Raw genomic sequence first — 57,535 nt, forward strand, 5'->3', positions numbered from 1 at the left:
CCACTCCGCCACTTATTAGAGAAGCCCTGCTAGAAATAGCAGGGCTTTTTTACATTTGAAGAAAAGTGTTTTGCTTATAGGTTGTATGAGTGTTGTAAAGGCACCGAGCCCCTGCACTTTATGTTATTCCGGCACATATTAGAAAGCCTAGCCTGACGACTAGGCTTTCTTCGTTTCCGGTATCTGAATTTAGTATTCGTCTTCGAGTTTTGGACAAGCGTTGTCCGTTCGTTGATCTCGAGCTCTCATATTCCGACACTTATTATCAAGCTTTGCTCTTTCTAACAGCACTTGAATACGTTAGTTGATATTTGTCGGCTATTGATTCGATGATTAACTTTTCCAGAACGTCTCGAGAGCTCTATTTCCTACTACTTTGAACTGGCTGATAAAGATGCCTCGTTTTTAATAACAAGATTTTGTTGGTCGGTAACTCTTGCTATATCCCTTCTACTTAATAGATGAATCTACAGGCAGTTACGTGAACTCCCCGGTTATAACGGTTTATAGTTGGAACATTGATGGCTATTTAATTGTTAATTCAGTGTGACTTTAAGTGGGTATCTGTCTGCGGGTAAATATCTTTAAACGCCTTCTCTCAAGGTGATCTCCATTTACTCTTGAGCTTCTAGGTGTCACTTTTCTCTATGACTCCTCTCGAACCTCTTATAAGGACTTGTTTATAAGAATGGTAAAACTACGTACAGACACAATTAAAGTCGTTCTCCGTCTGTTTGAGAAGCTCAGTTGAGCAATTTCATGGTTAGTTGGTTTGTTAGCATTGGGTGGGTAAGGGTCTGAGGCGTTTGGTTTATAGCTATTGTAGAAGTTATTTATGGATAAGTAACAGATACAAAAAAGCCGATGCTAGACATCGGCTTAGTTTGAATCGCTTAGACTTAAGCGGGTTGAACTAGAGCGAGCGCTTTGCGAGAAACCTCGTGAGCTGCTTTCGTTAAGTTTTGCTTCTCTAGTGCGTCAGATAGGTATCCGTAATCTGAAACATTTGAGCGAAGTGCTAGGGCTTTTTCGAAGTGGCTTTGTGCTTCCGCCCACTTCTGCTCTCTTAAGTAGAACTGAGCCAGCGCGCTGTGTGCTTCTGCATTATCACTGTCTTTACTGATTGCACGTTCTAGCATGATCACTACTGGGTGGTGATCGGCTAGGTTCAGCTCTGGAAGCAACATGTAGAGTTCATTTGACCCACTCTTTGCAATGTTCTCTTTGATCACAGTGAAGGCTTCTGAATCAGCTTTACGCGCGATAAGTTGCTTCACAAAGCAGGATACAAGATGCGAACTTTGTTTCTGCTTTCTTGAAAGCTTGTTCCAATGGCTGATTAAACCTTCGCTACCTTGCTGTTGTGCCACATCATGAAGTAGTCCACATTGTGCTTTCTGTTCTAATTCACGTTGCTCATCAGCTGTTAGAAGTTTGTTCTTAACTAATTTAGGCGTTAGCTCTAGCAATGGCTGCCATAACTTCAGTTGCAAGTAAGTGGCTTTTAACAGGCCAAGTACAGCAGTGTTATTAGGGTATGTGCCTTTTAAAGTAGAAAGCGTATCGAATGCAGCTTCGTAGTTTGACTCACTGATTTGCTGTTTAGCTTTTGTTAGCTCAACCGCCAGTAGAGAGTCGTCCTGTTGGCTAGCAAGCTCGATGTACTTATCTCGCTCACTTGTATTACCTTGTTCGTGTGCCGCTTGAGAAGCGACTAAATAACAAAGTAGAGGCATGTCGTGATGGTTAGCCCAACGAGTTACTTTCTTCTCAGCGCCTTTCCAGTCACCTTCAAGTAGCTTGATAATGCCTTCATTGGTATAACGACGAGAGCGTTTCAGCTTACGAACACTGAACCAGTTCCAAGTTGTCGAGCTTGCGTACATAAGCTTTTTAAATAGGTACTCTAAGCCGAATAGGGCCGCTAGAAGAGCAATGACAAAGATAACCAGTGTAGTTACGCTCATCTCAATGGTCTTATTGGCAATTGAGATCAGAACGTAGCCTTGTTGACCAGAGAACTGAGTTCCAACAATTAACCCAGCACCTAGAACGAGAAAAAGAAAAATCCAACGAATCATTATTTTTCCTCCGTGGTCATAACGGTGACTTCACGACGTAGGCGCTCACGTATTACATCTGACAACTCATTTTGAGACTCAAGCTTTACAGGGTATTTCACAGAGATATTCTGTTCACTTAACTGTTTAATCGCTTTCTCAAATTCAATCACTGAGTTGTTATCTTGATTTAGGTACGCTTTCGACCACTCGCTAGCGGTATTAAGAGCTGCGCTATAGAGTTCACCTTGCTCTTTGTAGACGGCGCGAATCGCGGTTTCTAATTTACCTTTGATGTTTTCACGCAGGTAGAAGTGCTGTTCTGGTGATAGTAGAGGGATAACTTCGCCATCACGACTGCGGAATGTGATGAAGTTTTCTGAGAAGTCTTTCATCGACGTCATCAGGTTGTTCTGCCAATCATTAAGATCTTGCGATACCGCTTTTTTCTCAACAGCCGCAGCTTCTGGAAGAATCGCATTGGCAAGCGGCAGTGTATCGACTTGCTGTTGCAAGCTTGTGATACGCAGAACTAAGCCGTCACGGTCGATCAGAGGAATGGTACGAAGCTTGGTAATGTCATTGGTCATTGATTGACGCAGTGACACTAAGCTCGGGTCATTCAGTGCTGCGATACGTTGATCGGCACTTTCCATTAACTTGGTTGCACTAACGGCATCATGCTCTAGGAACAGTTTACGTCCTGCTAGTTTCACAAGGTAATCGGCTTCGGCAAGTAACCAGTCATTCGGGCGGCGACCTTTCACGTCAGCGACTGCTAACTGCAGGCTTTGAATGCTCTTCTGCTGTTGAGACTGTACGACCTGAGTTTTCTCCACCGCGTGTGACGCTTCTTGGATAGTCTCTTGCTTGATGGTTTGTAGATCTTTATTTACTGCAGATTGGGTATTTTGCAGTTGTGCTTGAAGAGCAGCGATTTGAGCCGAGTATTCAGCGCTCTTTTGCTGCATTTGAAATGCGATACCGCCACTGAAGATAATTGAAATAGCGATCGCAATAGCGCCTAGTTTGACACCGCGCTTACCTTGCTTTTCTGCTTTCTCAATTTGCTCTTGATGCTCAGCTTTAGGCTGCTCATTTTTAGCGGTATTTGACGCAGAGGCATCAAGCTTCTGTTCAGGCTGTTTTGTCTCTGTAGAGTCAGCTTTTTCGTTTTCAACAACTACTGGCTGAGTATCTTGTTTCTTTTCAGGTTCAATATGCTCATTATTTTTTTTGCTTGTCATGCTTATTTCCTGTTTCTAGCTAGGGCCGGAGAGCAGCCAGTAATATTTGGTTCGTAGCACTGTGAGTATTGGTAACGTTCGAGAAGCCGAGTTGTTGTGCTCGTTCTACAATGCGCTGGCTTGGGACAAATAGATGTCTTGTTGAAAGCCAAGCCAAATACTCATCAGGGGTAATTGAGCAGAGATACTCCAATTGTTCCTGACTAGTGATGACAACTTTGGACGTTTTTTTGTTTATCCATGTTTGATAGGTATTGTGGTCGCTAATGGGAATATATTCTCTACGGTAGGTCTCACAATAAGAGACTTGTGCACCTCGATTGAGTAGAGAATCTCGAATGAGCTCACGCCCACCATTACCACGTAGTATCAAAATGGACTTATTTTCTACGCCATTAAGTTCAGTAAGTTTAAGAAGATGTTCACTATCACTAACTTGAGGGTAGTTTACTTTTTGTTTACAGGCTTTGCTTAAAACGTGCGCAGTTTTTTGACCAACGCCAAGATAAAGCGGCGAAGTGGGCCAAATGGACGAGGTTTTCGAAAGGATGTTTTGGGCAGCAGTCACGGCGTGGTGACTGACTGCAATAATGATATCGCTGTTATTAAGCTGGGTGCTTAAATCCGCAGAGTTGGGATTATCCACGATACGAATCAGCGGATGATGGATTGCTTGAATCCCTTCATCCGCTAGTTGTTGGCAAAGCGATTGTCCCTCTGAACCAGGACGAGTCACCAACACTGTCATGATTATTCTTGGTCAGCGTAGAGCTTGGTTAGGATTTCTCTTGCACCATCATCCAGCAATTGATTTGCCAGAGTCACGCCAAGTGCTTCTGCATCTTTACGAGGGCCAGAGATCTCACCACGAACCATCTTAGAACCGTCCGGTTCACCAACTAATGCACGTAGCCAGATGTTGTCGCCATCTAATAGTGAATAGCTACCGATAGGCACCTGGCAACCACCTTCTAGAGTAAGGTTCATTGCACGCTCGCAAAGTACGCGATCAGCTGTGTCTTTATGATTCAGCGGCTCAAGAAGCTTGATTAGACGTTCATCATCTAGACGGCACTCAATACCAACAGCGCCTTGGCCAACAGCAGGTAGAGACTGTTCTGGCTCGATGAAACTACGAATACGCTCTTCTAGCTCTAGGCGCTTAAGGCCTGCAGCAGCCAGCACGATCGCATCGTATTGACCATCATCGAGTTTACCTAGACGAGTACCGACGTTGCCGCGCAGCTCTTTGATGATGAGGTCAGGGCGGTATTCTAACAATTGGCATTGGCGACGCAGGCTACATGTACCTACGACAGCACCTTGTGGGAGTTCGTCGATGTTGTTGTAAGTGTTTGATACGAAAGCGTCACGCGGATCTTCGCGCTCACAAATCGTTACCAAACCTAGACCTTCAGGAAAGTCGACAGGTACATCTTTCATTGAGTGAACGGCTAGGTCAGCACGACCTTCTAGCATTGCTACTTCAAGTTCTTTAACGAACAACCCTTTACCACCCACTTTAGCAAGCGGAGTATCGAGGATGATGTCACCTTTGGTCACCATAGTTACCAACTCAACCTCTAAACCAGGGTGAGCAGCTTGCAGTGCATCCCTTACAAAGTATGCCTGCCAAAGGGCAAGAGGGCTTTTTCTGGTCGCGATACGGATTGGTGCTGAATTTGTCATGGTGTTTCCGATATAGGTTCTGTAATAGCCTAATCCTACCATTATGAGGCGAGAATTCTTACTGTTTGATCATTCCATACTTTGATAGCTGAGAGATTTTCATGAGTTCACCAAAATAGTGTGATTGGTATCTCATTTGAAACATGGGCTATTATTAGAAATAGTCAATAAAGAGGACACTACGGCGCCGTGAGTTTAACTTTCTGTCATCAAGGTATTGACCAGTATGACGGGTTCCTTTGCTTTACCATTAAGGGTAAAAGTGTTAAATTGATCACGTTTTGTTGCTCCTTTCGTTCAGTAACTAAACAGAACTGCACTTAACCTCAAACCAAGGACTTACCTTGCAGGCTTACACTCAAACTTTGATTCAACGATTAGACAATCTAAATCAGCAGCGCATTGATCGTGCGTTGGCGTTGATGAATGTGCAAGGCCAGCGAGTATTCAACCTTATTCCCGCACTGCTTCACTTCAATCACCCGATGATGCCTGGTTATTATGACCAACAAGTTCCTTTTGGAATTCGTAGCTTCACGCTTAATGAATTCCAAAAGCAATTTGTCTCTGATACCGAATTAACGCTGGGTGGAAAACTCACCGAGGCTGATGAACCTGCAATCCTTGGTTTGTACACCATGGGCAGTACTTCTTCTATTGGTCAAAGCACTTCAAGTGATCTTGATATCTGGGTGTGTGTTTCCCCGGATATGGATGGCGCATCTCGCGATAGCCTAACCAACAAGTGTCTCTTGATTACCGATTGGGCTGAAACCTTAGGGGTTGAAGCGAACTTCTTCTTGATGGATGAAGAGCGTTTCCGTTCGAATCATTCAGAAGAGATGACAGGCGATAACTGTGGTTCTTCACAGCATTTATTACTGCTTGATGAGTTCTATCGCTCTGCGGTTCGTTTGGCTGGTCAACGTTTGTTGTGGCAAATCATTCCGCCAGAAATGGAAGAGTGTTACGACGAGTATGTTCAAGGCTTGTGTCAGGATGGCTATCTTGATTGCTCGCAGTGGATCGATTTCGGCAAGCTGAATCGCATTCCCGCTGAAGAGTACTTTGGTTCAAACCTGTGGCAGCTCTATAAGAGTATCGACTCACCGTATAAATCGGTTTTGAAGGCGATCCTGTTAGAAGCCTATTCATGGGAATACCCAAACACCCAACTGCTTAGTATTGATACCAAGCGTCGCTTCTTCGCGGATGAACCGGATCTGTATGGCATGGATAGCTACTATCTGATGCTTGAGAAGGTAACGCGCTATCTAGAACGCATTAACGACCACACTCGATTGGACCTGGTGAGACGCTGTTTCTATCTTAAGACCCACGAGAAATTGTCACGAGATGCGGGCATTGGCTCTGTTGCGTGGCGTCGTGAAGCCTTAACCGAGATGACTAAGTCTTGGAATTGGGGACATGAAACCATTGCTGAGCTCGATAACCGCCGTAACTGGAAGGTTGAGCAGGTTAAAGTGGTGCACCATGCACTGCTTGATGCCTTGATGCTGAGTTACCGTAATCTGATTCAATTTGCGCGTCGTAACGACATCACTTCGGCAATCAGTCCACAAGATATCAGCATCTTGGCACGTAAGCTTTACGCTGCGTTTGAGGTGTTGCCGGGTAAAGTGACGCTATTGAACCCGCAAATCTCTCCGGACCTGCACGAACCAGATTTGAGCTTCATCGAAGTTCGTCAGGGTCAGTCGAATAAAGCCGGTTGGTACTTGTATAAGCAGCCACTGGTTGCACACCGCATTCTTGGTCAGCCTTCTCTTGAACACCATGAGTACTTGAGTAAGTTGGTAGCATGGTCGTTTTTTAATGGCTTGATTACCGAGTCGACGCGTTTGCACTCTGTGGTTCGTGACGCTCACATTGATATCGATAAGTTCTATCAAATGGTGAGCGACCTGCGTAATACGTTTTCTTTGCGTAAACGTCGCCCGAGTATGCAAGCACTGGCGAGCCCGTGTGAGATAAGCCAACTGGCGATGTTCATCAATTTTGAAAATGACCCGACGTCTGAATTAAGTGGTCGTGCATTAAAAGTGGATCTTAAGAACGCCGATATATTCAGCTTTGGTGAAGAAGGTAAGAGCTTAGTCGGCAGTGTTGACTTGGTTTATCGTAACTCTTGGCATGAAGTACGTACGCTGCACTTCCAAGGTGATACGGCAATGCTGGATGCGCTGAAGACGGTACTTGGCAAAATGCACCAAGATGCGCTGCCGCCAGAGTCGGTTGATGTGTTCTGTTACAGCAAAAACCTGCGTGGTGTGATGCGTAACATGGTGTATCAACTGCTTGCTGAGTGTATCGACTTGCGATTGAAACCGATTGAACCCGAGAAGCGCCGCCGTTTTAAGGCGATTCGTTTAGCGAATAAGATGTTTGGCCTATTCTTCGAACGTCGTGGTGTGTCGGTGCAGATGTTGGAAAACTCGGTCGATTTCTACCGTAGCATCTCAACCAACAAGCTGAAGGGCTCACCTTTACTGATGCTCGATAAAGAGCAAGAGTATCAGCTGCCAGAAGTGGTGGATGGTTTTGCGAGTGAGGGCTTGATTCAGTTCTTCTTCGAAGATACCGACAAGGGCTTCAATATTTATGTATTGGACGAATCGAATCAAGTTGAGGTGTATCACCAATACAGCGGTGAAAAAGATGAGATGATCGCGAGCGTGAATTCTTTCTACACGTCGGTAAAAGATGAGTCGAAGATGTCGTCTAAGTTGATTAACTTTAATTTACCTCAGTACTACCAAATCGTTCATCCTGAAGAGGGCAATTCTTACGTTGTGCCTTATCGTAATGATGCAACTTTAGCTTCTCGGAGCTCAAAGATAGTTAACATCTAGTCTTACTAAGACTGATTGATATTAAAAAAGGAGTGATTGATTCACTCCTTTTTAGTTTTGCTTACAAATGATTAGACCCAATCGATCGCTTCACCTGCGTGCTTCACGCATTCTTCTTTAACCATCTCAAACAGCTCCATGCCCGTCTTTGAACATGTCCACTTGTCGTCAACTAGTTTGAAGTGAAAGCCACCAGATTTAGACGCTAACCAGATTTCTTTCATTGGTTCTTGGCGGTTAATGATGATTTGGCTGCGGTTCTCAAACTCCAGCGTCATCACGTTACCAGTCACTTCGTAATCAATATCTGCCTCTGATTCATCGATAGCTTCTTCGATGTTTTGCATCTGTATATCGACCAGCTGATGAAATTCAGTCTCGTTCATCCTTTCTATCCTATTGCTTTTCCTGAGTGTGGTGCGATTATAGGGGGCATTGAGTTAATAATCACGATATGCAAAATGAAAAAATTAATTACTGCTCTATTTATGCTGTCCGTTATTGGACTTTCTGGTTGTGGTCAAACGGGTCCTTTGTACGATCCTGATGAAGTTCAGCAAACCGAACAATCACAATAAGTGAAAACACGCAGAAATCGTTATTTATAAGGGATAAGAACTTTGGATTACTTCAACTATCAGGAAGATGGCCAGCTTTGGGCTGAGGACGTCGCACTTTCACAACTAGCAGAGCAATATGGTACACCGCTGTATGTATATTCTCGTGCAACATTAGAACGCCACTGGAATGCGTTTGACTCATCGGTTGGTGAGCATCCGCACTTGGTGTGTTATGCCGTTAAAGCTAACTCGAACCTTGGCGTGTTGAATACTTTGGCTCGCTTGGGCTCTGGTTTCGATATCGTTTCTGGCGGTGAGCTAGAGCGTGTGGTTGCTGCCGGTGGCGACCCAGCAAAAGTTGTATTCTCTGGTGTCGGTAAAACAGCCGCTGAAATGAAGCGTGCGCTTGAGTTGAACATTAAGTGTTTCAACGTAGAGTCTGAGCCAGAACTAGAGCGACTGAATAAAGTGGCTGGTGAGCTTGGTGTTAAAGCGCCGATTTCACTGCGTATCAACCCAGACGTTGATGCCAACACTCACCCTTATATCTCTACTGGTCTGCGTGATAACAAGTTTGGTATTGCTTTCGACCGCGCTCCTGCCGTTTATGAGTTTGCAAAAACACTCGATAACTTGTCTATCCATGGTATTGATTGCCACATTGGTTCTCAACTAACGGATATCGAACCTTTCATCGATGCAACCGATCGCCTACTTGCGCTGATCGACCAGCTACGTGCTAATGGTATCAACATCAAACACCTTGATGTTGGTGGCGGCTTGGGTGTGGTTTATCGTGATGAATTACCACCACAGCCTTCTGACTACGCGAAAGCCTTATTGGCTCGCCTAGACAATCATTCTGATCTAGAGCTGATTTTCGAGCCTGGAAGAGCGATTGCTGCTAACGCTGGTGTATTATTAACGAAAGTCGAGTTCCTCAAGCCAACAGAGCACAAGAACTTTGCCATCATCGATGCAGCAATGAACGACCTAATGCGCCCAGCACTTTATCAAGCTTGGCAGGATATTGTTCCTGTTAGCCCTCGTCAGGGTGAAGCTGTGACTTACGATTTGGTTGGCCCAATCTGTGAGACAGGCGATTTCCTAGGTAAAGATCGTGACCTTGTTCTTGAAGAAGGTGATCTGCTAGCAGTTCGTTCAGCGGGTGCTTATGGCTTCGCGATGTCATCTAACTACAACACTCGTTCGCGTGCGGCTGAAGTGATGGTGGATGGCGATAAAACTCACTTGGTTCGTCAGCGTGAAGAGCTTACGAGTCTGTGGGAACTTGAAAACATTCTTCCGGAGTAATTTTAAGCGTTATGCACTTCCACTTTTCTAAAATGCATGGTTTGGGCAATGATTTCATGGTCGTGGACTGCATTACTCAAAATATTTTCTTTTCTCCAGATTTGATCCGTCGTTTGGCGGATCGTCACACTGGCGTGGGCTTTGATCAGCTACTTGTGGTTGAGGCTCCCTATGATCCAGAAACTGATTTCCATTACCGCATATTCAATGCGGATGGCAGTGAAGTGGAGCAGTGTGGCAATGGTGCACGTTGTTTTGCACGATTCGTTCGCATGAAAGGCTTAACGAATAAATACAGCATCAACGTCAGCACCAAGAAAGGTAAAATGGTTCTCAAGATTGAAGAGAATGACTTGATCACCGTGAACATGGGCATTCCTGAGTTCGAACCCGGCAAAATTCCGTTCAAGGCAAAGCAGCCAGAGAAGACGTATATCCTGAGAACGGATGTACACACCTTGTTCTGCGGTGCCGTAAGCATGGGTAACCCACACGTGGTTACTGTGGTTGATGATGTCGACACGGCTGATGTGGACACCTTAGGCCCGCTGCTTGAATCACATGAACGTTTCCCTGAGCGTGTTAATGCTGGCTTTATGCAGGTCGTTAACCGTGAAGAAGTTCGTTTGCGTGTTTATGAGCGCGGTGCGGGTGAAACTCAGGCATGTGGCAGCGGAGCGTGTGGCGCAGTTGCAGTGGGTATCACTCAAGGCTTACTGGCTGAGAATGTGAAGGTTCGTCTACCAGGCGGTGACTTACACATTAGCTGGCAAGGCCCGGGTAAACCTCTGTTTATGACCGGCCCTGCAACGCATGTGTTTGATGGTCAACTTTCTTGCTAATAACGACCCAAAACAAATAGATTCATAAAAATAAAGGATAGGTTTTGTCTTACGTTGAAGCCGACGCACTCACCGCGGAAGTGGTTGCGGAATATTTACGTGATAACCCAGATTTTTTCCAAGACCGAAAAGATTTGGTTGATCGCCTTGCTATCAATAACGTTGAGCAGGGCGCTGTTTCTCTGGTTGAGGTTCAGCTTAAACGCCAGCGTCATCGAATCGAAGAGCTTGAAGAAGAGATCACTGGCTTGATGTCGTTGGCAGCAAATAACGATAAAACCTTCTATGAGTTTATGGATCTGCAAGCGCAAGTGCTGAAATGCAGTGACTTCATGCAGGTGATAAAAGCCGTTGAACAAAAAGCGTTAGATCTTGGGCTTAAGGCTCATGTTCGAATTCTTTCGCAATCTGGCTTTTATCAGTTGAGTGCTGAGGGTTACTCTAAGTTTTCGCTTAACCATTTCAATGGCAAAGATGCTTATCTTGGGCGCTTGAGAAAAGCCGACAGACACGATTTGTTTGGTGATTATCCAGTTCCAGAGCTAGGCTCTTATGTAGTACTACCGCTTGCTAAGCAGTCTCCATTGGGTTTGCTCGCCTTTTCTAGTGAAGATGGCGGACATTTCCAACCCCATATGGATACGCTCTTTTTACGCCATTTAGCACTTGTTGTCGCTCATTTGGCGGACACCTTACCTTGGCAGATAAATAATGAGCCTAGAGCCCAAAATACCTCTTCCTAACAGCCTTCAAAAGCCACTTTCTCGCTTCTATGAATATCTCAGAAGCGAGAAGGGACTCAGCCTACACACCCAACGTAATTACAAACAACAACTTGAAACCATGGCCGGTCATTTAGTCACGCTCGGACTTAAAGACTGGGGTCAAGTCGATGCGGCGTGGGTCAGACAACTAGCCAGCAAAGGCATGCGTGAGGGAATGAAAGCGAGCAGCATCGCGACTCGCTTATCGTCATTGCGCAGCTTCTTTGATTTCCTTGTGTTGCGTGGCGAAATGACCGCCAATCCAGCTAAAGGTGTCTCTGCACCTCGCAAACAACGCCCTTTGCCTAAAAACCTCGATGTTGATGAAGTGGGTCAACTGCTTGATGTGAATGAGGACGATCCATTGTCGATTCGTGATCGAGCGATGATGGAGGTGATGTATGGTGCTGGATTACGACTGGCAGAACTGGTCGGTATCAATCTCAAAGATGTGTTGGGTCGACAAGGCGAAATCCGAGTGATTGGTAAAGGCGACAAAGAACGCAAAGCGCCTTTTTCTGGTTTAGCTAAAGAGTGGGTCGATAAATGGCTCAAAGTTCGTGGTGAATTGGCTTCACCGGGTGAAAGCGCGCTGTTTGTCTCTAAGCTCGGGACTCGTATCTCTCACCGTAGCGTGCAAAAGCGCATGGAAGAGTGGGGCAAGAAGCAATCTGTCGCAAGCCACATCAGCCCGCATAAACTGCGTCACTCCTTTGCAACGCATGTGCTGGAGTCGAGTCAAAACCTTCGTGCTGTTCAAGAGTTGCTTGGCCATGAAAACATCTCGACGACCCAAGTGTATACCCACTTAGATTTCCAACACTTAGCACAAGCTTATGATCAGGCTCACCCGAGAGCTCGTAAGAAGAATAAAGATTAGATTAAAGGGTTTACTATGCGAATTTATCGAGGGTTAAAGCCCATCAAAGCCATGACCTTTGACTTGGATGACACCCTGTATGACAACTGGCCTGTGATCATGAAGGTTGAGAAAGAGATGGCACAGTGGCTGTATCAAAAGCACCCAGTGTCGGCTTCTTTATCGCTCGAAGAGTGGCAGGGCATTAAGCAGCAAGTCGCCTCTGAAAACCCAGCTTTAAAGCATGATGTCACCGTATGGCGTGAAACTCAGATTAAAAGCGGTTTGCTGCAACTGGGTTACTCTCTGCAGCAAGCAGAACAAGCGGCTCGAGAGGGCATTGAGCATGCCTTGTGGTTGCGTAATCAAGTCGATGTCCCTCAAGAAACGCATCGAGTGATGTCTGAGCTTAGCCAGCGTATTCCTCTGGTTGCGATTACCAATGGTAATGTCGACCCACACAAAATTGGCTTAGGGCAGTATTTTCAATTAATCCTTAAAGCCGGCCCTGATGGTAGAGCAAAACCCTATCCAGATATGTTTGAAAAAGCTCAGCAACACCTAGATTGCGACGCTGAGAATATTCTTCATGTTGGCGATCACCTCAAAACGGATGTCTATGGAGCCAAGCAAAATGGCTTCCAAGCGTGCTGGTTTAATGACACTGGTTCCAATTTATACCGCTCCCCGAAGGCGAGCGTGCTCCCTGATGTTGAAATAGACCAACTTAGCGATCTTATGCGACTAATTTAATGGCTCGGTAAGCTTATTGTGTCGCATTTATGATAGTGAATTGTTACATTAGTCGCCTATAAAAGCCTGATTAGGCTAGGATAATTGGCGACTACTTTTTATCGATTCATTTCAGTCATAGCAGTGGTTGCGGGTTGTTACTTCACTCGATTTTGAACAAGGGTTGGCATGCAAACATTTACATTTCTCGCAAATACTGAGGCGTTATTTAGAGCTCAATTTGATCAGCGAGAATGGTGTGACAGCAAACAGTACCTTATTCAAATTTTCTCAGCACAATCTTCAGATCTGGCTCGTCAAATCGCGGGTGTTGCCCTCAATCGTTTAAACAATGCGACGCTAATTGGTCAGAGTGCTCGTCATGTTATCTGTGATAATTGTCTTGAAAGTGCATGCACCTTAGTTATCATCAGTGAGTTCAACGAAACCCATCTAACTTCTGCGGTCCAGCCTTTTTCCGGCAATCCAAATCAAGACAGCCAAGACTTAGCTTTTCAATTGCGCCTTACAGAAGACACCAAAACGGTCATCAGTTTGTGCGATCAAGTTGAAGGGCGTGATTATCCTATCTATAGCGCTTTTGAAAATTTGCCTTACGCCTTGCCGATTGCTGGTGGACTGTGTCATGAGAATGAGTTTGGCCGTTGGGTTATGCATAACGAGCAAACCTACCAGCACGCCTGTGTTGCGGTGGCTCTGACTAACCCAAGATTGAAGGTTTGGTCGGATGCGTACTCTGAGTGGAACCCGATTGGTATGAAGCTACGAGTAACCCACGCAGTTGGAAATCGCTTATACGCGTTGAACGACAAGCCGGCTATCGAAGTATTCAAACATTACCTTGCGGATGGCAAAGACCTTCCTTTTAGCCAGCTGATGAGCTTTCCGCTTTATCGAGAACTTGGCAGAAAGAAGGGTATCTCGACGCCGCTACGTATTAATGATGATGGCAGTATCGAGTTTGATAGCCCTTGGCATGTCGGTGAAGAGGCGCAGTTTTGTTATAACCACCCATCTCTCACTGCAGAAAAGGTACGCCACGGGGCCGAGATGCTAGCCATGCATCAGCCTGAATCGGTGATCATTTATAACTGCGTATCTCGACTTGAATTTATCGACAGTAAACTTGAGCTCAAGCCATTTGAAGGGATAGTGAATACATGTGGTGCCTACTGCATGGGGGAGCTATACCGTAATGAAGACCGCCAAGAGATACTGCACCACAGCCTGACTTATATCGCTATGCGCGAGTCTGACGAGATTAAAGAGTTTCATTGTGAAGACTTTCAGTGTGGCTCAACCGTCTCGCCATTGCTTAACCTTGTCAGAAATGCAGTCGCAGATCTCGACAGTATGAATACTCAGATGGAAAAGAAACTCCATCAACAAGCGCGTCGCTTAACCGAAAGCTATCGCATTGACTCGCGTACTGGTTTGCCGAATCGTATCGTATTAAAAGAACGCCTCAATACGATTCTATTTAGTGAACACTTACTCACGTTAAAGCTCACGAATTTCCATCAAGTTAACGAAAAGTACGGCTATCAGGTGGGTGATCAGTTACTGCTTGATCTGTCTAATCACTTTATCGAACGATTGCAGCTTCGTGTCGTGAAAGAGCCTCGCGTGAAGGTTGAGCTGTTCAGTATTGGTGTCGGAGAGTGGGCGATTATTTTTAATGCCAGTGTTGGTAGTACGAAAATAAAAGAAGGGTTCGTTGAGTTCGCCGATGACATCGAACACATAAATTTTGAGCCGTATGGTTTGGCTGATATTGATTACTTGTCAGTTTCTCTGTGTGGCGGCTTTGCTAGTCGTTGTGACTTCTTAACCGACAGTGGTGACGAGATCTTATTGAAAGCGATCGAAGCTCGACGCTATGGAGTACGTAACAATACCCACATCACCAATGCCAAAGACATTCAGGTGAGCGAAGAGGACCGCAAAGAGCAACTTGGTTGGTTGAGCTGTGTGAGTCGTGCGATTTTAGATCAGAACATCATCACCTACTCACAGCCGATTGTGGAATCGGGTACGCACGAAATGATTGGCCAAGAGTGTTTGGTCAGAATCATGGAGTCGGACGGTACCATTGTGCCTCCAGGAAAGTTCTTACCTATCATTGCTGACACCCATCTTTACACGCGCCTTAGTCGACACATGATTAAGAGCACTATTGGCTATATGGCGGATAAGCAGAGCTCATTTTCTATCAATCTATCCCCACAAGATTTGTTGAGCGACAAGACGCTTGAGGTGCTTGAATCTGCGATCAGTGGTATGAACGATCCTACTCGACTTGGTTTAGAGGTTTTAGAATCAGAACAGATTAAAGATTATGGCCGCATGATTGAGGTGTGTGATCACTTCCGTGCTCTGGGGGCGAGAATTATTGTTGATGATTTTGGCTCTGGTTACTCCAACATCGATGAAATCATCAAGCTAGAGCCGCAGATCATTAAGCTCGACGGTAGCTTGATTCGTAATATCGACAAAGACCAAAAACAAAGAAACATCGCCTCTCAGTTGGTCCGTTTGTGCCAAGTGTTCAATGCCAAAACGGTCGCTGAATTTGTCCATAACCAACAGGTTTGTGAGATAGCAGAGCAAATGGGTGTCGATTATCTGCAGGGGTACTACTTTGGTGAGCCTAAGCGACTGTTTTAGCAGTTAAAGCTTCTAGCATTGTGTAACTACTGACGATAAAAGTACTGCGCCGCCATTAATGACTGCTTTTTGGTGGAATGAATGATGTCTAACTAAGGTCACATTATTCATAACACGATCGTAAGTATTCCGTGCAAGCCTTATCTATAATAAGCACAATAACAAATCATTAACGTAACGATTAATGTGAATATGCAGTCGACTTCTCTCCTGATACAAGACATTGAGCAAACCCAACGTGAATTGGAAAAGATAGATTTTCACCAACATGAAAGCCTACTGATTCAGGTGTTTTCGTCTTTCGAGAAAGGTTCTGTTTTGGCTGCCTGCCAAGTGATTCAATCAACTTTTCCCAATGCCAAACTGATTGGTTGCAGTGCTAACCACTACATCAGCCAAGGTGTCATCCTGCACCAAGGTCTTTATCTGATTGTTACCCGCTTTGACGCGACGTCATACTCCTGTGGTGTTGTTGAATATAGCGAACAACCATTGCTTGATAGTCACGCTATGTGGCAACAGCTTGAGTGCAATGATAATACTCAAAGCATCATCTGTTTCGCAGATCGCTTGCAGATAAATAACCGAGATCTATTTTCATCGTTTGAACAGTCGAGGTATTCATTATCGATCTGTGGCGGAGCATCGACCATCACAGATAATGGACGTTGGGTGATGTTAGACGGCATTTGCTATGAAAATGCCTATGTGATGTTGGCGCTGCACAGTGTCGAGCTCTCCATCGCTAAGGGTTATTACACTGAATGGAATCCGATTGGTCGAACTTTTCGAGTGACCGGTGCTCAAGATAACCGGTTGTTGGAACTGGATGGGATGCCTGTTCGTGAACTCTATAATCGTTACCTCGCTGATGGCCTCGAAGTGCCTTTTGAGCAACTGCATAATTTTCCCTTGATGGTCGGTGACCCGAAAGAGCAAAACATTCACTTACCGCTCAAGGTGACGGAAAGTGGAGAGATAGAGTTCAGCGGCCAGTTCCAAGTGGGCGATGAGGTCCGGTTTTGTTATGACCATCCATCACTGACCTTAGAGCAGATACGACTGGGCGTGCAACAGATCGCTTCTCATAGACCAGAACAGTTCTTCATTTACAACTGCACCTCTCGTATCGACTTTATCGATGGTAACCAAGAGGTTGAGGTTTTCCAAAAATTGGCCGACAGCTATGGCGTTTACTGCATGGGAGAACTTTATCAAGAGAATAGCCAACAGCGAATCTTGCACCATAGCCTCACTTACCTTGCGCTTAGAGAAGGCGAGGGTAAGGCGGTATTGCCATTAGAGACACAACCCGCGACCAACATATCCCCTCTGTTTTCATTGATCCGAAATGCACTGCTTGATGTCGATGATATGAACAACAGCATGGCGAGTAAGATTCAGCAGCAAGCCACCGCATTGACGGCAAGCTATCGAATTGATCACCGTACAGGTTTACCTAATCGCAGTGTGTTGCGTGAGAAGCTGTCGAAAATGAGCAGTGATAGCCACTTGTTAGCTTTGAAGGTCACGACCTTTGGTCAGATCAATGAGAAGTACGGCTATCGAGTGGGTGACAAGCTTCTGCATGATTTGAGTGAGTACTTTCAAAAGGCGCTGTGGCAGTTCTTTGATGAGGGTTGTCAGCTCTACAGTATCGGTATTGGTGAGTGGGCGGTGGTGTTTGATAGTTGGGCGAGCCAAGAACATATTCATCAGCGATTCTCGGAATTTGCTGATCAAACCGAGCATGTGAATTTTGAGCCTACCGGTTTACCCGATATTGATTACTTGTCGGTGTCTATCTGTGCGGGTATTGCCAGCCGTCGAGATTTCCCGACTACCTCTATTGATGACTTATTGTTGAAGGCGATTGATGCGCGGCGCAGCGCTGTCAGCCAAAACAAACACCTAGTGAGTGCCAAGGCACTCATTCAATTAGAGAAGCATCGCCAAGAGCAACTTGGTTGGCTGTCGTGCGTGAGCCGTGCTGTGCTTAATCAGAATATTGTGGCGTGCTCTCAGCCCATAGTTTCAGCACACAGTCATCAGGTAGAGAGCTACGAGTGTTTAGTTCGAATTGAAGAGGACGGTCAGTTGATTGCGCCGGGTAAGTTCTTGCCAATCATTGAAGGAACCCATCTCTATACACGCCTCAGTCGTCAGATGATAACGCGCACCTTCGATTTTATGAGTCAGCGAACCGATTCGTTCTCAATTAATTTAGCGCCACAAGATTTCAGCAATGAGAAAACCATTCTTCACCTTGAGCAAGCTATCAAGAAAATTAGTCACCCACAGCGTATTGGCTTGGAGGTGTTAGAAACGGAACAAATTCAGGATTACGGTCGCTTGATTGAGGTGTGTAACCACTTCCGCGATCTTGGTGTGAATATTATTGTTGATGACTTTGGTTCGGGCTATTCGAACATTGATGAGATATTGAAATTGGAACCACAGGTGATAAAGCTTGATGGCAGTTTGATTCGCAATATTGATAAAGATAAAAAGCAACGCAAGATCGCTCAGCAGTTAGTGAGCTTGTGCCAGATTCTAAATGCTAAGACGGTGGCTGAGTTCGTTCATAACGAGCAGGTTTGTCGTATTGCCGAAGACATGGGCGTCGATTACTTGCAAGGGTATTACTTTGGCCAACCTCAGCGTTTGTTTTGATGAAGCGACCGTTTCACGTGAAACACTGATTGGCTCAATAACGAAAGTACGATGTAAAAAGGGTGAGCTTATGGCTCACCCTTTTTGTTTTCAGTACCTGTCCCGTCCTGAAATGTGTTTATTGCCTTCCCGTACACCTGCTAGGTCTATTGGAGGGCGTGGCCACACTTGTCGGCGTGGAACACTTTTAGATACTGTTGGTAGTAGTCATCAATGAGCTTGGCTGGCTCGCTGTCACCTAAAGATTTGAGTAACTCAATCCCAACTTCACAAGTACACAAGTGGCCGCTGTCTTGATTGCGGCGCAAGGTGTATGAAGATTCGCTGGTAATGTCGAGGTGAACTTGTGGTACAGCTTGTAACCACGAGCTCTTGTTAAGCATCTTCTTCGCTTCTTGCCATGTGCCATCCAAGATGATGAATAGCGGCTTACGACTCTGGGTTTGGGTCATCACGGCTTGCTGGCACTCGATACTTTGATCACTAGGGAATAGCAGAAACGGTTGTCGTGTTTCATCGTCAAGCAGCGCCATTAGCTCCGCTGGTGGTGTTTTCCTTTGCCATACAATGGACTGACACTGCTCAAGGGATTGCTGAAGAAGCTTTCCGGTATTGGTATCGCGCGACAGTTCATTCTCATGAGTGAGCAGTACAAGATCGATTTCGCTTTCGACACTAGGTATCAGGTGACAAATACATTGGTAAGTGAAGCCACAACCAGGGCAAGCTTGTTGGTTACTCATGTTTACAGCTTCACTCCACTTTGTGCGGGTGAGATACCATCAGCAAACAAAACCACGTCGCTGATATCAGCATCATCTGCAACTGGAGCGACACTTGGGTTTAGCGGGTAGCTGACACCAGAGTATGACAGTGTATGTTTCGCCGGCGTTGCACCGCCGCCACTGACGTTGAATATCAGATCCTGCCAGCCATGGTTTTGCGATTTACCTAAGCGTATGTCGCCCTTAACCAGTGTCACTCGGCTATTGAAGCGCCAGTTATCTTGATGGTTTTCGAAAATTAGCAGTGTACAGCCACCAGAACCACACCAATCGAGTTGAGCGAACAGCTCTTCTTTACCGTCGCCGTTGAGGTCGTAGGTTAACCAGCGGTATTTAGTGTCGTCAGGTGAGCTGTTGTTGATCTTAAAGTATTCGCGGATCGCTTGGTCGACTTTTGGATCAAGTTGATCACTGGAGTTCACCTGCTTTGCGGTTAGATCAACGTTAGCGGTGGTGTTTGCTTGCGCTTGCGCACTCTTAGCTTCGAATAGCACCAGACCGCCATTGGCAATCGGATACACCACGTTGCCCACTTTCTCTTTTTCAGCGATTAGCTTGCCATTATCGAGTGTGAAGATGCGCTCGGAGATCAAATACTGTTGCTGGTGGCGAGTCATAACCACTTGTACCTGATTTTGGTTCAGTTGCTGCCAGAAGCCTTGTTCAACAATAGAAGGGTCTCCATTGCTGTATGAATAAGTCGTGATAGCACTGTGGTCATTGTTGAGTTCAAGGTTGATAGAGAACCCTGAGTTTTGCGTTGAGCTAGCGAAGTAGAGTCCGCTCCAATCCAGTGTTGGATCTTGGTTAGAGACCGTCGCACAACCATTATTGTCATTTTCATTGAGGTTAAGCTTGGCATGCCATCCATAGATAGAGTCGCTCATGCCGTCGCTACAGCTCTCTTTCGTAAGGTTGAGTTTGCCTTGTGCTGCTTTACCTTCTAATTGGTAATCACGGCTGCTTGATGTGGTGCGGCTTGATTCAATATCGAGGGTTTGTGGCTGTTCGCCCATCTTAGTGTATTTCAGCTGGTCTTTATCGAAGGTTGCTGACCAGAAGGGTTCATTACCAAATACTCGTGTTGAACGCAGTGGTTGGTCGCAGCGCTCTGGGTTCTCTGCGGTTAGGATGTTCACTTGGTCAACCACGAAACGCGCTGTGAAGTCTGCGTTATACCCCGTTTGGCTCGGCACGGTTAGGTGACCAATCAGCTCGCCATATAAGGCTTGGTAAGGTCTCGTTGAGAGCCCTTGTGCTTCTAGCGCTAACTCTGGAGATAGGTCTAACCAGTATTGTTGTTGGCTGCCGCAAGGAGTGAAGGTTCGGCTTTCATGGCCAACCACTACCTGACCACGCATGATGAAGGTTTGTGGTTGAATGCTCAGTGGCTCATCCAAGGTTGCTGGGGGCAGTTCAGGTTGTTGCGGCGTATCAGGTGCCGTAACACAGCCTTGTAGAGCGAACGTGACTAGCCATGTCACTGGGTTTTTCATTACCTTCATGTTATATCTTCCTCGGAGCAACCGTTAATTGGATTTATTATGGCATATTGGTTATTTAAAACAGAACCCGACACCTTCTCTATTCAGACCCTGAGAGTACAAAAAACCTCTTGTTGGGAGGGTGTGCGCAACTATCAGGCTCGAAACATGATGCGTGATGACGTCAAGCTTGGAGATTTGGTGATGATATACCACTCATCATGCAAAAAAGTTGGCGTAGCGGGGATCGCTAAAGTAACCAGAGAAGCCTACCCAGACCACTTTCAGTTCGACCCAGAGAGTGATTACTACGATCCTAAGTCTTCACCCGATAACCCGCGCTGGATTATGGTGGATGTCGAGTTTGTGCGAGTGACTGAGCGCTTGATTCCTTTGGCTACGCTTAAAGCCATGCCTGAACTCTCCGAAATGCCATTGGTGAAACGCGGTAATCGCTTATCGATCATGCCGGTTACCGAACAAGAGTGGCAGGCAATCTTAAGCAAAGAAGTGTTAGGTTCTCGATAGCGTTAGAGAGAGCTTTTTACGTAAGGTTCAAAAAAGGCAGCCCGTTGGCTGCCTTTTTATTTATTCAGATCTCTTCAACGAGCGAGATTAGAGCAGATGCTTTTCTAGGTAGTGAGCAACGGCATCGTCTGCGTTACTGCCAATCACTTCATTGTCTGGTAGTGCTTTCATCACTTTTTCATGTGATGTGCCCATGACTAGACCTTTACCCGCCATAGCCAGCATTTCAGCGTCGTTCATACCATCACCAAACGCAACACAGTTATCCAGTGTCAGATTCAGGGATTTAGCAACAGCGTCTAGGGCGTGACCTTTAGAGACTTCAGCGGCCATCACTTCAAGACACCAAGGTGTAGAGAAGGCGATGTTCAGCTTGTCGCCAAAAGCATCTCTTAGCTTTTGTTCAAACGTGACGAGATATTCGTGGTCTTGTTCTGGATGTGTGAAGAAGACTTTCGCGATGCCTTCGCTTGGTGCATTTTCAGCTTCAAAGCGCTTGTAGCTAAAGCCAGATTCGCTGTGGAATTTAGCCAACATTTCATCTTCACGGTCTAGTAGCCAATCTTCATTCTGGTACATGTGAATAAAGAGGTTTGGATCTTGGCGCACAATATCAATAACCGGCTGAACGAGTTCCTGAGGCACGTTCTGGCTATACATCAGTTGATCGTTCTGGTCATGCACGCGTGCACCGTTTGAAGTGATCATGTACGCCGGAATGCCTGCGATCTGACGAATACCCGCTACATCGACGTGGTGACGACCCGTAGCGAAAATGAAGGTATAACCTTGGTCGTGTAATTTCTTAAGCGTTAGCTTGGTAAAGTCGCTTAGCTGATGGTTGGGAGCCAAAAGCGTACCATCTAAATCAGAAGCAACAACTTTCACGGAATCTTTTAGTGCAGGAATACTCATTTAACCCTCATTGCAAAATGCTTAACCAATATTGACGCTAGCCAGCGCTAGAATCGTTTTAACTACAATATCTTTAGGTAGAAATTGTATGCCAAATTCATGCAAGAAAAGAGGGCAAAGCTCACTTACTTCTCTTCCTCTTTAGCACTTATCTTTTTGGCAGTTTGCTTAGCGTATTAGCTCTAGGCGAAAAACTGATTGATCGCATCCAGTGTTTGATTGCGATATTCATCTTGCTCAAATAACACCTCATGTCTAGAACCTTCAACCAACTTAAACTGACAATCAGAGTTGGTTTTCTTCAGCTTAGAGATGAACTTTACTTGGGCACTGTTACTGACAATCTTTTCATCCCCAGCTTGAATCAATAGCAGAGGGATCTTGATTTGACGAGTTTGTTGAATTGCTTGCTTGGCGGCCATTAACCCTTGCCACACCCAACGCGTGCTTGGTCCACCCACCTGCAAAGATGGAGACTCGTCATATAAGCGACGGAACCAGTGATAGCGAACCTTACTGTGGCTCAGTAAGTTGTTTTCAAATGGCTTTGAATAGTACGCTTGCTGCCCTGGCGCGTAAGTCGGCTTGGCATAAAACGCGGTAAGCACTTGCCCAACGATCATCGCGATAGGTTTCAGATACCACTCGGTATTGATACCAAACATCGGAGCGCACAGAGTCACCTTATCAAATGGATGGTCTGGATGAGTTTGTAGGTAGCGAGTGGCTATGGTACTGCCCATTGAGTGTGCGAGCAGATAGCGATTGGAATACTTACTGAGATCGAAACTGGCAATGACGTCAGACATGTCAGATACATAATCATCAAACTCATGAATGTGACCAATGTCAGAGTCTGTTACCATACGTTCAGACTGGCCTTGACCTTGGTGGTCAAATGAATAAACGTCATAGCCTTGTTGATAGAAATCATAAAAGAGTTCTTGGTATTTTTGGCAGCACTCGATGCGGCCATTTGAAATAACAATCGCCTTGGTATGAGTCTCTGAAGTCAGGCTACACCAGTACAGCTTCTTTTTACCGGATGTTGTTACATACCCATCTTTTCGTTGTTGCCAAAGGGTGGGGATCGGGTGTTTAATCGCTTGCTCGAATTGAGATTCTTGCGTGTACGAAGTCGGGGCGCCGCTGTGGTTTTCCATGGGAAATTACCTGAACTGATGCGTGTGAGAGCTTTATTGCTACTAATGTTGTTAGATTAAAGAACTAGTAAGGAAATGCAAATGGATACTCATGTTTGGCTTGCTTATGTCGTTACGGCGATATTGTTTAGTTTGGCTCCGGGCTCAGGTACCGTTAACTCAATCAGCAATGGGCTAAGTTATGGCACCAAGAAGTCACTTGCGTCGATCGCGGGCTTACAACTCGGTCTTGCATTCCACATCATGCTGGTGGGCGCGGGCATTGGTGCATTGGTGGCTCAATCCGCGTTGGCATTCACCATCATCAAATGGGTGGGTGTGGTTTACCTTCTTTGGTTGGGTATTCAAAAGTGGCGTGACAACTCTAGCTTAGTGGCTTCACAAGAAAACTCGACGCTATCGAGTGGCAAGCTGCTTAGAAATGCGGTGCTGATTAACCTTACTAACCCAAAATCTATCGTGTTTTTGGTGGCTCTGTTCCCTCAATTTATCGATCCAACACAGCCGCAAGCACCGCAATTATTAGTGCTAGGTGTTACAACGGTATTCATTGATAGCGTTGTTATGTTGGGTTACACCTCATTAGCGTCACAAATGGGACGTTTTATTCGTTCAGATCGCATAATGGGTAAGATAAATAAAATCTTTGGTGGTATGTTCATGGGCTGCGGCGCATTGCTGGCTGCCGCCAAAGCCTAATCAAAGCAATAGAGTTATAGTTAAACCAATTAGAGTTATCAAGAAATGACCGCTACCTACGTTGCTCGACAACCTATCTTAAACCGTAAGAAGAACACGCTTGGTTATGAGCTGCTGTTTCGTGACGGAGAAAGGAATGCCTATCCAGCGCATATAGAGTCTAATCGAGCAACGTATCGTCTGATCGTTGAGAATTTCTTGTCGGTTGGGCTTAACCCGTCGATCCCATCTTCACGCTGCTTTATTAACTTCCCTTACCAAAGCTTGATTCGTCGGTTGCCTTTGAGCTTGCCGAAAGACAAGGTGGTGGTTGAGATCCTTGAAACTTGCCAACCGACCGACGAATTATTAGAAGCTGTTAAAGAGCTTTATCAAGCGGGGTACATGATTGCCCTAGATGATTTTACTTCGACGCCAGAATGGGAACGTTTCCTCAAATACACGCATATTGTTAAGCTCGATATCATGCAGATGGGCTTGGATGAGGCGTGTGATTTGGTCAAAGCTCATCAAGGGAAAAAGTTTAGTTTTCTTGCTGAACGAGTCGAAACCGAACAAGAATTCCAGCAAGCCAAAGAGGCGGGCTTTAAGTTCTTCCAAGGCTATTTCTTTAGCAAGCCGGAAATCATTAAGACTAAGTACATCAGCCCTGAGCAAGTGATTGCCATGGAGCTGTTCCAAGAAGTGTGTAAGCCCGATGTCGACTTTCAGCGTGTCGAGAGTATCGTCGCGAAAGATGTCGCCTTGTCTTATAAGCTACTGCGCTTTGTGAACACCATGTCGCCTCGTCTAGAAGTGACCATCTCTTCATTCCGTCAGGCCTTGGTGTACCTAGGGCAAGAAAAACTGAAAATGTTTGTCTCGCTGGCGGTGGCGTCTTACGTCTCGGATAAAAAACCGAAAGAGTTGTATGGCTTGTCTTTGCAGCGTGCACAGTTTTGCCAGCGTATGTCTCGTTATCAGGCATTTGAAGGACATACCGAGCAAGCCTTTATGATTGGTCTGTTCTCGTTGCTGGATGCATTGCTCGATCTATCGTTAGAGAATTTAGTAGAGCAACTGCCTTTGTGTAAAAGTATCAAGGTGGCTCTGCTTCGTAGAGAAGGGCCATATGGTACCTTGCTCGCACTTGAAGAGAGCTTTGAGCATGCCGATTGGCAACAGATTGATGAGCACTGCGCCGATTTAGGATTAAGCGTGGATCAGGTTAAAACGGAGCTTACTGAAGCGCGCCGTTGGAGCCATACCGTGACCAACAAGCTCTGATATTTCTTCGTTAAACTTTTATGACAATTGAAACGCACGCCTTGACGTGCGTTTTTTTATATCTAAGATATATGCATATCCATATATGAGTATGTTTTTTTATGCTTCCTCACCAATTTTTTAAATTACTGTCCGATGAAACGCGAGTGCGTTGCTTAATGTTGATAGTTCGCAATGAGTGCTTATCGGTTGGTGAGTTGACTCAGGCATTGCAAGAAAGTCAGCCAAAGGTTTCACGCCATCTTGCGCAGCTGCGTTCAAACGGTATTTTGACTGATGTTCGCCAGGGGCAGTGGGTGTTTTACCGCCTGTCACAAGATTTACCAGGTTGGATGCTAAAGTTAATTGACGACCTTATTGCATCGAACTGTTTGAAAACTGAATACCAGCAAGATATTGAGCGCTTAGAGTCGATGAACTCACGCCCAGTATGTTGCGTTTAAATACATTAAAACTTAATGCCGAAATAGTTGGAGTTGCAGCTAGGCGACAAGTGAACTTATCCCTATGAGCATAGTGGCTCTATGTGATTAGGGAGGCCGGCGATCCGGTAAGTGAACGTAGTCAACAACGCTGAGGCTTCAAATATGAAGGCAATTAACTGAGAGAACAGAAAATGACAGTCAAAGTAGGTATTAATGGTTTTGGTCGTATCGGCCGTCTAGCACTTCGCGCAGCATTCGATTGGGATGAGCTAGAATTTGTTCAAATTAACGATGTTGCTGGCGACACAACAACACTGGCCCACCTTCTAGAATTTGATTCAGTTCAAGGTCGCTTTCACCACGAAGTAACTGCAGAAGGCGATGAGATGATCATTAATGGCCAGCGCATCAAGACCACACAAGAGCGCGACATCGATGCGATCGACTGGTCTGGTTGTGATGTGGTTATCGAAGCGACAGGTGTTCACCGTAAGACCTCTTTCCTAAACAAATACCTAGAGCAGGGCGTGAAACGTGTTGTGGTATCGGCGCCAGTGAAAGAAGAAGGCATCGCAAACATCGTTGTTGGTGTGAATGACAATATCTTCGACCCTGCGGTACACAAAATCGTAACGGCAGCGTCTTGTACAACGAACTGTATCGCGCCAGTGGTTAAGGTGATCAACGAGAAGCTTGGTATCGAGAACGCAGCCTTCACCACTATTCACGATTTAACTAACACGCAAACTATTCTTGATGCGCCGCACAAAGACTTACGCCGCGCACGTGCATGTGGCATGAGTCTTATCCCAACAACGACGGGCAGCGCCAAAGCGATTGTTGAGATCTTCCCTGAGCTAGAAAACCGCATCAACGGCCACGCAGTTCGTGTACCGCTAGCGAACGCTTCTCTGACAGACATCATCTTCGAAGTGAAGCAAGACACCACGGCAGAAGAAGTTAACGCGATGCTGAAAGAAGCGTCTCAGAATGAACTAAAAGGCATTCTTGGCTTTGAAGAGCGTCCACTGGTTTCTATCGATTACAAAGGCGACCAACGCTCAACAATCGTGGATGCACTATCAACGATGTTGGTCGGTAAGCGCATGGTTAAGATCTACGCTTGGTACGACAATGAGATGGGTTACGCAACACGTACCGCTGAGCTTGTTCGTACCGTTGGCCTTGCTTAATAAGAATCTGGAGAAGATATAATGATACATCCAACATGGCAACTAGACCTAGACCTAGAGCAAGGTGCGCTAGTGCTTACTCCGTGCCCAGGCACAAAAGAAGCAACGCTTGATGCATCACTGGCTCAGCTAAAAGAGCAAGGCGTTGAAGCTATCGTGACAGCACTTGATGACCATGAGCTTGCAAGCAAAGACGTGGCGGCACTTGGTGAAAAAACACGTGCGTTAGGTATGCAATGGTTCCAGATCGAAATTGAAGACGACTGTGCACCGGGTGCTGGTTTTGCTGCGAAGTGGCAAGCAGCTAGCCCTGAGCTACATAACATCGTCGATAACGGCGGCAAGGTTGCAATGCATTGTATGGGCGGCTCTGGTCGCACTGGTTTGTTCGCAGCTCACCTACTGTTAGAAAAAGGCTGGGATTTGAGCAAGGTAGTTCAAGAGGTGCAGGCACTGCGTCCAGGTGCCTTCACTAAACCTATCCAGGTTGAATACATTAATGGCGTAGCGAATAGCTAATAGTCATCAGTGTTAGACAGGGAGCTTTTGGTATCTGGAGTGTTGAACTTATCATGATCCAAAAGCTCTTTTTGTTTAGATTGCAGAGATAGCGTTATGTTTTCAAATCTAAGTAAGAGCGTTCGCCAATACATGTTGGTGACTTTTAACTACTGGAACTTCACCATTACTGATGGTGCACTTCGCATGTTGGTGGTTCTTTATTTTTACGACCTTGGCTACAGTTCGTTAGAAATCGCCTCACTGTTCCTTTTCTATGAATTCTTTGGTGTGGTGACTAACCTAATCGGTGGCTGGTTAGGGGCGCGTCTTGGCCTCAATAAGACCATGAACATTGGGTTAGGCATGCAAGTCGTCGCCTTGGGTATGCTCGCGGTGCCAACGGCAATGCTGACCATTCCTTGGGTCATGGCGGCGCAAGCTTTGTCTGGTATCGCTAAAGACCTCAATAAGATGAGTGCCAAGAGCTCAATTAAGACTCTGGTTCCTGATGAACAACAAGGCGCGCTTTATAAGTGGATTGCGATTCTGACCGGATCTAAGAATGCGCTTAAAGGGGCAGGCTTCTTTATTGGTGGTTTACTGCTTTCAACGATTGGCTTCCAATACGCCGTGCTCGCGATGGCAGCCGTGTTGGCATTGGTCTTCGTTGGCAGTGTGTTGAGCTTAGAAGCGGACATGGGCAAAGCGAAAACCAAGCCTAAGTTCAAACAGATCTTCTCTAAGTCTGAATCCATCAACATCCTATCCGCAGCACGTATGTTCCTGTTTGGCGCTCGTGATGTGTGGTTTGTGATTGCTTTGCCGATTTACCTAGGCAGTGTGTTTGGTTGGGATCACTCATGGGTTGGCGGTTTCTTAGCTGCTTGGACTATCGCTTATGGCTTTGTACAGGGCATAGCGCCGAAGATTACTGGTAAAGCTCAAGGTAAGGTGCCAGATGGCCATGCCGCGCTGTTATGGGCTGGTACGTTGGCTATCGTGACCGCTGCTATTGCTTATGCAGTACAGATTGGTTGGCAACCAGAGCTCGTTATCGTGGGTGGTTTGATGGTATTTGGTGCCATCTTTGCGGTGAACTCATCACTTCACTCATATTTGATTGTGAGTTATGCGAAAGGTGATGGCGTTTCTCTTGATGTCGGTTTCTACTACATGGCAAACGCGATGGGCCGTTTGATTGGCACGATATTATCGGGCTTGGTATTCCAAATGGCAGGTTTGTCTGCGTGTCTGTGGGTTTCCTTCGCGTTCTTAGCGATAACGACGGTGATCTCTCTGCGTTTACCGAAAGTGCCGCAAATCTCAGCGGCATAAGCTTCAGCCGCATGATTGAGAGCCAAAGTCGCATAAGCTAGCGTCGTATGAGCTAAATTCGCGATAAGCATCTCCTTTAACACTAAGCTGACTTGGTATTTATTCCGGTCAGCTTTTTTATTGCTATAGTAGAATGATTGAATATTAATCAGGCATTTACATGAAGCAGCGAATTCTCTTTTTTGATTTAGCACGATGTGTCGCGGCCGTAGCGGTTATCGCGATTCATGTTTTGGCGCCTTATCGCAATGAATTGGGCACTATTCCTTTCGGTGAATGGCTTACTGCCATTACGGTAAACGGTTTCAGCCGCTGGGCAGTACCTGTGTTCATCTTGATTACGGGCGCACTGATGCTAAGTGATCAGCGCCCGTTTGACGCCAAATACTACCTCAAGCGTCGTCTGGGCAAGGTACTGATACCTTTCATTGTCTGGTCGCTTTTCTATACCTATCTGTCGGGCTGGTCGGCAATGGGTTTTGATGCCGACGTCAGTTGGGATGTGTTGCTGAATAGCTACCATCATTACACCTATTACCACCTTGGTTTCTTCTATTACTTCATCCCGCTCTACTTTGTGATTCCGTTCTTGCAGATCATGGTTAGAAAGTACGGTGATAGATCGGTCTATGCCTTTACAGCGGTATGGTTGTTCACAACGTTATTGTTCTTACTGAAAATCGATGGCCCTTGGAGCCACGAATTGTGGTTGTACACCGGTTACTTACCATTGGGTTACTTGCTGTATAAGATTGTGCCACTTAACAAGATGACAGTTGGCGTGAGTGTTTTACTGGGTGGGCTAGCGTTACTAACCACGGTTTACATGGTTGTTGATGCAAGCTTGGTGGCAGAAGAGTACACGGTAGGGCGCTGGTTATCTTACAAAACGTTGAATACCGTATTAGCCGCGAGCATGGTGTTCATGGTATGCCGTTACTATGGTGAAGGCCTTTCTGAGAAGAGTAACCAAGTGGTTGGCTTTATCAGTAAGCACAGCTTAGGTATTTACCTGCTGCACCCGATTTTCTTGTGGCCGATGAAAGAGTTTGGTTGGTATCAAGGACATCCGGCATGGGTTATTCCATTATGGATTGTGATCAGCGGAGCTGGCGCGTTATGGATGAGCTGGTTGGTGTCTAAGTCAGAGAAAACACGTTGGTTATTGCCTTAGCGGTGAGTACTAAGGCTTTCTGATGGATTGCTTAGGGACGAGAGTTGAAGCGGCTGACGTTTAGCGCTTCAACGCAAAGTGTAAGAACTTATCGCCTTGGTAGGTTAAGGTTCCTTTGTCGCCAGGGTTAAGGGCGTGGAAATAGTGGATGCCGACTTGGAATTCTCGCTTCGGACCAACCACACCACGTTGAACGTAAATCCAGTACTCTTGATCTTCTTGGCCCGGTTCTGCGTCAGGAAGGTCGATGGATTGTTTGTCTAACACCGTGACATTCACTTTCTTCTCTGGCGCATTTTCACCTTGCGAGTGTTTTCGATAGAAACCAATAAATACCCAAGCCGCTAGAGCAGCGAGAGCAAAGATGGCAAAAAAGAGTGAATTAGGCATATAACCTCCATGTAGTCGTGATGGTTATTCTAGTCTTTCAGGCAATAGGGATATGTGTTTAAAGCCGTTATTCGTGAACTGTTGTAAGCCAAGCTGATTATTTTTCGGCAGACATCACATTTAATGGCCAGTTTGGGATAAGGCATTGTTATTTATTGTCTCTTTCTCTCGTAAATAACAGTGATTTTGTATAAGAATAGGGAAATGCTCGACTAGAATTATAGTGTGGAGTGGGAGGGCCAAGATGACCGATATTGAAAAAGTGGTGACAAGAACTCGCAATATAGAGAAATTATTGAGGCTTCAATATCATGCCGAAGGCGAAGGATTGCATGAGCTTGTAACAAGCTGTGAAGAAAGGCTACCGCACGATATGGTGAGCAAGCTGCGCTATATCGCAACGTGTCGTAATAAGGTAGTCAATGAACATGAGGCTAAGTTGGAAGATCAACATAAGTTCATCATGATGTGTAACGACTGTGAGAAGGAGCTGACTCCACGTAGTGGTCGTTTTATCTGGCGAGTTGCGATCTTACTGATGATGGCAATGACTTTAGCTGCCGCAGGTTTCTATTATGCGAACTGGGATGTGCTAACACTGCATCTGTTTTCGAAGTGAAAAAATTGAACAAAAAAAGGGACGCTCATGGCGTCCCTTTTTTTATCTGTAACTTGCTTAGTACATCATCGGTAGTGTCATTAGACCTACAACTACCGCGATCATTACAAGTCCTTGTCTTTGCGAAGATGAAATCATAACACTACTCCTAAATTTGGTTGTCTCTCGCTATGTTTTAAAGAATAGCACTACTTATGGCTTTAGATCAAGAATTACTTTCGAAAGCTTTAAAAGTAGTAGAAAACTATGAGTTTTTGGCTTGTTTGGCAGTGTTTAACTGTGTTTTATGGTGTGTTCTTAATTTGTTCGTTGTGATTTATGTTTGTTCTAATTTAATTTAACTTGTTGTTTTGCAATGGTTGTTTTGTGTAATTTATATTGTTAAAGGTTGTTAAACTGTATTAATAGGGGTTGGTGGTGGCTAGGTTGGTTTTGGTTGGTTTTTTAAGTTTTCGGCTTGGTTTTTGTGGCGATTTTTACCGGAGGCTTGAAATAACCTGACAAAACTGGGCGTTAAAAAAGAAAACTGGCTACTTTATAAGTCTAGGCTTGGTTGGCGTTTTTATTTCCCTATTAATCTTGAGTTTGTTTGTTTAAGTTATTGTTATAATTTGCTTTAAATGTGGTTGTTTTAATTTTTTAAGTGTGGTATTTGCTGGGATTAGGCCAGTTTTGGTGGGTCCGATAGGTTAGAATTGGCCAAAATTCAAGTATGGCGACTCTAATGCCAGTTTGAATGGGTTTTATGATGATTCGTTCTAGTTTTAAACGAATGGCCATTGTCATGGTGGTAATTGTTACGACTTCAATCTAAAGAGACTCTTTTTAGTGGAAGCGTAATCAAGATCCAATTTTGAGGGGCTGAGGCTTTACATCAACACTCGTGTGCCTAGACTGGCGACGATTTAAAGCAATAGGGCAAATGGTATGTGGAGTTGGTTGGCGGTTTCCTTGTCTGGTATCGGAGCAATAGCAGGAACGAAACATGGACATATCGGTCAGGTCTTATCGTATAAGGTTTTTACCTATGTATTATTAGCGACCATTGCTTTAACTCAATCTGTCGTTGCTGATTTTACCTATTGGGTCGTTGCTGGGTTGGCGGTCTCTGCGATCGCAGATGTCCTGCATACTGTTACTCAAAAACGTCCTCTGCATTTTGTTTGCTTCTTGCTGGCTCAGCTCTGTTACAGCAAAGCATTTTGGTTACAGCTATCAGGAGAAATGGTTTGGTGGTTGTTCGCGCTGCTGTTGGCGGCTTGTGTCGTTGCTTTCTTCTTACTTCTGCCTCGCTTAGACAAACTCGTCTTTCCTGTAGTTATCATGGGTATCGTGCTTATTCAGCTTGCATGGGCTTCTGGTGAGCTCTGGTTGCTTGATCCTCAACTGTCGCATGCGGTCGGTTTTGCCGGTTGTGCCGTGTTGCTGCTTTCAGCATTGGCGTACGCGCTAAATTTCTATCGTAGCCCAATTAAGGGTGCCTACTTTTGGGTGACGGGCAGCTACTTTCTGGCGCACGCTCTCATTGTTGCTTCCCTTACCATTTAGAGTAGAGCTCGCTTAACTCTGAGCTACATCAAGGCAGCTCAGATGAAAGTAGGTACTCTACGTCTACTTCATTAAACATGAGATAGAGTTATGACTACCGAAATTCATGCACACAACGTTTTAAACCTACTGAGTGAAAAGCCACTGACTCGTGAAGAGTTGACGCAAGAACTCGCTCAAACTTATGGCGCAGAAGCGCGTTTTCATACGTGTAAGCTGAACGGTCTGGATTTAGATGGATTGCTGAAGTTTTTCCTGAAGATGGGAAAGGTCGTGGTTATTGATGACAAGCTTTGCACTAATCGCGAACGTGTGTGTAACCACTGATTCCCAGTGGCTTGGTTTTTAGAGCCTTTTGGCTTTTATAGATAAGAAGAGTGGATGCGACGTTTCGGCTTCACTCTTTAAATCCTCTTTTTACTTTTCTCCTTTCTACCTTTCTATTTGCTTTCGCAAAATTCCCTTCTAATTACATAAGTTAATCCTTTTATTACTGCGTTCGAAAATCAATGTTGAGGCTGCTATACTCCGCGCACTTACGCTTTTCGAGACAAACTTATGGAAATTTTATCTGCAGCAACCATGCTGTTTCTTATTATGGACCCGCTTGGCAATCTACCAATCGTGCTCTCTATCCTTAAGCATATTGATCCGAAGCGTCGCCGTATTGTTCTTGTTCGTGAACTGATGTTTGCGCTGGTTATCCTGCTGTTGTTCTTGTTTGCTGGTCAAAGCATCATGAACTTCCTGCATGTGCAGCCTGAAACCTTGAGTATCTCAGGCGGTATTATTCTGTTCATCATCGCGATTAAGATGATTTTCCCAAGTGCGGGCAGTATTACCGGCCTTGCGGCGGGTGAAGAACCGTTTATCGTGCCGATGGCGATCCCAATGATTGCAGGCCCTTCAGTGATTGCGGCATTGATTCTGTTGTCGACACAGCACCCTGACAATATGTTAGAGCTTTCAGGTGCAGTGATGCTGGCTTGGGGTGCTACCTTCTTTATTCTGATGTTTAATGGTTTCTTCCTGCGAGTGCTGGGTGAGAGAGGCCTTAAAGCCATCGAACGCTTGATGGGCTTGTTGTTGGTTATGCTGTCGACGCAAATGTTCCTCGATGGTGTGAAAGGCTACATGGGCTAACATCAATATCATTGCTGAATAAAAAAACGCCGCTCAAATGAGCGGCGTTTTTGTCTCTACTGTTTCTGTCATGATGTTTTCTGTAGCTAAGCGTTTTATATCTGGGCTTAAGCTCGATTACATCATGTGTTTGCGTCGGATATCGAGTAAGGCGAAGACACCGAAAATCAATATTGACCACTTCTCCCAACGTGACATCTCGATCTTGTCGCCGAAAGCACCGATGAAAATCAGCATCTGCAGGCCGTGCATGAAGAACAAGAATGCTGTCATGATATAAAGCGCAATCGCAGCATTACCCGGGAACGGGTAGAAAATATTTACGATCAAGATAAACCAAACAAAGGCGATGGCTGCTTTTGCTAGTGGAAGCAAGAACTTCATTCAATAACTCCTATTCTTCAGTAATTCGATTGAACAGTCGGTAGCTTGACTGTCCGGTGGTCTTATCGCGATGCAATTCCCAGTTCTCTGGCATAGCTTCGAGTTTCAGTTCTTTCTCTGTCTCGACGTAAATGATGGCATTGTCTGCAAGCCAACCGTTACTCTCAAGCAGTTGTACTGTTTCTGCCAGTAAGCCTTTGCGAAATGGTGGATCAAGGAAAACCATATCGTAAGGAGTGCCTGGTTTCTTAAGGAAAGAGATAGCATCAGTATTCACGACATTGATGTTGTCTGCCTTGAGCTCTTTCGCGTTATCAGAAAGCTGTTTAGCCGCCTTTTGATTCATTTCGAGCAGTGTCACCATTTTTGCTTGGCGAGAAGCTGCTTCAAAACCTAGACCGCCAGAGCCGGCAAATACATCCAAGCAAGTTGAATGTGGGATATCTTGAGCCACCCAGTTAAAGAGTGTTTCTTTTACTCGGTCAATGGTTGGGCGTAATCCTTCTAAATCATGAACAGGCAGCTTTCTACCTCTCCATGAGCCACTAATAATTCGAACAAAGCCTCCGGATGGCTTTTTTTGTGATGTGTTTTGCTGGCGACGTCTTACCATAGATTTTTTGACCGCTAATAAAGTGATACTATACCGAGCCCAATTTAAGTGGGTTCGTGTATTAAATAAATTTGCAATGACAAAGTGTATCAAGCTAAAAGCAAACTTATCACTGCTTTGTCATTTTTCTTTACTATTCGTTTGTACAAGCTTGTATTGTATAACAATAGCAAAGAGTCGACGTGTATTAAGTCAATACAGCTAATTAGTAGATCTAGGAAACTCCTCTGATGACGGAAAAAAAGAAGCGCGGATTATTATCGTGGCTTGGTTTTGGTGAAGAAGAACAAAGCCCAAAAACTCAGAATGAAGCGAACGTAGAAAGCGTTGAAGATCAAACTGAAGTTGAATCACAAGTTGAGGCTGAACAGGTCGCGCCTGAAGCTGAACAAGTTAAGCCAACTGAATCTAAGCCAGTTGAACCTGAGCAAGCGCTTGAAGAGACTCAACAAGAGCAGCAACCTGTCGCAGCAGAAGCAGAAGCAGAAGCAGAAGCAGAAGCAGAAGCAGAAGCAGAAGCAGAAGCAGAACAGGAAGAAGTGGTTGCTCCTCAAGCTAAGGTTGAAGAAGTTCAAGAGAAGCCGACAGAAAGCTTCTTTGCTCGCCTTAAGCGCAGCCTAAGCCGCACTAAAGCAAACATCGGTGCGGGTTTCTTTGGCCTGTTCAAAGGCAAGCAAATCGATGAAGATCTGTTTGAAGAGCTAGAAGAGCAACTTCTGATCGCTGACGTGGGTATGAATACCACGGTTAAGATCATTGAAAACCTGACAGAAAAAGCATCTCGCAATGACCTAAAAGATGGTGAAGCGCTTTATGGTCTGCTCAAAGAAGAGATGGCAGACATCTTAAGCCAAGTGGAACAGCCACTGGTTGTTGATACCACTAAAACACCTTACGTTATCTTAATGGTGGGTGTGAACGGTGTAGGTAAGACAACTACGATCGGTAAGCTGGCGAAACAATTCCAAAATGAAGGCAAGAAAGTGATGCTAGCAGCGGGTGATACCTTCCGTGCAGCAGCCGTTGAACAGCTTCAGGTTTGGGGTCAGCGTAACGATGTGCCGGTTATCGCTCAACACACTGGTGCGGACAGTGCGTCTGTTATCTACGATGCGATTGAAGCAGCGAAAGCGCGTGGTGTTGATGTTGTGATTGCTGATACAGCCGGTCGTTTGCAGAACAAGAGCAACCTGATGGAAGAGCTACGCAAGATCGTTCGTGTAATGAAGAAGATTGATGACTCTGCACCACACGAAATCATGCTAACGCTCGATGCAGGTACAGGTCAGAATGCTATCAGCCAAGCGAAGCTGTTCAGTGAAGTGGCTCCAGTTACGGGTATTACACTGACTAAGCTAGATGGTACGGCGAAAGGTGGCGTAATTTTCTCAATTGCTGACCAGTTCCAGATTCCAATCCGCTACATTGGTGTTGGTGAAGGTATTGATGACCTGCGTCCATTTGAATCTAAAGACTTCATTGAAGCACTATTTAGCCGCGAAGAGTAACGCGAGTAGCAAAGTGGTTTATCCTTAATCTGCTACCGTTTTTAAATTTGATATTAGTGATCGTAAGAGGAATTTTCGGTGATCAAATTTCAGCAAGTGAGTAAAGCCTACCGAGGTGGAAGACAAGCGCTCCAAAAAGTGGACTTTCACCTGAAACGTGGAGAGATGGCTTTTTTGGGTGGGCACTCTGGGGCTGGTAAAAGTACCTTGCTGAAGTTGATCTGCGCGATAGAGCGTCCAACCGATGGACGTGTCTGGTTCAACGATCACGATATCACTCGTATCCCAGCCAAAGACATCCCTTTCTTACGCCGTAATATTGGGATTGTTTTTCAAGACCACCGCCTGCTGATGGACCGTTCGATTTTCGATAACGTCGCTCTGCCTATGCGTATTGAATCTATTTCTGAAAACGAAATAAAACGCCGAGTCAGTGCTGCGTTGGATAAAACCGGTTTATTAGATAAAGCCCGTTGTTTGCCAAGCCAACTTTCGGGTGGTGAACAACAACGCGTGGGTATTGCTCGCGCCGTGGTTAACCGCCCAACTCTGCTTTTAGCCGATGAGCCTACTGGTAACCTAGACCCTGAATTATCTAACCGTGTATTACGATTATTTGAAGAGTTCAACCGCGCAGGTGTGACGATCATCCTAGCGACGCACGATATCGGGTTAGTGAACACTCGCCCTCAGTACCGCCATCTTGAATTAAACCAAGGATTTTTGAGTGAGGTTGAAGATTATGGCCGCGAATAAGCGCATCAAGAAACCTCAATCGAATCGAGCAGCAAACCGCGCTTCAAGCGACGGCTTCTTTGTTGTTCACTGGAAACAAGCCAAGTCATCGTTCTCGCAAATGTGGCAGCGCCCGTTAGGCAACTTGCTGACCCTTGCGGTGATCTCTATGGCGTTGGCGATGCCAGCTTGTTTGTACCTATTAGGTAAAAATGTTGGGGAAGTGGCGCAAGATGTCACTAGCCCGTCACAAATAAGTGCTTATGTAGAGGATGGTATTCCTGAGCCACGAGTAATGGTGCTTAAGGATGAAATCGAAAGTTGGGATCAAGTTGAGCTGGTGGAGTACATTTCTCCGCAGCAAGGGCTTGCAGACCTCAGCCAGTATTCTGGTTTTGAAGACGCCCTAACCATCCTCGACGATTATTCACTGCCAGGTGTGCTGGTGATTACGCCAAGCGTACACAGCGATACCTTAATTAAAGAACTGGCAAGCACAGTTAAACAACAAGAATTAGTGACCGATGTTCGCCTAGACGAAGATTGGTTAGCTCGATTAGATGCGATCAAAGCATTAGCTGCGGTCATCGTGATTACCTTAACGGTATTGATGTTGGGCGCGGTATTTCTGATTATCGGCAATACACTACGATTTAATGTGTTGGCGCATAAAGAAGAGATTCAAACCATGAAGCTGATTGGTGCGACCGACAGCTACATTCTTCGACCATACCTTTATGCTGGGATGTGGTTTGGCGTTTTAGGTTCGATTAGCGCTTGGGTAATGACGGCATTGATCACCGTATTGCTGAACAGCGCAGTGGATGACTTGGCTCAGCTATACGACAGCCACTTCCGTTTAATTGGCCTGAGTTGGGATGAATCTTTACTGCTTTTGATCGTCGGAACTCTGCTTGGTAGTGTGGCTGCGAAGCTTTCTGCACAGCGTCATCTAAAAGAAATTGAACCAGTTTAGGTGAATAGAGTCATATTTAGACGAAAAATAGGCACTTCTTAACCAGTTTTTGCCTTGTATAGACGAATTGATTATGCATAATTACTTCCCCCTCCTTGAAACCTGTTCATTTTAGGTTCAAGATTGTCGGGTTTTAATAGATGTATTACTCCAGATCAGAGATTGATGAGGAACCGAATGGCAAACCAAGCGTATCAAATGGCTTTAGTCACACAAGATAGTTTAGATAGCTATATCCGCTCAGCGAACAGCTACCCAATGCTGACACCTGAAGAGGAACGTGGACTTGCAGAGCGATTACATTACAAAGGTGAGATCGACGCTGCGAAAGGCTTGATCCTTTCCCACCTACGATTCGTGGTGCACGTTGCTAGAGGCTACTCTGGCTACGGGCTGCCAATGGCTGATCTCGTCCAAGAAGGTAACATCGGCTTGATGAAGGCTGTTAAGCGCTTCAATCCAGAAGTTGGTGTTCGTCTCGTCTCGTTTGCTGTTCACTGGATCAAAGCTGAAATCCATGAATACGTTCTACGTAACTGGCGTATCGTTAAAATTGCGACCACTAAGGCACAGCGTAAACTGTTCTTTAACCTTCGTAAGTCTAAAAAGCGTTTGGGTTGGTTCAATAACGGTGAAGTTGAGACGGTTGCTCGTGAACTGGGTGTTGAGCCTTCAGAAGTTCGTGAGATGGAATCTCGCTTAGCGGCACAAGATGCGACGTTTGAAGCGCCTATGGACGATGACGATGGCGGTTCTGCTTACACTGCTCCAGTTTACTACCTAGAAGACAAAGCGTCAGACGTTGCTGAGACGGTTGAAGCGGCTAACTGGGAGTCACACACCAATAATCGCCTAGGGCTAGCACTAGCAAGCTTAGACGAGCGTAGCCAACACATTGTTCGCTCACGTTGGCTAGACGACAACAAGGCAACCCTGCAAGACTTAGCGGATACCTACAGTATCTCTGCTGAGCGTGTTCGCCAGTTAGAAAAGAATGCGATGAAGAAATTGAAACAAGCCGTTGGTGATTTCTAATAGCATCTAGTTTCTATTAGCTTCTACTTTCTAGTCGAGTTAACAAATAGCTGAATTTTGAAAAGGCCGAGATCGAGAGATCTCGGCCTTTTTGTTTTGGATCGATTTCTCAACTTTTGCGATCGAAATTTGCAAAATGATTTTGTGGATAACTCTGTGAGAAGTTTATTCGTCAGCTGTCTAAAAGCAGGGTGTAGTAAGGCTTTGGTGGGGTTTTTCGAGTGGGGATATGTTTCAGTTAACCCACAGTTAGATCAGGATCATTACTACATGTTGTGGATCTATTTTTGAAAAGGCACTTTATTCACGCAATTCACAGATTTATCCACAAATGGTGTAAAAGTGATCGCTGGTGGATAACCTTATTAAGTGGATGTGAATGTTAGCCTTGGGATAGGTTACAATGGCAGCAAAGTAAATCAGTATAAAAAGAGAAAGTCATGGACCAGTTTAAACATATCGATGTTAAAGGCGCTCAAGCCCTCATTGAACAAGGCGAAGCTCGACTTGTCGATATACGTGACCCGCAATCTTTTGCGGTTGCCCACCCAAAAACAGCCTACCACCTGACTAACGATACGATGGTGTCGTTCATGGATGAGGTTGAGTTTGAACAACCTATCTTAGTGATGTGCTACCACGGCATCAGTAGCCAAGGTGCAGCACAATATTTAGTGAACCAAGGCTTTGAAGAGGTATATAGTGTTGATGGTGGTTTCGAAGCTTGGCATCGTGCTGAACTTCCAGTGATCGCAGGTTAATGACTTTCATCACCTGAACCGCCTTAACCATCCCTCATAGAATGAATAGGAAGTAACAATGATTAGATTGATGGTGTTAGACAATCCACGTCTTGCTCAAGCATTTATTGATTATATGGCCTCGCGTCAGATCCCTATTCAGATGTCTCCAGAGGGAGAAGGGCGCTTTGCTCTTTGGTTGCTTGATGGCCAATTTCAGGTTGAAACCGAAGCTGAGCTGAATCGTTTTCTGGCTGAGCCTAATCATAAACGTTATCAAGCGGCGTCTTGGGACATGGCAGAGACCAGAAAGAGCAACTTCCATTACCTCACGCCAAGCTTCATGGGCATGATCAAAGCCAAAGCAGGCCCTGTGACACTAAGCCTGATGTTGGTGTGTGTGGTGATTTTTGCGCTGCAACAGATCGGTTTTGGCCAAGCTATTTTCAATGCCCTGCATTTCCCAGCGGTGGATGGACAGCAATGGCAATTGTGGCGTTGGCTGAGTCATGCCGTTCTGCATTTCTCTGTTATGCACATCGCATTTAATATTTTGTGGTGGTGGCAGCTAGGCGGAGACATTGAGAAGAAACTAGGTAGCCTCAAGCTACTTCAGATCTTTGCTGTATCTTCTGCGCTTTCAGGTGCTGGGCAGTATTGGGTTGAAGGGGCGAACTTCGGTGGTTTGTCTGGTGTTGTGTATGCCTTGGTTGGTTACTTATGGGTGGTTGGTGCGAAGGCGCCACAGCTTGGGTTGGGTATCCCAAGACAGATTGTCGGCTTTATGTTGGTGTGGTTGGTGCTTGGGTACATGCAGCCATTTATGGCTATCGCCAATACGGCGCATTTAGCTGGCCTAGCCGCTGGTGTGATTATTGGCTTTATCGATGCGATGAAAGCACCAAGCTCGGCAAGAAGCTAACTCATCTCTTCTAATGAGTAGCCAAACGATAGAGACAAAAAAGCGGCCAGATGAGCCGCTTTTTTATTGGGATTCGTTTTACATCATTACTGATAAAGGTATTTGGTAAACAGTAAATCAGCAATCAGGGTTTTACCTGTCTCTGGAAGTAAAATCTTGTTGAGGTGCTCAACTAAGGATTTTCTTAAGTCTTCACGGCCAGATAGAGACTTAATGGTTTCTTCGTTTTGTTTGCCAAGCAATTCAATCACCGCATCACGAATCAGTGGTTGGTGATGCTCAATAGCGGCCAAGTCGTTACTATTTGCCACCATGATGTCGAGGCGAACCTGAATGTAGCCCAGTTTTTTACCTTTAGTGTAAAAATTGGTGGTCAGGTCTGGCTCTAGCGTGAAGTAGGCGAGTTTAGCTACCGACTCCTCTTCAGCGAAACTTGATGCTGAAAAGAGTAAGGTAATCGCAAGAAATATTTGGGCTACATAACGTTTGTGCATATTTGTGACTTTTCTTTAGTTTATTCGCGATATTCGAAACGCATTAGTCTTGTTACAATGAGCGGTCTAAATCTAAATACGTTTACAATTCGAAGAACGCTTTAATTTTGTTCGAAAGTTGAAGCTTTATTGTACGTGTAAAGTCACCTATTGAATACTAGTATGAATCAGCCAATATCGCTGTATCTTAATTCGTTAATGAATGTAGATTGGCAAAGTACAGAAACATTTGATTTTCCTAATGAAACCACCAAAGAGTGGCTGATGGAGCAAGGTTCTCTTTCCCGCAAGTTGGGGAAGTGCTGTCAGCACCTGTCTGTTGAGTTGCTTCATAATCAAGTTGTAGAACGCTCAATGCTGCAACAAGACGAGGAACATCTTTTATCATCGTTTGATTGCTTACTGCGTAAAGTGATTTTAAAGGGTGATGACGAACCGTGGGTGTTAGGTCGAACCTTGATTCCCCGAGTCACATTAGAAGATCATCAGCACTCAGACCTTTCTCAACAAGGTAATGTCCCGCTTGGATTGACCGTTTTCAGTGCTGAGAATGTGGAGCGAGATGCGCTGCAAGTCGGTTGGGTTATTGCAGGCGATGAGCGATTACTCGCGCGTCGTTCTCGATTATGGATGAACCATAAACCGATGCTTGTGGCAGAACTGTTTTTACCAACATCACCCATTTACTCTAAGGAGAGTGTGTAAATGCTTGCCACCAAAGCGAAGGCGTATTGGCAATTAACGCGAATGAATCGCCCGATTGGTACCCTGTTACTCCTTTGGCCGACCTTGTGGTCACTGATTATCGCCGCACAAGGTATGCCTGATTTTGATGTCTTGGTTGTTTTCGTACTCGGCGTGGTGTTGATGCGTTCGGCTGGTTGTGTGATCAATGACTTTGCTGACCGTAAAGTAGATGGTCATGTTAAACGTACCAAGCAGCGCCCACTGCCCTCAGGTTTGGTTTCCAGTAAGGAAGCGATTCTGCTCTTTTTAGTGCTAGCCGTAGTTTCATTCATGTTGGTACTCACCATGAACCCATTGACCATTAAGCTCTCATTTATTGGAGTGGGTCTAGCATTCATCTACCCTTTCATGAAGCGTTTTACGCATCTTCCACAGTTGTTTCTTGGCTTAGCGTTTAGTTGGGCGATACCAATGGCTTGGGCGGCACAAACCAATGAACTGCCAAGTATTGTGTGGTTTATCTTCGTGATTAACGCGTTGTGGACGATTGCTTACGACACGCAATATGCGATGGTTGACCGAGATGATGACTTGAAGATTGGTATTAAATCGACGGCTATTTTATTTGGTCGCTTCGATAAACTGATTGTTGGCTCTTTGCAACTCGTCACCCTAGCGATGCTGATTGCGTTAGGAATGCATTACCAACTAGGTGATACCTTCTATTGGGCATTGTTGGTAGCAGGAAGCTTGTTTGTGTATCAACAACACCTGATGCGCCACCGTGATCGAGACCTTTGTTTCCAAGCCTTTCTAAACAACAACTATGTTGGAATGGCTGTGACAGCGGGTTTGTTCATTACCTTCTGGTAAGCATCCGCTTTTCGAGTTAACGAATGCTAAAGAAAAAGGCACCCATTGGGTGCCTTTTTTGATCGTGTTCGGTCTCGTTATTCAAGAGATTCCAAGCTGATGATTACTCCGCTTGGTGGATACTTTCTTGAATCGTCAAACGTACTTCAGGATAAAGCATTGAGTAGAGAAGCTTAGCGAATTGCTGAGTCTTTTCTAAATCACAGTTGCCATCGTTATCCAGATATTGCTGTTGTTTCAGAGTGGCGAACATCGACGCAAACACGCCTTTATCGAAGAACTCTGGTGCATTGATGCCTTGTAGACGACCAAGTCGCTGTGCAATGTCTTGGCTCTTCTGTTCAAGATCGGATTTATCCAGATCAGGATTCTCTGCCAACAGGTTCAGAGCAATAGAGTAGCGTTGTAGCGTCTCTGAAATCGTACGACCTAACAGCATCAGTGCTTGGCTGTTTGATTGGTTGATGGTGACTTCGTTATCAGAAACCACAAGCATACCTTGGTTAACCAGCTCTTCAATGATGTTAGAAACCACGCCTTCAAGCTTGTCTTCGTCGTAGCTTAGGAACAGCTCTTTCTTCAAGAACGGGTAGATAGCAGCAACGTTCTCTTGAATTGCGTCAATCGATAAACCACGCTGACGAATGGTCATCTGTGCAATTAGCGATGGCAGAGCAAACAAGTGAATGATGTTGTTTCGGTAGTAGGTCATCAGAATGGACTGGTGACGGTCTAGCGAAATGATGTCGCCCATTGAGTCTGATTCAATCAAGAACTTGTTCAGTGACTCAGCATGTTTTACCAAATCTTCAGCGCTGTCTTTTGGCACAGTGAACGTTGCCGAATATGGAACGTTCTTAAGCAGAGACAGGTAGCAATTGATCTGAGAAACCAAAGAGTCACGAGACAATGCGCGCTGTCTTGAAGCCAATAGTGCCGTTGCACAAAGGGTCAGTGCATTGGTCGCTGCCGCATCGTTAATGTGCGTCATCATTTTGGTCGCCAAGTCATTAACCACCGGATTCATCCATTGTGGTTTGCTGGTACCCATTGGGTCGATGTCTTTGGTCCACTCAGGTGAGTGTTCATTCAGATATTGGTTAAGCTGAATCGGCTCACCGAAGTTCACATAGCCTTTACCAAAGTTACGCAGCTTACGAATGGTACGAATCACTAAGCTCGCGTTTTCTTTCTCTTTACGCTTGCCTCGAAGTTCTTTCGCGTAAGTCGCTACTTCCATCACGTGTTCGTAGCCGATGTACACAGGAACCAAAGTCACCGGACGGTTCATGCCGCGCAGCATTGCTTGGATTGTCATCGCTAGCATGCCCGTTTTCGCTTGCAGTAGACGACCTGTACGAGAACGACCACCTTCGCTGAAGTACTCTACTGAGTAACCTTTAGCGAACAATTCCGCTAGGTATTCACGGAAAATCGTCGAGTACAGCTTGTTGCCTTTAAAGCTACGACGAATAAAGAACGCACCACCATGACGGAAAATAGGACCGGCAGGGAAGAAGTTCAGGTTGATACCCGCAGCGATGTGCGGAGGCACCATGCCTTCGTGGTAAAGCACATAAGAAAGCAGTAAGTAGTCCATGTGGCTACGGTGACAAGGCACGTAAACAATCTCGTGACCATCTTGAGCCAACTTACGAACCGTTGAAGCGTTGCTGATATGCAGGCCTTGGTACAACTTATTCCACAGCCAACCAAGAATCTTCTCACCGCGTTTGATCAGCGAGTAAGAGAAGTTCGCAGCAATCTCGTCCATGATGTCTTGAGCTTCTTTGCTCGCTTTCTCGATTGAGATGTTCTTTGCTTGCGCTTCGTCTTCAATCGCTTTTTTGATCGCTTCTGATTTTAGTAGGCGATCAAACAGAGCTTGGCGGCTTGGCAGGTTAGGGCCTGATGCAGCAAGCTTTTGGCGAGAGAAGTGAATACGTGCCACGCGCGCCAATTTGTGCGCGATGGTGCTGTCGGTGCCATGTGAATTAGCCATGTAGCGTAGAGAAACCACTGGGCTGAAACGCACCAGACAGTCACGACCTGCGAGCAATACCGCTTTTGATTTCTCTAAGCCGTTCATTGCCTGTAGGTAAGGCTTCTGGTTATTCTCTTTACCAGGTTTGCGTCCCCACAGCACTGTAGCAGGGATAACTTGAACATCGAGCTCAGAGTCGTCAGCGTGCAGTGAAAGCAATTCAGAGAACACTTCAATTGAAGAGCTTGGTACATAATCATCATCTTGCAGCAGAGTTTTACGAGAAGAGATGAAAACGTAGCGTTGCAGTGATTTACCGTTGATTTCAAGCTTGCTCAACGGATCAGGTAGGCCTAATTCAAGTGCATGTTTTTGCAATGTAAGAATGTCTACACTTGAGCGAAACGGTAAGGCGTATACAATCGGTTTGCTCAAATCAATGTTCAAATCCTCAACAGGGTTTGAAGGAATTGATGTGCCCTTTACCAATAGGGATAAAGGTAGCTTCATTAATGAACGTGAAAAAGATTGTCCAGAAGACATATAGGTTCACTGCCTCAATAGTTATTTCAATGTGCTGAAGCGTATCTCTATTTCTCTGATAAAAAGGATAAATCCTATGAGTGAAATAGGGATAAGCCTAGGCGTAAATTTAATCGATGCAAGAATACCAGAAACTGGTCTAACCTTTTAATGGAAATAGTCATATTGCCGTTAAGTTTGTGGAAAATCATTCATCGACTGATTGAGTATAGGGTTAAAAATGACCAAAAAATCAAACACCGGATTCAAACGCATCATCAAAGCAGCAGGCTTTTCATGGCAAGGCATTACGAGTTCGTTTAAAAACGAGGCTGCATTTCGACAGGAAGTGTTCATGGCGGCCGTGCTTATTCCGTTGGCATTTTACTTAGATGTAAGCCAAGTTGAGCGAATCTTGATGATCTCATCGGTGGTGTTGGTGATGGTTGTCGAGTTAATCAATACCGCGATTGAAGCGGTTGTCGACCGAATCGGCAGTGAACATCATGAGCTTTCTGGGATGGCGAAAGATGTCGGCTCGGCAGCGGTTTTCATCTGTTTGGCACTCGCAGGTTATGTGTGGCTAGAGATCTTGTTTTTGTAATTTGCTAAAAATTAACTAAAAACAACCAATTGCTTTGCTTTTGTTCAGTTACTGGATATACTCACAGTCAACTGTATAAAAAGACAGGTGAATCATGAAGCCGTTAACGCCCCGCCAGCAACAAGTCTTTGACCTTATCAAAGGTAAGATCGAAGATTCCGGTATGCCACCGACACGAGCAGAAATCGCGCGTGAACTAGGCTTCCGTTCTGCTAATGCTGCAGAAGAACATTTGAAAGCTCTTGCTCGTAAAGAAGCGATTGAGATTATCCCGGGTGCGTCTCGCGGTATTCGTATTTTGCTTGAAGATGCAGCAAACGAAGAGCAAGGTTTACCATTAATAGGTCAGGTTGCCGCAGGTGAGCCTATTCTGGCTCAAGAGCATGTAGAAATGCATTACCAAGTTGACCCAGGCATGTTTAAACCACAAGCTGACTTCTTACTTCGTGTGAATGGCGAAAGTATGAAAGACATCGGTATTATGGATGGTGATTTATTGGCTGTTCATAAAACTCAAGATGTTCGTGATGGTCAGGTTGTCGTGGCTCGTGTCGATGATGATGTAACGGTAAAGCGCCTAGAACGTAAAGGTTCAACGGTTCTGTTACATGCTGAAAATGAAGAATTTTCTCCAATCCATGTCGATCTTGAATCTCAACACTTGTCTATTGAAGGCCTTGCGGTCGGTATTATTCGTAACACCGACTGGATGTAGTCATTACAAACAGATTATTGATATTCATTCTCAATAACTTGTTATTGTAATTGATATTCATTATCATCTTCTTTGTCGAGATACAAGGAAGATGATGATGTCAAACACAACCAAACCTCAAATAAAGCCGCTTGCTCGTAAGCCGCGCTCCTCTGTGCAAAAGGCTTCTTCTGAACAAGGGTCTGTACACCAAGAATTCCAAGTTCCGACGAATCTCGTTCAACATCTTTGGTTTCGTAGTCGTGAAAGCCTAGCCGATGACGGTCTCGTTTATGATCCTATCGCAGCTCAAGCTTGCAAGCGCTGCCAACTCGCACCTGAATGTCTTACAGGCGAGCTAGACCAGCAACAACTTCTCTACGCAACACTGACTCAACTTTGTGACTCTCAAGTTCAGCAATTTCTATCTCACAACCCAGATGCTTGGATCATCAATGTTGGGGCAGGGCTCGACACCCGTTTCTACCGTTTGGATAATGGACGCTGCCATTGGGTTGAGTTGGATGTCACGGAAAACCTAGTGTGGCGCCAACGCCTGTTCCACAAAAATGAACGCTATCGTTTGGAGTGTGGTTCTGTCGATGACCTAACTTGGCTGGATGAACTTAATATTCCAGAACAAGCCTCGGTGATGGTGGTGTGTGAACATGCTCTGCTCGATTGCAATGAACAACAGACCGCGAACTTTATTCAGTCTTTGAGCCGCTACTTTACTCATGCACACGCGTGTTTAGTGTTAGCTGGAGATAAAAGCTCTAGTGCTCTTGGGCAAAAGCTCGGTTCTGGAAAGTATGCGCATGGCCTGTCTTCTCCAATAAACAGTGTTCTCAATTGGCTGCCATGGGCACAATGGGTAAAAGCGTTTTCTCCCCTAGACCAGCAATGCAATCGTTGGAAATTGTGGCAGCGATTATTGTGTAAGATCTCTCAGGTCAAAAAGCGTTTAACGCCACAGTTAGTGCTCGTTAAGTGGTAACCCTAGCGGCTCTGTATTTCGAGTAACTGAGTACATAGCCGGTATAAGTAAAATTCCACAACATAGTGAAAGCCCACCCACTAGGTTAAACTATCGCCTCTAATCTAAGAGGTGATCGTGAAGCTATTTAATCCCCAAACTATTTTTCAAACGCTATCCAATCAGGCGATGCACAAAAAAGTGCTGTTGCTCGCGATCCCGATGGTTCTCTCTAATATTACTGTTCCACTGCTGGGCTTAGTCGATGCGGCGGTTATCGGTCACCTCGAGCACTCTTGGTATTTAGGTGGTGTGGCACTGGGCGGCACAATGATCAGCGTGACCTTTTGGTTGCTCGGTTTCCTGCGTATGTCGACAACAGGGCTAGCCGCACAATCTTATGGTGCGAATGATGGCAAGCAACTTGGTTTGGTCTTCGTGCAAGGTGTGACCATGGCCTTAGGGTTTGCTGGTGTCTTTTTGCTTTTACACAGTCTAGTCGCCGATTTAGTTTTCTCATTGAGTAGCGCCAGTGATCAAGTTAAGCACTATGGTCAGCAATATTTCTCAATCCGCGCCTGGAGTGCACCTGCTGCGCTAACTAACTTTGTAATTCTAGGTTGGCTGCTCGGGACTCAAAATGCCAAAGCGCCAATGTGGATGGTGATCATCACCAATATCACCAATATCGTTTTGGATATCGTTTTTGTTATCGGCTTAGGATGGCAAGTGGAAGGTGCAGCATTTGCATCTGTAATGGCTGATTATGCCGGTCTAACATTTGGCTTGATTTGTGTTTACCGAATCTGGGCGAAGAAGCAGTTACCATCGCCATGGGATCTACTTAATAAAACCAGTCAAGGCTTGAGTCGCTTCGTAAAACTGAATCGCGATATTTTTCTGCGCTCTTTGTGTCTGCAAGCCACGTTCACTTTCATGACCTTCCAAGGGGCAAGCTTTGGTGATGATGTAGTGGCAGCTAATGCAGTGCTGATGAGCTTCTTGATGATCATTTCTTATGGGATGGATGGCTTTGCTTACGCGATGGAAGCAATGGTGGGTAAGGCGATAGGGGCTAAAGACAAAGATGAGTTGAATCAGTCGTTGATTGGTACTTTCTTCTGGAGCTTTAATATTTGTTTGGTGTTGACCATAGTGTTCGCAATCGCTGGCTCTAGCTTAATTAATATGATCACCACAATCCCAGATGTAAAAAGCCAAGCTGAGGTGTACCTACCTTGGTTGATCGCAATGCCACTGGTTTCAATGTGGTGCTTCTTACTCGATGGTATTTTTGTTGGAGCAACTAAAGGCAAGGACATGCGTAATAGTATGTTTGTCGCGACCTGCAGCTTCTTTGCTATTTTCTTCCTAGCGTCCAGTTTAGAAAATCATGCTCTGTGGCTTGCGATGCTGAGTTTTATGGCAATGCGTGGTATTGGTCTTGGTGTGTTATTTGTTTCTCAGTGGAAGAAGGGCGAATTCCTCGCTTAGTTCTAACGGGTACAAATAGAAGATGTACAGACTAAATGGCATTTAGAACATCATGATCTAATTACTTTAGTTGCTATATTTTTCAATGGCTTAAATGAAAACAGCAAGCTCATGGCTTGCTGTCTATGTATTTAGCCTATGGGTGGTCAAATACTCCTGTTAGTTCTTTATTTAGAACAAACGGTTAAGGCCGTTAAGAGCGGCAACACGATAAGCCTCTGCCATCGTTGGATAGTTAAAGGTGGTATTTACAAAGTACTCGATGGTATTTGCTTCACCTTTCTGCTCCATAATCGCTTGGCCGATATGGATGATTTCAGCGGCACGCTCACCAAACACGTGGATACCCAAAATCTCTTTGGTTTCACGGTGGAATAGGATCTTCAAGCTACCAATATCTTTACCAGCGATTTGAGCTCGAGCTAAGTGTTTGAATGAAGAACGTCCCACTTCATACGGTACTTTAGCTGCGGTAAGCTCTTGCTCGGTTTTACCTACTGAGCTGATCTCAGGGATGGTGTAGATGCCGGTTGGAATGTCTTCAATTAGGTGACCTTCAGCTTCGCCTTTGACAATAGCTTGGGCAACAAATCGACCTTGGTCATAAGCCGCGCTCGCTAGGCTAGGGTAGCCAATCACATCACCGACAGCGTAAACATGGTCAACATTGGTTTGGTAGTTGGTGTTTACTGATACTTGACCACGCGAGTCCGCTTCTAAGCCAACAGCACCAAGGTTCAGTTTATCGGTATTACCCGTTCGGCCATTGGCATACAGTAGGCAATCAGCACGCATCTTTTTGCCTGATTCTAAGTGAATAATCACGCCATCATCAGTGCCTTCAATTTTCTCAAAGGTTTCATCGTTACGAATCACGACGCCACTGTTCCAGAAGTGATAAGAAAGCGCATCTGAGGTTTCATTGTCTAGGAATGACAACAGACGGTCACGAGTATTGATAAGATCGGTTTTTACACCCAAACCGCGGAAAATCGATGCGTATTCACAACCAATAACGCCAGCACCATAGATGATGATGTGTTGCGGGTCGTGTTTAAGAGAAAGAATCGAGTCGCTGTCGTAGATACGTTCATGCAGGAAGTCGACGTTATCTGGTTGGTAAGGGCGAGAGCCTGTCGCGATAACAAATTTGTCTGCACTGTAATGTTCTTCAGTGCCATCGCTTTGCATTACCGAGACAGTGTTGGTATCGATAAAACGCGCAGTACCAAATACCAGCGTGCACTGGTTACGGTCGTAGAAGCCTTGGCGTAATCGAGTCTGCTTGTCGATAACCGATTTAGCATGACCTAAAATGTTAGAAAACGTTGAGTGTATGCTTTTGTTATTCTGACAAAACAGCGGATTGCTGTTGAATTCGATAATACGGCTTACGGCATGGCGCAGCGCTTTTGAAGGAATGGTTCCCCAGTGAGTACAACCACCACCAACGCTGCTCTCTTTTTCAATGATTGCAACGTTCAACCCGGCTTTGGTTAATCCCATCGCTGCCCCTTCTCCTCCGGGGCCACTACCAATTACGATTACATCAAAGTGGTTGGAGTGCGGCATAGATATCTTCCTTGTTATATTTGATTAACATTGCTTTAGCGAGATTTTAACTGATTCTGTTCTTGGGTACATGAAAAGGGCATCAGAGAGTCGGTGGGATCACGCAGTGTTATCGAAAAAATAATATTTGGTATGTCGTATGTCTCCAAATGACAGTGTGGATATTGAAATTTTTTCTTCGAACGTATTTACTTCGGTACGTGAACAAAGAGGTATGTTTAGTGTCTTATATAACCAGAGTGCCTTATATAAATAAGTGATTCGCGTTATATTGAACAGAGTATTAGACATGCCTGTTTAGGCTGTAAAAGAAGAAATTGATAAAGTATGAAACCAATGGGTATTCGCGCACAGCAAAAAGAAAAAACTCGTCGCAGCTTAATCGATGCAGCATTTAGCCAACTCAGCGCCGATCGTAGTTTTTCCAATCTAAGCTTGAGAGAAGTCGCTCGTGAGGCTGGAATAGCACCGACTTCCTTTTATCGTCATTTCAAAGACATGGATGAGCTTGGCTTAACCATGGTTGATGAAGGTGGCTTACTGTTGCGCCAGTTAATGCGTCAAGCTAGACAACGCATAGTAAAAGAAGGCAGTGTGATTCGCACATCGGTTGAAACCTTTATGGAATTCATTGAAAGCAGCCCTAACGTATTCAGACTGTTATTGCGAGAGCGCTCAGGAACTTCATTTGAGTTTCGTGCAGCGGTAGCTCGTGAGATACAGCACTTCTCTGCTGAGTTAACCGAATATTTGATAACGACTGGCATGACAAGGGACGAAGCTTTCACTCAAGCGGAAGCCTCGGTTATCTTGGTCTTCAACTCAGGGGCAGAAGCATTAGATTTAGATCGACGTCAGCGAGATGAATTGGCTGAACGCTTGATTATGCAATTGCGAATGATGGCCAAAGGAGCTTTTTGGTATCGTAAAGAACGTGAACGTAACCGATTAAAAGGCGGGATTGAATAATGTCGAATGAAAATAATACTGTAAACCGTGGTTCTGAAAGAAAGACACTCGTACTTGCTGTTGTAGCCGGTGTGTGTGGTGATGCATTGTTATCTTGGGTAACAATGAGCGAAGTGGGCTTCTCAATTTTCCCGCTGATCGCTTTAGTTTTGGCAGTACAAGCGCTTTACCAAGAATACTTAACTAACCCAGTATCTGAAGATATCCCACTAGTTGGTCTAGCTTGTTTCTTCGTGGGTGCATTTGGCCACTCGGCTTTTGTGAAAGCACAGCACCCTGATGCAGGTTCAAACTTCTTTGCGATTATAGTCGCGATGCTGCTTTTAGCCTGGGTAGGTAAGAAGCTAGGTTTTATCGGTAAAACCGCTTAAACCAATCTACAAATAAGAAAACGAGCCAATTGGCTCGTTTTCTTGTATCTGCTGTTTGTCTTAGACAGAGAAAGCGAGACTTATGCTTTACGCTCTAAGAACACACCCGCTTCCATGTGGTGGGTGTAAGGGAACTGGTCAAACAGAGCAAAGCGAGTGATATCGTGTGTTTCGCTTAGAATGTCTAGGTTCTCTTTCAATGTTTCAGGGTTACAAGAGATGTACATGATGCGCTCGTAGCCTTGAACCATCTTACAAGTGTCAACATCCATACCTGAACGCGGTGGATCAACAAAGATAGTGTTGCAGTTGTAGCTCTTAAGATCGATGTTCGCTTGCTGTAGACGACGGAACTCACGCTTGCCTTCCATCGCTACAGTAAAATCTTCTGCAGACATACGGATGATTTGAACATTTTCAATCTTGTTCGCCGCGATGTTGTATTGCGCAGATTCTACTGACGGTTTCGCCAGTTCTGTCGCCAGTACACGCTCGAAGTTTTGTGCCAGCGCTAATGAGAAGTTACCGTTACCACAGTAAAGCTCAAGCAAGTCGCCTTTGCTGTCTTGAGTACAGTCGTCAGCCCATTCCAACATTTTCTCTGCTACTTTGCCGTTTGGTTGAGTAAAGCTGTTCTCTACTTGCTGGTAGATGTAGCTATCACCATTCACGTCTAGCTTTTCAATGACGTAGTCGCGGTCCAGTACGATTTTCATCTTACGCGCACGGCCAATTAGGTTTAGGTTAAAACCTTCATCGTTCAATTGCTGCTTCAGTGCTTTAGCATCTTGAATCCACTGTTCACCCAATTGACGGTGGTAAAGCAGTGACACCAAAATCTCGCCGCTTAATGTAGAAAGGAAGTCTACTTGGAATAGCTTGTGGCGCAGAGAGTGGTTGTCCTTCATTGCATCTGTTAATAGAGGCATTAGGTCATTGATAAGACGGCTAGCTGCAGGGAACTGGTCTACGCGGTATTTTTCTTTAGTCTCTTGATTGAACATGACGTAATACATATCGTCACCTTCATGCCACACGCGGAACTCAGCACGCATGCGGTAGTGTTGTTCTGGAGATTCATACACTTCCAGTTCAGGCACATCATATTCTGAGAACATTTCTGTAAGACGCTCTGTCTTTTCTGCCAGTTGTTCTTGGTAGCGTTGCGGGTTTACATCTAAATTCGCCATTGTTATGCCTTTTGCTGTCGTGCTTTTAAATCAAGAGCGCAGATTTTATTCAATCACAGGCGCTTGTCCAGTGTTGAGAGCCATTCAATGTAAATCGACCATGAAAACTATAGCTTATAACAATCTTAGACTAGACAAATGATTCAGAGGTCAATACTATCTTCGGCAAGCTGGTGCCATTTAGATGTATAGATGGCTGAAGAGGGAATCTGGTGTAAATCCAGAACTGACGCGCAGCGGTAAAAGAGAACGAGTATTCATAAGACACTGCAAATAGCTTTTTGTGGGAAGTCGAATATTAGGTAACCATAAGGGTTGTGCTCTTGAGTCCGAATACCTGCCAGCGGCCAAACCATAAGATGTGGTTTGGTAGGACTTTACGCGATTTAGGATCACAACATGAACAAATCCCTTTTAGCGGTTGCTGTAGCATCGCTGCTTTCACCTATCTCCAATTTACACGCCCAAGAAGCATCTGCCGACGAAACCATGGTGGTGACGGCTAACCGTTTTGATCAAGTTGATGGCGCAGTATTAGCGCAAACTGTAGTGGTTACCAAAGAAGACATTTCAAAACTTCAAGCAAATAGCCTTATTGACGTTTTTCGAACGTTGCCAAGCGTTGAAGTTGCTCAATATGGTGGTCGCGGGCAAACAGCCTCATTCTATGTGCGAGGCGGTAGTTCTTCTCAAGTTCTAGTCCTAATGGATGGAACTCGCTTACCAAGAGCTATGATGGGTGGTGTTGATTTTAACTCTTTGCCAGTTAACTCAATTGAACGAATTGAATTCATTCGTGGTGCGCGCGCCTCTATATATGGTTCAGAAGCTATTTCTGGTGTCATCAATATTATTACTAGAGCAGATGTGAATGAGAATGCCGTTAAAGTGTATGGCGGGTATGGCACAAACAATCATTATGTAACCTCCTTAGCTGCTCTGCATAAAATTGATGATAACCAACATATTAAAGCTGTTGTTGGTTATGAAAAGGACGATGGATTTAATGTTAAGCCGATTGAGGGTATCAATGATGGTGATGAGCACGGCTTTGAGTCATACAATTTAAATATTGGCTACCAAAATCAGCTAACCAAGACAGTTAATGCCTTTGTTAATGTTGTGGCTTATGACAACGAAGGTGAGTACGACAATAGCTCGGCAGCTTCTCCTTGGGGGCCTGCTCGACATGAAGAGAAAGTTGGCCGAACTGAATTTCGTTCAATCAATACAAACTTGGCTTATAACGAAGATAACCTCACTTCAACCTTAGACCTTACTTATGCAGAGCAAGACAACTACGATTATATTGTAGGTAAGAGTAAGAAAAGTGGTGGTATCACATCGATTAACCAAATCAATGCTGCTTGGTTGAATTCATACCGAGTAAACGAGCAGTTGGCTTTGGGTGGTGGTTTAGATTACCGACGTGAAGAGTTAGATGAAGGTTATACAGGTTCTAGTTACTATAAACCAGAAGAGAACCCTCGTGAAAACTATGGTGTGAGTGTTATTAGTCAATACACTATAGATAGCTGGACACTTGAAGCAAGTGCTCGAAATGATGAGAACAGCCAATATGGAAACAACACGACGTGGCAAGCAGCGGCGGGTTGGGCATTCCTTGATAATTATGAGCTTAAAGCGAGTCATGGTACTGCATTTAGAGCACCTACGTTTTTAGACTTATATTACCCAGGTTACGAAGCTCCTAATCTAAAAGCAGAAGACTCTCAAAATACAGAGTTAACACTTGAAGGCACACATTCTTATCTAGATTGGTCTATTACTGGCTTTATCAACAAGATTGATAACATGTTGATGTGGCAGGGGGCTGGCATGACCAATATTGGTGAAGCTGAAATCAAAGGTGTTGAACTGGGTTTAGGTTTTGATACTTCAATCGTTACACACCAGTTTTACTTAGATTGGAAAGATCCAGTAGATAAGTCTAATGGTAAAGAGCAGCAATTAGCATACCGTTCTAAACAAGGCGCTAAATGGAACGCCTTTGCTGAGTTAGGTGATTGGGTTCTGGGCTCTCAGTATCTTTATCAAGGTGAGCGTTTTAATGGTACGACACGATTAGCAAGCTACAGCCTTTGGAATTTTACTGCTGAGTACGCAGTTTCGGCAGATCTTAAGGTGAAAGGGAAACTGAGTAACGCATTCGATAAAGATTATGAAATGTATAGTGGTTACGCGACACCGGGTCGTGAATACTTCGTATCAGCATCTTACCAATTCTAATTATCACCTAAACCGCCTCCGGGCGGTTTTTTCTTATTGGGTATATCAATGAAAAAGAAAGTCGTCATAAGTTGGTCGTCAGGCAAAGACTCTACATTAACCCTAGAACGTCTACTTGAAAGCACCGAGTATGAAGTTGTTGCTCTCTATACGACATATGTTGGAGATGAAGTTCCTTTCCAAGTCACTCCAATTGAGGTTGTCGGAATGCAGGCAACATTGATCGGCTTGCCATTAATAACGATTGAGCTGCCTGAAGTCTTCCCAAGTAATGAGATCTATCAAAATACGATTGTTACGGCGCTTAAAGGATCTGGTTTATCTATTGATGCTGTGGCATTCGGCGATATGTTTTGCAATGGTATTGCTGATTACCGAAGAAGTTATATAGAACCTGCGGGTTGGGAGTGTGTATTTCCTCTACTGGGAGAGAGTAGCCAAGCGCTGGCTCAAGAAATCATAGATAGAGGAATCGAAACCTTTCTCGTCACAGTCGATAGCGATGCATTAGACATGAGCTATTGCGGGAAAGAATACACGCTTGAGCTAATAGACAGTTTGCCAAGCCACGTCGACCCATGTGGTGAAGATGGTGAGTTTCATACCTTAGTAACGTCAGCGCCATGCTTTAAAGGAAAGCTTAAGATTGAGCTAGAAAATGCAGAGTAGGGTGAGCGCTTTGTGCATCAACGCTACCGAGCTTGCATTATATAGAGTGATGATTGGCGAAAACTAAGTGAAGGGGTATCATTGCTGCGGAACTTATTACAGGTAATCGTTGTGTCGGAAAGCATACAAAAAAACATATTGGTCTTTGATTCTGGAGTTGGCGGTCTGTCTGTATATAAAGAGATAAGCCAGTTACTACCCAATCACAACTATATCTATGTATTCGATAACGAGGCTTACCCATATGGTGAGCTCGATCAGCAAGTCCTCATTCAGCGAGTCCAAAGTATCGTGGCCAGTTTTGTGGCGAGTCACGCTATTGATATTGTCGTGATAGCTTGTAATACGGCCAGTACGATAGTCCTGCCTAAACTTCGCGCTAATAACCTTATCCCTATTGTCGGTGTTGTCCCGGCAATCAAACCTGCCTCGTTACTGGCTAATAAAGCGGTTGGACTTATTGCAACTCCTGCGACGATTACTCGTGAATACACACACGAGCTCATCAAAAACTTCTCGAGTAATAAAAGAGTAGAGCTGTTGGGTTCAACTCGGCTGGTGGATATGGCCGAAGATAAACTCAGAGGTGAGGAGATTAGTCTTGAAGAGTTACAGCAAATCCTTCAACCGATGATCAACACAATTGATGTGGCCGTATTAGGGTGTACCCATTTCCCACTGATCAAATCAGAGATTCAACAAGCACTAGGTGAAGGTGTAGTGCTGATAGATTCTGGTAAAGCGATAGCTAAACGGGTTCAAGTTTTGTTGGGTTTGGAAAGCATTAATAAAGAAGGGGGAGTGCGTGAAGTTTTTTGTAGTGCACTTCCTAAAAAAGAAAGTGCACTAAATAGTATGTTAAAGCAGTTAGGGTTTAGCCCAGTTCAGATTCGTCCGCTTCAGGATGTTTAGGATCATTTGCAACACGTACTTTTAAAGTGCGTTGCATGTAATCTTTATCGTTAAGTGCAGAGATTGCATGATTCACATCATTACTTGCCATAACAACAAATCCAAAGCCTCTTCTTTTACCAGTACGTTTGTCTTTCATTAAACGTACTGCAAATACTTCACCATGCTCTGAGAATAATTCACGTACATGTGATTCGTTCGCTTTGTATGGAAGGTTACCCACATAAAGTGTTTTGGTTGAAGCCTTAGGTTCTGAATCTGATTTTGAGTCGGTGCTTGAAAAGTTAACAACAAAAGCGGAAGCCAAGACACCAAGGATAAAGGTAATTGCAGGCGATATATCTACCTGAGAGAAAACAATGCCGCCTAATACAGCCAGTGCGACAATTAACAACATCGATTTTTTTGAGTTCATATCGGAATACTACATATTAATAAACGAAATAGACGCATCTACCATTAACAAAATAGACACATGAATCTTACGTTCATGGCTTCCATTTTTCCAATGTATTGCTGTGATACGTCTCAAATGTTTAGTTTTTATTCGAAAAATGCGGATCTGGTGGCTTTTTAGGCGAACAAAACTTTTATTTCAAAAAGCCCTTGTGCTCCATCTCAATCTCTCTATAATGCCGCCTCACCGACACGGAGTGAGACGAAAGTCACACAGCGAAATCGGTAGAGAAAAAGAGTTTGAAAATAACCCTTGACTCTCAAAGTGGTGCAGGTATAGTACGCACCCCTAGCGACTGAGATGTGAATCACAAAACGCTAGCGCTCTTTAACAATTTAAACCTATCAATCTGTGTGGGCACTCGTTGATGAATATCAAAACGTTTTATCGTTAGATAAAACAGATTCTTCGGAATCAAAATTGATTTCAATGAAC

55 protein-coding genes and 1 riboswitch are annotated in these 57,535 nt (G+C 44.9%); of the genes, 38 read left to right on the forward strand and 17 right to left on the reverse strand.

The window, feature by feature from the left end:
* Positions 1–899: 899 nt before the first annotated feature.
* Genes AB4484_RS02605 through hemC form a run of 4 tightly spaced genes read right to left on the reverse strand, consistent with a single transcriptional unit; the run spans position 900 to position 4,996 of the window.
* Positions 900–2,081, reverse strand: coding sequence for a heme biosynthesis protein HemY (locus AB4484_RS02605; RefSeq protein ID WP_372076278.1), 1,182 nt, complete (start codon positions 2,079–2,081; stop codon positions 900–902).
* The gene (locus tag AB4484_RS02610) at positions 2,081–3,307 is read right to left on the reverse strand and encodes a uroporphyrinogen-III C-methyltransferase (protein ID WP_372076280.1); all 1,227 of its coding nucleotides are present in this window, start codon (positions 3,305–3,307) and stop codon (positions 2,081–2,083) included. Before AB4484_RS02610 ends, AB4484_RS02605 begins: the two co-directional genes overlap by 1 nt.
* A 19-nt stretch (positions 3,308–3,326) precedes the next feature.
* On the reverse strand, positions 3,327–4,055 hold the full coding sequence (locus AB4484_RS02615; RefSeq protein ID WP_048613023.1) for a uroporphyrinogen-III synthase: 729 nt from the start codon (positions 4,053–4,055) through the stop codon (positions 3,327–3,329).
* 2 nt (positions 4,056–4,057) lie between these two features.
* Positions 4,058–4,996 carry a hydroxymethylbilane synthase gene (hemC, locus tag AB4484_RS02620; protein ID WP_048610790.1) on the reverse strand — a complete coding sequence of 313 codons (939 nt, stop codon included), beginning with the start codon at positions 4,994–4,996 and terminating at the stop codon, positions 4,058–4,060.
* Positions 4,997–5,340: 344 nt separating this feature from the next.
* Here hemC and AB4484_RS02625 point away from each other — a divergent pair, with 344 nt between their 5' ends.
* On the forward strand, positions 5,341–7,869 hold the full coding sequence (locus AB4484_RS02625) for a class I adenylate cyclase (RefSeq protein ID WP_017063755.1): 2,529 nt from the start codon (positions 5,341–5,343) through the stop codon (positions 7,867–7,869).
* 71 nt (positions 7,870–7,940) lie between these two features.
* On the opposite strand, the gene cyaY is transcribed toward AB4484_RS02625, so the two are convergent.
* Positions 7,941–8,255, reverse strand: coding sequence for an iron donor protein CyaY (gene cyaY / locus AB4484_RS02630; RefSeq protein ID WP_017061010.1), 315 nt, complete (start codon positions 8,253–8,255; stop codon positions 7,941–7,943).
* Positions 8,256–8,330: 75 nt separating this feature from the next.
* Here cyaY and lptM point away from each other — a divergent pair, with 75 nt between their 5' ends.
* The 8 genes from lptM to AB4484_RS02670 all read left to right on the forward strand — a co-directional run bounded on the left by lptM (position 8,331) and on the right by AB4484_RS02670 (position 18,301).
* Positions 8,331–8,447, forward strand: a complete 117-nt coding sequence (gene lptM, locus AB4484_RS26770; RefSeq protein WP_063524726.1) for an LPS translocon maturation chaperone LptM — start codon at positions 8,331–8,333, stop codon at positions 8,445–8,447.
* A gap of 42 nt (positions 8,448–8,489) precedes the next feature.
* Complete coding sequence (gene lysA, locus AB4484_RS02640; RefSeq protein WP_017061012.1) at positions 8,490–9,743, forward strand: diaminopimelate decarboxylase; 1,254 nt, start codon at positions 8,490–8,492, stop codon at positions 9,741–9,743.
* Positions 9,744–9,754: 11 nt separating this feature from the next.
* Positions 9,755–10,585: a diaminopimelate epimerase gene (gene dapF, locus AB4484_RS02645; protein ID WP_017061013.1), complete on the forward strand. Its 831-nt coding sequence runs from the start codon at positions 9,755–9,757 to the stop codon at positions 10,583–10,585.
* 44 nt (positions 10,586–10,629) lie between these two features.
* A complete protein-coding gene (locus AB4484_RS02650; RefSeq protein ID WP_017061014.1) occupies positions 10,630–11,328 on the forward strand; it encodes a DUF484 family protein in 699 nt (232 codons plus the stop codon).
* Positions 11,297–12,229: a tyrosine recombinase XerC gene (gene xerC, locus AB4484_RS02655; RefSeq protein ID WP_019825207.1), complete on the forward strand. Its 933-nt coding sequence runs from the start codon at positions 11,297–11,299 to the stop codon at positions 12,227–12,229. The genes AB4484_RS02650 and xerC overlap by 32 nt, the downstream gene beginning before the upstream one ends.
* 15 nt (positions 12,230–12,244) lie before the next feature.
* Complete coding sequence (yigB, locus tag AB4484_RS02660) at positions 12,245–12,961, forward strand: 5-amino-6-(5-phospho-D-ribitylamino)uracil phosphatase YigB (RefSeq protein ID WP_061040460.1); 717 nt, start codon at positions 12,245–12,247, stop codon at positions 12,959–12,961.
* 168 nt (positions 12,962–13,129) lie between these two features.
* Complete coding sequence (locus tag AB4484_RS02665; RefSeq protein WP_372076283.1) at positions 13,130–15,628, forward strand: EAL domain-containing protein; 2,499 nt, start codon at positions 13,130–13,132, stop codon at positions 15,626–15,628.
* 192 nt (positions 15,629–15,820) lie between these two features.
* Positions 15,821–18,301, forward strand: a complete 2,481-nt coding sequence (locus AB4484_RS02670) for an EAL domain-containing protein (RefSeq protein ID WP_372076285.1) — start codon at positions 15,821–15,823, stop codon at positions 18,299–18,301.
* Between the two features lie 146 nt (positions 18,302–18,447).
* Here AB4484_RS02670 and AB4484_RS02675 read toward each other — a convergent pair whose 3' ends face one another.
* Positions 18,448–19,044: a tRNA-uridine aminocarboxypropyltransferase gene (locus AB4484_RS02675; RefSeq protein WP_372076287.1), complete on the reverse strand. Its 597-nt coding sequence runs from the start codon at positions 19,042–19,044 to the stop codon at positions 18,448–18,450.
* Between the two features lie 2 nt (positions 19,045–19,046).
* A complete protein-coding gene (locus AB4484_RS02680; RefSeq protein ID WP_372076289.1) occupies positions 19,047–20,591 on the reverse strand; it encodes a COG3650 family protein in 1,545 nt (514 codons plus the stop codon).
* A 39-nt stretch (positions 20,592–20,630) separates the two neighbouring features.
* Here AB4484_RS02680 and AB4484_RS02685 point away from each other — a divergent pair, with 39 nt between their 5' ends.
* Positions 20,631–21,098: an EVE domain-containing protein gene (locus AB4484_RS02685; protein WP_017633148.1), complete on the forward strand. Its 468-nt coding sequence runs from the start codon at positions 20,631–20,633 to the stop codon at positions 21,096–21,098.
* Positions 21,099–21,185: 87 nt separating this feature from the next.
* On the opposite strand, the gene AB4484_RS02690 is transcribed toward AB4484_RS02685, so the two are convergent.
* On the reverse strand, positions 21,186–22,013 hold the full coding sequence (locus AB4484_RS02690) for a Cof-type HAD-IIB family hydrolase (RefSeq protein ID WP_050649843.1): 828 nt from the start codon (positions 22,011–22,013) through the stop codon (positions 21,186–21,188).
* Between the two features lie 182 nt (positions 22,014–22,195).
* A complete protein-coding gene (locus AB4484_RS02695) occupies positions 22,196–23,176 on the reverse strand; it encodes an alpha/beta fold hydrolase (protein ID WP_050649842.1) in 981 nt (326 codons plus the stop codon).
* An 81-nt stretch (positions 23,177–23,257) separates the two neighbouring features.
* On the opposite strand from AB4484_RS02695, the gene rhtB reads away from it, so the two are divergent.
* From rhtB to AB4484_RS02730, 7 genes are all read left to right on the forward strand, one after another.
* Positions 23,258–23,875 carry a homoserine/homoserine lactone efflux protein gene (gene rhtB / locus AB4484_RS02700; protein WP_048610767.1) on the forward strand — a complete coding sequence of 206 codons (618 nt, stop codon included), beginning with the start codon at positions 23,258–23,260 and terminating at the stop codon, positions 23,873–23,875.
* 45 nt (positions 23,876–23,920) lie between these two features.
* The gene (locus AB4484_RS02705) at positions 23,921–25,141 is read left to right on the forward strand and encodes an EAL and HDOD domain-containing protein (RefSeq protein ID WP_050622211.1); all 1,221 of its coding nucleotides are present in this window, start codon (positions 23,921–23,923) and stop codon (positions 25,139–25,141) included.
* A 101-nt stretch (positions 25,142–25,242) separates the two neighbouring features.
* Positions 25,243–25,584, forward strand: a complete 342-nt coding sequence (locus AB4484_RS02710) for a metalloregulator ArsR/SmtB family transcription factor (RefSeq protein ID WP_004736602.1) — start codon at positions 25,243–25,245, stop codon at positions 25,582–25,584.
* A gap of 173 nt (positions 25,585–25,757) precedes the next feature.
* Entirely contained in the window at positions 25,758–26,759 is a 1,002-nt protein-coding gene (locus tag AB4484_RS02715; protein WP_017061027.1) for an ArsJ-associated glyceraldehyde-3-phosphate dehydrogenase, read from the forward strand.
* Between the two features lie 21 nt (positions 26,760–26,780).
* Positions 26,781–27,278 carry a cyclin-dependent kinase inhibitor 3 family protein gene (locus tag AB4484_RS02720; RefSeq protein WP_136974440.1) on the forward strand — a complete coding sequence of 166 codons (498 nt, stop codon included), beginning with the start codon at positions 26,781–26,783 and terminating at the stop codon, positions 27,276–27,278.
* Between the two features lie 96 nt (positions 27,279–27,374).
* Positions 27,375–28,595: an organoarsenical effux MFS transporter ArsJ gene (gene arsJ / locus AB4484_RS02725; protein ID WP_372076292.1), complete on the forward strand. Its 1,221-nt coding sequence runs from the start codon at positions 27,375–27,377 to the stop codon at positions 28,593–28,595.
* 160 nt (positions 28,596–28,755) lie between these two features.
* On the forward strand, positions 28,756–29,769 hold the full coding sequence (locus tag AB4484_RS02730; RefSeq protein ID WP_017061031.1) for an acyltransferase: 1,014 nt from the start codon (positions 28,756–28,758) through the stop codon (positions 29,767–29,769).
* Between the two features lie 60 nt (positions 29,770–29,829).
* On the opposite strand, the gene AB4484_RS02735 is transcribed toward AB4484_RS02730, so the two are convergent.
* Positions 29,830–30,159 carry a DUF2500 domain-containing protein gene (locus tag AB4484_RS02735; RefSeq protein WP_017061032.1) on the reverse strand — a complete coding sequence of 110 codons (330 nt, stop codon included), beginning with the start codon at positions 30,157–30,159 and terminating at the stop codon, positions 29,830–29,832.
* Between the two features lie 244 nt (positions 30,160–30,403).
* Between AB4484_RS02735 and AB4484_RS02740 the strand changes: the two genes are divergently transcribed.
* The 4 genes from AB4484_RS02740 to AB4484_RS02755 all read left to right on the forward strand — a co-directional run bounded on the left by AB4484_RS02740 (position 30,404) and on the right by AB4484_RS02755 (position 33,469).
* On the forward strand, positions 30,404–30,778 hold the full coding sequence (locus tag AB4484_RS02740; RefSeq protein WP_004736595.1) for a hypothetical protein: 375 nt from the start codon (positions 30,404–30,406) through the stop codon (positions 30,776–30,778).
* A gap of 927 nt (positions 30,779–31,705) precedes the next feature.
* On the forward strand, positions 31,706–32,326 hold the full coding sequence (locus AB4484_RS02745) for a lysoplasmalogenase (protein ID WP_372076294.1): 621 nt from the start codon (positions 31,706–31,708) through the stop codon (positions 32,324–32,326).
* A gap of 90 nt (positions 32,327–32,416) precedes the next feature.
* Positions 32,417–32,653, forward strand: a complete 237-nt coding sequence (locus AB4484_RS02750) for a YecH family metal-binding protein (protein ID WP_372076295.1) — start codon at positions 32,417–32,419, stop codon at positions 32,651–32,653.
* A gap of 231 nt (positions 32,654–32,884) precedes the next feature.
* Complete coding sequence (locus AB4484_RS02755; RefSeq protein WP_017063768.1) at positions 32,885–33,469, forward strand: YhgN family NAAT transporter; 585 nt, start codon at positions 32,885–32,887, stop codon at positions 33,467–33,469.
* A gap of 117 nt (positions 33,470–33,586) precedes the next feature.
* On the opposite strand, the gene AB4484_RS02760 is transcribed toward AB4484_RS02755, so the two are convergent.
* Positions 33,587–33,853 (reverse strand): DUF1145 domain-containing protein, encoded by a 267-nt coding sequence (locus tag AB4484_RS02760; RefSeq protein WP_016784000.1) that lies wholly within the window; start codon positions 33,851–33,853, stop codon positions 33,587–33,589.
* Positions 33,854–33,863: 10 nt separating this feature from the next.
* Positions 33,864–34,466, reverse strand: coding sequence for a 16S rRNA (guanine(966)-N(2))-methyltransferase RsmD (gene rsmD, locus AB4484_RS02765; protein ID WP_017061036.1), 603 nt, complete (start codon positions 34,464–34,466; stop codon positions 33,864–33,866).
* A 230-nt stretch (positions 34,467–34,696) separates the two neighbouring features.
* On the opposite strand from rsmD, the gene ftsY reads away from it, so the two are divergent.
* The 6 genes from ftsY to glpG all read left to right on the forward strand — a co-directional run bounded on the left by ftsY (position 34,697) and on the right by glpG (position 40,382).
* Positions 34,697–35,974, forward strand: coding sequence for a signal recognition particle-docking protein FtsY (ftsY, locus tag AB4484_RS02770; RefSeq protein WP_372076297.1), 1,278 nt, complete (start codon positions 34,697–34,699; stop codon positions 35,972–35,974).
* A 78-nt stretch (positions 35,975–36,052) separates the two neighbouring features.
* Positions 36,053–36,730, forward strand: coding sequence for a cell division ATP-binding protein FtsE (gene ftsE, locus AB4484_RS02775; RefSeq protein ID WP_004736585.1), 678 nt, complete (start codon positions 36,053–36,055; stop codon positions 36,728–36,730).
* A complete protein-coding gene (gene ftsX / locus AB4484_RS02780) occupies positions 36,717–37,685 on the forward strand; it encodes a permease-like cell division protein FtsX (protein WP_372076299.1) in 969 nt (322 codons plus the stop codon). The genes ftsE and ftsX overlap by 14 nt, the downstream gene beginning before the upstream one ends.
* A gap of 177 nt (positions 37,686–37,862) precedes the next feature.
* The gene (rpoH, locus tag AB4484_RS02785; protein ID WP_017055518.1) at positions 37,863–38,720 is read left to right on the forward strand and encodes an RNA polymerase sigma factor RpoH; all 858 of its coding nucleotides are present in this window, start codon (positions 37,863–37,865) and stop codon (positions 38,718–38,720) included.
* Positions 38,721–39,160: 440 nt separating this feature from the next.
* Positions 39,161–39,481: a thiosulfate sulfurtransferase GlpE gene (glpE, locus tag AB4484_RS02790; RefSeq protein WP_017061039.1), complete on the forward strand. Its 321-nt coding sequence runs from the start codon at positions 39,161–39,163 to the stop codon at positions 39,479–39,481.
* 58 nt (positions 39,482–39,539) lie between these two features.
* On the forward strand, positions 39,540–40,382 hold the full coding sequence (gene glpG, locus AB4484_RS02795; protein WP_372076301.1) for a rhomboid family intramembrane serine protease GlpG: 843 nt from the start codon (positions 39,540–39,542) through the stop codon (positions 40,380–40,382).
* An 86-nt stretch (positions 40,383–40,468) separates the two neighbouring features.
* On the opposite strand, the gene AB4484_RS02800 is transcribed toward glpG, so the two are convergent.
* A complete protein-coding gene (locus AB4484_RS02800) occupies positions 40,469–40,876 on the reverse strand; it encodes a flagellar basal body-associated protein FliL (RefSeq protein WP_372076303.1) in 408 nt (135 codons plus the stop codon).
* Positions 40,877–41,038: 162 nt separating this feature from the next.
* On the opposite strand from AB4484_RS02800, the gene AB4484_RS02805 reads away from it, so the two are divergent.
* Positions 41,039–41,581, forward strand: coding sequence for a chorismate lyase (locus AB4484_RS02805; protein ID WP_164091128.1), 543 nt, complete (start codon positions 41,039–41,041; stop codon positions 41,579–41,581).
* Positions 41,582–42,436, forward strand: coding sequence for a 4-hydroxybenzoate octaprenyltransferase (gene ubiA / locus AB4484_RS02810; RefSeq protein ID WP_372076305.1), 855 nt, complete (start codon positions 41,582–41,584; stop codon positions 42,434–42,436).
* A gap of 103 nt (positions 42,437–42,539) precedes the next feature.
* On the opposite strand, the gene plsB is transcribed toward ubiA, so the two are convergent.
* A complete protein-coding gene (gene plsB, locus AB4484_RS02815) occupies positions 42,540–44,963 on the reverse strand; it encodes a glycerol-3-phosphate 1-O-acyltransferase PlsB (protein WP_372076307.1) in 2,424 nt (807 codons plus the stop codon).
* A gap of 220 nt (positions 44,964–45,183) precedes the next feature.
* Here plsB and AB4484_RS02820 point away from each other — a divergent pair, with 220 nt between their 5' ends.
* From AB4484_RS02820 to dinF, 4 genes are all read left to right on the forward strand, one after another.
* Positions 45,184–45,546 (forward strand): diacylglycerol kinase, encoded by a 363-nt coding sequence (locus tag AB4484_RS02820; protein WP_048615036.1) that lies wholly within the window; start codon positions 45,184–45,186, stop codon positions 45,544–45,546.
* A gap of 94 nt (positions 45,547–45,640) precedes the next feature.
* A complete protein-coding gene (lexA, locus tag AB4484_RS02825; RefSeq protein ID WP_019820514.1) occupies positions 45,641–46,261 on the forward strand; it encodes a transcriptional repressor LexA in 621 nt (206 codons plus the stop codon).
* 97 nt (positions 46,262–46,358) lie between these two features.
* Positions 46,359–47,237 carry a class I SAM-dependent methyltransferase gene (locus tag AB4484_RS02830; RefSeq protein ID WP_372076309.1) on the forward strand — a complete coding sequence of 293 codons (879 nt, stop codon included), beginning with the start codon at positions 46,359–46,361 and terminating at the stop codon, positions 47,235–47,237.
* Between the two features lie 117 nt (positions 47,238–47,354).
* Complete coding sequence (gene dinF, locus AB4484_RS02835) at positions 47,355–48,710, forward strand: MATE family efflux transporter DinF (RefSeq protein ID WP_372076311.1); 1,356 nt, start codon at positions 47,355–47,357, stop codon at positions 48,708–48,710.
* A gap of 171 nt (positions 48,711–48,881) precedes the next feature.
* Here dinF and sthA read toward each other — a convergent pair whose 3' ends face one another.
* Positions 48,882–50,282 (reverse strand): Si-specific NAD(P)(+) transhydrogenase, encoded by a 1,401-nt coding sequence (gene sthA, locus AB4484_RS02840; protein WP_372076313.1) that lies wholly within the window; start codon positions 50,280–50,282, stop codon positions 48,882–48,884.
* Positions 50,283–50,609: 327 nt separating this feature from the next.
* Here sthA and fabR point away from each other — a divergent pair, with 327 nt between their 5' ends.
* Together fabR and AB4484_RS02850 are read left to right on the forward strand one after the other, a co-directional pair.
* Positions 50,610–51,251, forward strand: coding sequence for an HTH-type transcriptional repressor FabR (fabR, locus tag AB4484_RS02845; RefSeq protein ID WP_010438693.1), 642 nt, complete (start codon positions 50,610–50,612; stop codon positions 51,249–51,251).
* Entirely contained in the window at positions 51,251–51,622 is a 372-nt protein-coding gene (locus AB4484_RS02850; protein WP_004736696.1) for a YijD family membrane protein, read from the forward strand. Before fabR ends, AB4484_RS02850 begins: the two co-directional genes overlap by 1 nt.
* An 80-nt stretch (positions 51,623–51,702) precedes the next feature.
* Here the strand turns inward: AB4484_RS02850 and trmA are convergent, their stop codons facing one another.
* The gene (gene trmA, locus AB4484_RS02855) at positions 51,703–52,812 is read right to left on the reverse strand and encodes a tRNA (uridine(54)-C5)-methyltransferase TrmA (protein WP_372076315.1); all 1,110 of its coding nucleotides are present in this window, start codon (positions 52,810–52,812) and stop codon (positions 51,703–51,705) included.
* 154 nt (positions 52,813–52,966) lie between these two features.
* Positions 52,967–53,172: riboswitch (cobalamin riboswitch) on the forward strand.
* Between the two features lie 39 nt (positions 53,173–53,211).
* Here trmA and AB4484_RS02860 point away from each other — a divergent pair.
* From AB4484_RS02860 to murI, 3 genes are all read left to right on the forward strand, one after another.
* Positions 53,212–55,062, forward strand: coding sequence for a TonB-dependent receptor domain-containing protein (locus AB4484_RS02860; RefSeq protein WP_372076317.1), 1,851 nt, complete (start codon positions 53,212–53,214; stop codon positions 55,060–55,062).
* A gap of 48 nt (positions 55,063–55,110) precedes the next feature.
* Positions 55,111–55,731 carry an ATPase gene (locus tag AB4484_RS02865; RefSeq protein ID WP_372076319.1) on the forward strand — a complete coding sequence of 207 codons (621 nt, stop codon included), beginning with the start codon at positions 55,111–55,113 and terminating at the stop codon, positions 55,729–55,731.
* Between the two features lie 105 nt (positions 55,732–55,836).
* Entirely contained in the window at positions 55,837–56,643 is an 807-nt protein-coding gene (murI, locus tag AB4484_RS02870; protein WP_372076322.1) for a glutamate racemase, read from the forward strand.
* Here the strand turns inward: murI and AB4484_RS02875 are convergent.
* Positions 56,606–57,058, reverse strand: coding sequence for an RNA recognition motif domain-containing protein (locus tag AB4484_RS02875; protein WP_372076320.1), 453 nt, complete (start codon positions 57,056–57,058; stop codon positions 56,606–56,608). The two genes, murI and AB4484_RS02875, sit on opposite strands and share 38 nt — an antisense overlap.
* Between the last annotated feature and the right edge of the window lie 477 nt (positions 57,059–57,535).

It is taken from the genome of Vibrio sp. 10N.261.46.A3 (assembly GCF_041472995.1).
Taxonomy (GTDB): domain Bacteria; phylum Pseudomonadota; class Gammaproteobacteria; order Enterobacterales; family Vibrionaceae; genus Vibrio; species Vibrio coralliirubri.

Excerpts from the sequence above, each read along its gene's own strand:
- AB4484_RS02605 (WP_372076278.1), bottom strand. The coding sequence starts at position 2,081 with ATGATTCGTTGGATTTTTCTTTTTCTCGTTCTAGGTGCTGGGTTAATT.
- AB4484_RS02610 (WP_372076280.1), bottom strand. The coding sequence starts at position 3,307 with ATGACAAGCAAAAAAAATAATGAGCATATTGAACCTGAAAAGAAACAA.
- AB4484_RS02615 (WP_048613023.1), bottom strand. The coding sequence starts at position 4,055 with ATGACAGTGTTGGTGACTCGTCCTGGTTCAGAGGGACAATCGCTTTGC.
- hemC (WP_048610790.1), bottom strand. The coding sequence starts at position 4,996 with ATGACAAATTCAGCACCAATCCGTATCGCGACCAGAAAAAGCCCTCTT.
- cyaY (WP_017061010.1), bottom strand. The coding sequence starts at position 8,255 with ATGAACGAGACTGAATTTCATCAGCTGGTCGATATACAGATGCAAAAC.
- lptM (WP_063524726.1), top strand. The coding sequence starts at position 8,331 with ATGAAAAAATTAATTACTGCTCTATTTATGCTGTCCGTTATTGGACTT.
- dapF (WP_017061013.1), top strand. The coding sequence starts at position 9,755 with ATGCACTTCCACTTTTCTAAAATGCATGGTTTGGGCAATGATTTCATG.
- xerC (WP_019825207.1), top strand. The coding sequence starts at position 11,297 with ATGAGCCTAGAGCCCAAAATACCTCTTCCTAACAGCCTTCAAAAGCCA.
- yigB (WP_061040460.1), top strand. The coding sequence starts at position 12,245 with ATGCGAATTTATCGAGGGTTAAAGCCCATCAAAGCCATGACCTTTGAC.
- AB4484_RS02665 (WP_372076283.1), top strand. The coding sequence starts at position 13,130 with ATGCAAACATTTACATTTCTCGCAAATACTGAGGCGTTATTTAGAGCT.
- AB4484_RS02670 (WP_372076285.1), top strand. The coding sequence starts at position 15,821 with ATGCAGTCGACTTCTCTCCTGATACAAGACATTGAGCAAACCCAACGT.
- AB4484_RS02675 (WP_372076287.1), bottom strand. The coding sequence starts at position 19,044 with ATGAGTAACCAACAAGCTTGCCCTGGTTGTGGCTTCACTTACCAATGT.
- AB4484_RS02680 (WP_372076289.1), bottom strand. The coding sequence starts at position 20,591 with ATGAAGGTAATGAAAAACCCAGTGACATGGCTAGTCACGTTCGCTCTA.
- AB4484_RS02685 (WP_017633148.1), top strand. The coding sequence starts at position 20,631 with ATGGCATATTGGTTATTTAAAACAGAACCCGACACCTTCTCTATTCAG.
- AB4484_RS02690 (WP_050649843.1), bottom strand. The coding sequence starts at position 22,013 with ATGAGTATTCCTGCACTAAAAGATTCCGTGAAAGTTGTTGCTTCTGAT.
- AB4484_RS02695 (WP_050649842.1), bottom strand. The coding sequence starts at position 23,176 with ATGGAAAACCACAGCGGCGCCCCGACTTCGTACACGCAAGAATCTCAA.
- rhtB (WP_048610767.1), top strand. The coding sequence starts at position 23,258 with ATGGATACTCATGTTTGGCTTGCTTATGTCGTTACGGCGATATTGTTT.
- AB4484_RS02705 (WP_050622211.1), top strand. The coding sequence starts at position 23,921 with ATGACCGCTACCTACGTTGCTCGACAACCTATCTTAAACCGTAAGAAG.
- AB4484_RS02710 (WP_004736602.1), top strand. The coding sequence starts at position 25,243 with ATGCTTCCTCACCAATTTTTTAAATTACTGTCCGATGAAACGCGAGTG.
- AB4484_RS02715 (WP_017061027.1), top strand. The coding sequence starts at position 25,758 with ATGACAGTCAAAGTAGGTATTAATGGTTTTGGTCGTATCGGCCGTCTA.
- AB4484_RS02720 (WP_136974440.1), top strand. The coding sequence starts at position 26,781 with ATGATACATCCAACATGGCAACTAGACCTAGACCTAGAGCAAGGTGCG.
- arsJ (WP_372076292.1), top strand. The coding sequence starts at position 27,375 with ATGTTTTCAAATCTAAGTAAGAGCGTTCGCCAATACATGTTGGTGACT.
- AB4484_RS02730 (WP_017061031.1), top strand. The coding sequence starts at position 28,756 with ATGAAGCAGCGAATTCTCTTTTTTGATTTAGCACGATGTGTCGCGGCC.
- AB4484_RS02735 (WP_017061032.1), bottom strand. The coding sequence starts at position 30,159 with ATGCCTAATTCACTCTTTTTTGCCATCTTTGCTCTCGCTGCTCTAGCG.
- AB4484_RS02740 (WP_004736595.1), top strand. The coding sequence starts at position 30,404 with ATGACCGATATTGAAAAAGTGGTGACAAGAACTCGCAATATAGAGAAA.
- AB4484_RS02745 (WP_372076294.1), top strand. The coding sequence starts at position 31,706 with ATGTGGAGTTGGTTGGCGGTTTCCTTGTCTGGTATCGGAGCAATAGCA.
- AB4484_RS02750 (WP_372076295.1), top strand. The coding sequence starts at position 32,417 with ATGACTACCGAAATTCATGCACACAACGTTTTAAACCTACTGAGTGAA.
- AB4484_RS02755 (WP_017063768.1), top strand. The coding sequence starts at position 32,885 with ATGGAAATTTTATCTGCAGCAACCATGCTGTTTCTTATTATGGACCCG.
- AB4484_RS02760 (WP_016784000.1), bottom strand. The coding sequence starts at position 33,853 with ATGAAGTTCTTGCTTCCACTAGCAAAAGCAGCCATCGCCTTTGTTTGG.
- rsmD (WP_017061036.1), bottom strand. The coding sequence starts at position 34,466 with ATGGTAAGACGTCGCCAGCAAAACACATCACAAAAAAAGCCATCCGGA.
- ftsY (WP_372076297.1), top strand. The coding sequence starts at position 34,697 with ATGACGGAAAAAAAGAAGCGCGGATTATTATCGTGGCTTGGTTTTGGT.
- ftsX (WP_372076299.1), top strand. The coding sequence starts at position 36,717 with ATGGCCGCGAATAAGCGCATCAAGAAACCTCAATCGAATCGAGCAGCA.
- rpoH (WP_017055518.1), top strand. The coding sequence starts at position 37,863 with ATGGCAAACCAAGCGTATCAAATGGCTTTAGTCACACAAGATAGTTTA.
- glpE (WP_017061039.1), top strand. The coding sequence starts at position 39,161 with ATGGACCAGTTTAAACATATCGATGTTAAAGGCGCTCAAGCCCTCATT.
- glpG (WP_372076301.1), top strand. The coding sequence starts at position 39,540 with ATGATTAGATTGATGGTGTTAGACAATCCACGTCTTGCTCAAGCATTT.
- AB4484_RS02800 (WP_372076303.1), bottom strand. The coding sequence starts at position 40,876 with ATGCACAAACGTTATGTAGCCCAAATATTTCTTGCGATTACCTTACTC.
- AB4484_RS02805 (WP_164091128.1), top strand. The coding sequence starts at position 41,039 with ATGAATCAGCCAATATCGCTGTATCTTAATTCGTTAATGAATGTAGAT.
- ubiA (WP_372076305.1), top strand. The coding sequence starts at position 41,582 with ATGCTTGCCACCAAAGCGAAGGCGTATTGGCAATTAACGCGAATGAAT.
- plsB (WP_372076307.1), bottom strand. The coding sequence starts at position 44,963 with ATGTCTTCTGGACAATCTTTTTCACGTTCATTAATGAAGCTACCTTTA.
- AB4484_RS02820 (WP_048615036.1), top strand. The coding sequence starts at position 45,184 with ATGACCAAAAAATCAAACACCGGATTCAAACGCATCATCAAAGCAGCA.
- lexA (WP_019820514.1), top strand. The coding sequence starts at position 45,641 with ATGAAGCCGTTAACGCCCCGCCAGCAACAAGTCTTTGACCTTATCAAA.
- AB4484_RS02830 (WP_372076309.1), top strand. The coding sequence starts at position 46,359 with ATGTCAAACACAACCAAACCTCAAATAAAGCCGCTTGCTCGTAAGCCG.
- sthA (WP_372076313.1), bottom strand. The coding sequence starts at position 50,282 with ATGCCGCACTCCAACCACTTTGATGTAATCGTAATTGGTAGTGGCCCC.
- fabR (WP_010438693.1), top strand. The coding sequence starts at position 50,610 with ATGAAACCAATGGGTATTCGCGCACAGCAAAAAGAAAAAACTCGTCGC.
- AB4484_RS02850 (WP_004736696.1), top strand. The coding sequence starts at position 51,251 with ATGTCGAATGAAAATAATACTGTAAACCGTGGTTCTGAAAGAAAGACA.
- trmA (WP_372076315.1), bottom strand. The coding sequence starts at position 52,812 with ATGGCGAATTTAGATGTAAACCCGCAACGCTACCAAGAACAACTGGCA.
- AB4484_RS02860 (WP_372076317.1), top strand. The coding sequence starts at position 53,212 with ATGAACAAATCCCTTTTAGCGGTTGCTGTAGCATCGCTGCTTTCACCT.
- AB4484_RS02865 (WP_372076319.1), top strand. The coding sequence starts at position 55,111 with ATGAAAAAGAAAGTCGTCATAAGTTGGTCGTCAGGCAAAGACTCTACA.
- AB4484_RS02875 (WP_372076320.1), bottom strand. The coding sequence starts at position 57,058 with ATGAACTCAAAAAAATCGATGTTGTTAATTGTCGCACTGGCTGTATTA.